This is a genomic window from Peiella sedimenti (genome assembly GCF_030504955.1).
Classification (GTDB): Bacteria; Pseudomonadota; Alphaproteobacteria; order Caulobacterales; family Caulobacteraceae; genus Brevundimonas; species Brevundimonas sedimenti.
Map to the genome: position 1 here is coordinate 881,492 of NZ_JAUKTR010000001.1, position 55,060 is coordinate 936,551.

The window sequence follows — 55,060 nt, forward strand, 5'->3', positions numbered from 1 at the left end:
GATGACGACGAACAGCACGATCGGCGACAGCACCGGCAACAGGGACGGCACGATCATCTCCTTGATCGCCGCCTTGGTCAGGATGTCCACGGCCTTGCCGTACTCGGGCTTGGCCTTGAACTCCATGATGCCGGGGATCTCGCGGAACTGACGGCGAACCTCAGCCACGACCGACTCGGCCGCGCGGCCCACGGCCATCATCGACATGCCGCCGAACAGGAAGGGCAGCAGGCCGCCGAACAGTAGGCCGACCACCACGTAGGGGTTCGACAGATCGAAGGCCACTTCGCCCAGGCCGTAGAAGAACGAGCCCACGTCCGCCTCTTCGGCGAAATGGCGCAGGTCCTCAGTATAGGCCGCGAACAGCACCAGGGCGCCCAGACCGGCCGAACCGATGGCGTAACCCTTGGTCACCGCCTTGGTCGTGTTGCCCACCGCGTCGAGCGCGTCGGTCGAGACGCGCACGTCGGACGGCAGGCCCGCCATTTCGGCGATGCCGCCGGCGTTGTCCGTGACGGGGCCGAAGGCGTCCAGCGCCACGATCATGCCGGCCAGGGCCAGCATTGTGGTGGTGGCGATGGCGATGCCGAACAGGCCGGCCAGCTGATAGGTGACGATGATGCCGATGATGATGGTCAGCGCCGGTAGCGCCGTCGATTCCAGCGACACGGCCAGGCCCTGGATCACGTTGGTGCCGTGTCCCGAGACCGAGGCCTTGGCCACCGACTTCACCGGACGGAAGCCCGTGCCGGTGTAGTATTCGGTGATGACGACGATGGCGGTCGTGACCAGCAGGCCGACCACGCCGCACCAGAACAGGTCCATCGGCGTGATGCCAAGGCCGCCCACCGTCGTGACGGTCGCGGGGACCAGCGTGTCGATGACGAACCACAGGGCGATCAGCGACAGCACGCCGGTGACGATCAGGCCGCGATAGAGGGCGCCCATGATGTTCTTGGACTTGCCCATCTTCACGAAGAAGGTGCCGATGATCGAGGTGACGATGCAGACGCCGCAGATGGCCAGCGGCAGCAGCATCATCGGGGTCACGGCGTCCGTGCCGCGGAAGAAGATGGCCGCCAGCACCATGGTGGCGACCGTGGTCACCGCATAGGTTTCAAACAGGTCGGCCGCCATGCCGGCGCAGTCGCCGACGTTGTCGCCGACGTTGTCGGCGATGGTCGCGGCGTTGCGGGGATCATCCTCGGGGATGCCGGCCTCGACCTTGCCCACCATGTCGCCGCCCACGTCGGCGCCCTTGGTGAAGATGCCGCCGCCGAGACGCGCGAAGATGGAGATCAGCGAGGCGCCGAAGCCGAGCGCCACCAGGGCGTCGACGACTTCGCGGCTGGTCTGGTCGAAGCCCATCGATTCGGTCAGGAACCAGAAGTAGCCCGCGACGCCCAGCAGCGCGCCGCCGGCCACGAACAGGCCCGTGATGGCGCCCGAGCGGAAGGCCATGGCCAGGCCCTTGTCGAGGCTCTCGGAAGCGGCCTGGGCGGTGCGGACGTTGGCGCGCACCGAGATCAGCATGCCGGCGTAACCGGCCAGGCCCGACAGGACCGCGCCGATCAGGAAGCCCACGGCGGCGTAAGGGCCGATCAGCAGCCAGGCGCCGATCAGGATGACGACGCCGACCATGGCGATGGTGGTGTACTGACGCTTCAGATAGGCAGACGCGCCTTCCTGAATGGCGGCCGCGATTTCGCGCATGCGGTCATTGCCTGCGCTGGCTTTCATCAGAACGGACGTTTGCCACGCCCCGTAGGCCACCCCCAGCACGCCGGCCAGGATGACCCACAACAGGTAGGAACTCATAGCTTTTCAGCCCCTCATGGATGTGTCTGCGCGCGGACCCTTGGCGCGGCGCCTGCCCATAAGGAATGAGCGGCCTTCCGCCTTCCGGTCCCCCCGAGCGCACAGGCGCGAAAGCACGCCCTCCGGGAATTGAGGCGGGAAAGTGCCAAATGCCGACGTTGGGCGCAACGGCCTTGCTTAAGGCCTTCAGCCCGGGCGGCGCATGCCCGTGCGTCGGCGCGGCGCCTGAAGCGCCACCACGGCCTGGCGAACTGCGCCCCGCCTCGCGATGGCCGGTGCGGCGGCCATCACGGCGGCGCTGATCCTGCCGGCGTCCAGCTGGGTCCAGTCATTGGCGAGGGTGAAGGGCGTGCGGTGTCCAGCCTTGACCAGAGCATCGCGGAAATAGGGCTCCTTGGCCCTGACCGCCTGCTGGTCGGCGCTGGGCGAAATCATCAGCCGCACCGTGACGAAGACGTAGTTGCGGACCCGCCCTTCGACCACGACAGGCAGGCCCACAGCTGGCAGATCAATGCCGACCAGCTCGGAGCTGCTCCCGCGCGAAGGCCCGCCCGCCGCGGCGGGAGCCGCCGCCAGGGCCCCCAGGCCAGCCAGAAGGGCGTCGCGTCTGCGCATGGGCCTGATGTGGCCCGCCCAGGGTTAAGAAGCCCTTGCGCGGTCTCAGCCATGGGTCCAACCCCGTCTCGACAGAGAGACCGACTGATCACGCCAGCGCGCCTCGACCCCTTCGCCGGCTTCGAGGCGGCCCACGAGGGCGGCGGGGACGCCCGCGGCCTTGCACGCCTCGCAGTAGGGCTTGAGATCGGCGGGGGCGAGGGCGGCGAGGATCTCATAGTCGTCGCCCGCCGTGGCCAGTGTCGCGGCGGCGCCCGCGGGATCGGCCTGGGCGTAGAGCCACACGCGCGCCTGGGCCGACAGCGGCATGGCGTCGAGGTCGATCACGGCCCTGAGGCCCGAGGCGGCGGAGATGCGGCCGGCGTCGGCCACAAGCCCATCGGACACGTCGGCGCTGGCGTGGGCGAAGACGCGCACAGCCTCGGCAAGCTCAAGGCGGGGTTGGGGCAGGCGATAGCGGTGCGCCAGCGCGTCGCGCTCCGCACGGCTGAGGCCCATTTCCTCGGACCGGGCGGCGCGCAGACCGAGGCCGCCGTCGCCGATGGTCCCCGAAACCACCAGCAGGTCCCCTGCCCTGGCCCCGGCGCGGCTGGGGGCGCTTCCCTCAGGGGCATAGCCGATCAGGGTCGCCGACAGGGTCAACGGTCCAGGCGTTGAGACCGTGTCTCCGCCCAAAAGACCGACGCCGAAGCGGCGTTGATCCTCGGCCAGACCGCGAGCGAAGGCCTCGCGTTCGCTCCAACCGCAGCGCGGGCTCCAGGCGCACGACAGCAGATAGCCGAAGGGCTGGGCGCCCTTGGCGGCCAGATCCGACAGGTTCACGCGCAGCAGCTTCCTCGCCACCAGATCTAGAGGATCGTCCCCCAGGAAGTGGACGCCTTCCACGACCGTATCCTTGGTCAGGATCAGGTCATGGCCGGGACGCGCCGGCAGCACGGCCGCGTCGTCCAGCAAGCCCCTGGCGTAGGGCTCCAGGGCCAGCGGCCGGAACAGCCGCTCTATGGTTTCAAACTCGCCAGGTCGCTCAGCGTCCGGCATCGCGGGCGACGCCGTCCAGGGCGGCGTTGACGAACTTGGCCTCGGCCGCGTCGAAGAAGGCCTTGGCCAGCTCGACATATTCGTCGATGGCCACCTCGACGGCCACGTCCTCGCGGCGCATCAACTCCCAGGCGCCGGCGCGCAGCAGGGCCCGCAGCGTCGCATCCAGCCGGTCAAGCCGCCAGTTGTCGGCCAGGCGCTTGCGGACCGCGCCGTCGATGGCGGCCTGATCGGCCACCACGCCGCGCACAACCTCGGCGAAGAAGTCTTCGTCCGCCTCGGCCAGAACGTTGCCCTCGATGTCGGAGTCGAAGCGATGGTCGCGAAACTCCTTGATGACAGCCTCCACGCCCGCACCGGCCAGCTCCATCTGGTAGAGGGCCTGGACGGCGGCTAGGCGCGCCACGGTGCGGGCGCGGCGCTGGCGCGATGTCAGGGGCGTGGCCGCGTTGTCAGCCTGGGCGGCCTCGAGCTGTTCCATCACGGCCTGGAGACTGTTCGGCTTAGCGCCGGTCTCTTCGCTCATAGGGAGCCTCCCGTCAGGCGGCGCTTGAGGTCGATCAGATCAAGGCAGGCGCGCGCGGCCGCGCCGCCCTTGTCGAGATCGCGCGGCGACGAGCGACGGTGCGCCTGGGCCTCGTTCTCGACAGTCAGAATGCCGTTGCCGATGCAGAGACCGCGGCTGATCGCCAACTGCATCAGGCCTGCGGCGGACTGATCGGCGACGATCTCGAAATGGTAGGTCTCGCCCCGGATGACGCAGCCCAGGGCCACATAGCCGTCGTAGGCGGCGCCCAGAGGACGACGAGAGGCGTCATCGGCCAGGGCGACTGCGGCGGGGATTTCCAGCGCGCCGGGCACCTCGATAACGTCAAAGCGCGCGCCGGCCTCGTTCAGGACCTCGCAGGCGCCGTCGAGCAGATCGCGGGCGATGTCCTCGTAAAAGGCGGCTGAGATGATCAGCACGCGCGGCGGGTCGCCGATATTCAAGTCACAGGCCTCCGGGAACGGGTCACGAGGCCTTCCTTACGCTGGCCTCGGCGCGGCGGCGATAGGCGATCAGATCGGCGATAGTCCCAATTTTCAGCCCATGCTCGCGAGCGAAGGCGATCAGGTCCGGCAGGCGCGCCATGGTCCCGTCGTCCTTCATGATCTCGCAAATCACGCCTGACGGATCGCGCCCGGCCAGGCGAGAAATGTCAACGGCGGCTTCGGTATGACCCGCCCGCTCCAGCACGCCGCCCTCGCGCGCCACCAAGGGGAACATGTGGCCCGGACTGACCAGATCGTCGGCGGTAGCGTCCGGCGCCACCGCCGCGGCGATGGTGCGGGCGCGGTCCGCCGCCGAAATGCCGGTCGTGACCCCTTCCCTCGCCTCGATGGAGACGGTGAAGGCGGTCCCCAGGCGCGTGCGGTTGTTCCGCGCCATGGGTTCCAGCTCGAGGCGGCGCGCGCGTTCGGGCGTGATGGCCAGGCAGATCAGGCCCCGGGCGAAGCGGGCCATGAAGTTCACGGCCTGAGCGTCCGCCGCGTCGGCCGGGATGACGACATCGCCCTCGTTCTCCCGGTCCTCGGCGTCGACCAGAATGTAGGGGCGGCCCAGGCGCGCCTCCTCGATGATCGCCTCGATGGGGGCGATCCCGGTCTCAGTGGTGTCCGTCGCGGGCAGGGTCATGCTGTCTCTCGCCAACGCGCCAGATACCGCGCCAGGGGATCGACCTCCAGGTTGAGGGCCTCGCCGGGCTTGAGGTCCGACAGGGTGGTGGCCCGCCACGTATGGGGGATCAGATTGACCGTAAAGCGGCGATCCTCGACCGCGTTCACCGTCAGGGAAACGCCCTCCAGGGCAACGCTGCCCTTGGCGGCGATCAGCCGGTGCAGGCCTTCCGGCGCCTCCAGCGTCAGGCGGTGCGAGCCGCCGTCGACGGCGATGTCGAGCACCCGAGCCAACCCATCGACGTGACCAGTGACCATGTGGCCGCCCAGCTCATCGCCGACCTTGAGGGCCCGCTCCAGGTTGACGCGTGCGCCAGGCGCCCAGCCCCCCAGCGTGGTTTTTGAGAGCGTTTCGGCCGACGCCTCGACCACGTGGGCGCCGTCCAGCTTCTCTACGATGGTCAGGCAGCAGCCGGCGTGGGCCACCGAGGCCCCGATGGCCAGGCTTGATGCGTCCCAGTCCACCGCGATCTCATAGCGGCGGTCCCGCGCCGTATCGGCGACGGCGCGCACCTGGCCGACATGGGTGACGATGCCGGTGAACATTCAGGCCGTCCTTGCCCAGGCTCGAAAACATCGTCTGATCCGTCTGAATCGTCCGGACAGATCGGAAGCGGACATGACCGTAACGCCATTCCGGGCGGCGGGGATAAAACGAGCGGGGATCACGCTGTCAGTCCTGGTGAAGGGCGGCGCTCATAGCGCTCCCACAGGTCGGGACTGAGGTCGTGAACCGCAACCCTGACGAAGGCGGGGGCCTCGCCTAGCGCGCTAAGCGCCAGCCCGTCCACGCAGGGCACGCCGTCCCCGCCCAGGATGATCGGCGCGCGGAACCACTCGATGCGGCCGACCAGTCCGGCCTTCAGGAAGCCGGCCGCCACCTGGCCGCCGCCCTCGATTAGGACGGTGCCAACACCCTCCCCTTCCAGGCGGTCGAGGACGGCCTGCGGTTCGGGCCGGCCGTCGATGACCACTGTAGGGCCGCCGTCATGCAGCATCCGCGCGTTCGGCGGCATGCGGCCTCGACTGTCGAGCACGACGCGGAGGGGATTCCTTGCCCCCTCGGGGGAGAAGATGGCGGCCGAAGGCTGACGGATGAGGGGCCCGCCTGCAGAGTTTGCGGCGCCGGATGGAGCTACGGAGCCCTCACCCTCATCCGGCGCTGGCGCGCCACCTTCTCCCCTCAAGGGCGAAGGGATTCTGACGGTCAGCAACGGATCGTCCGCCAGCACGGTGCCGACGCCGACGAGGATGGCGTCATGCTCCGCGCGCAGGCGGTGGCCTTGCGCCCGCGCCGCCTCGCCGGTGATCCAGCGGCTTTCGCCGGACGCCAGGGCGATGCGCCCGTCGAGCGACGTGGCCAGCTTCAAGGTGACGGTGGGCCGCATCAGGCGCCGCGGCCGCCCTCGGGCTCATCCAGGCCCTCTTCGCCCAGGAACTTGGCGAAATCGCCGGTCTCGCGGAAGTCGCGATAGACCGAGGCGTAGCGAATGTAAGCCACCTCATCGACGGCCTTCAGCGCCTTCATGACCAGCTCGCCGACGACGGTGGACGGAATCTCCACCTCGCCCATGCTTTCCAGCTGGCGCACTATGCCCGAGACCATGCGCTCGATGCGGTCCGGCTCCACGGGGCGCTTGCGCAGGGCCACGCCTATGGAGCGCTCCAGCTTGGTGCGGTCGAAGGGCGTGCGTCGACCCGACCGCTTGAGGATGGTCAGCTCGCGCAGCTGCACGCGCTCGAAGGTGGTGAAGCGGCCCCCACAGGACGGGCACGAGCGGCGGCGGCGGATGGCGGCGTTGTCGTCGGACGGCCGGCTGTCCTTCACTTGGGTCTCGGCGCTGCCGCAGAAGGGGCACTTCATGGGATCACCCGTAGATGGGGAAGCGTGAGGTCAGGGCCCGCACATGGTCCGCCACTCGCGCCTGAACCGCCGGATCGGCATCGCCCGAGCCCTTCATGCCGTCGATGACGTCGGCGATCAGGTGGCCGACCTGTTCGAACTCGGCCACGCCGAAGCCGCGCGTGGTGGCCGCCGGCGTGCCCAGGCGCACGCCGGAGGTGATGGTGAAGGGCGCCTCGTCGAAGGGCACGCCGTTCTTGTTGCAGGTCATCAGGGCGTGCTCGAGCGCGATCTCGGTGGCCTTGCCGGTGACGCCCTTGGGCCGCAGGTCCACCAGCATCAGGTGGCTGTCGGTGCCGCCCGAGACGATGGCCAGGCCCCGCTCCACCAGCACGGCGGCCAGGGCCCGGGCGTTGTCCACCACCTGGCGCGCATAGGCCTTGAACTCGGGCTGCAGCGCCTCCCTGAAGGCCACGGCCTTGGCCGCGATGACGTGCTCTAGCGGGCCGCCCTGCAGGCCCGGGAAGACCGCCGAGTTGATCTTCTTGCCCAGGTCCTCATCGTTCGAGAGGATCATGCCGCCGCGAGGGCCCCGCAGGGTCTTGTGCGTGGTGGTGGTCACCACATGGGCGTGGGGAACGGGGCTGTCATAGACGCCGCCCGCCACGAGGCCGGCATAGTGGGCCATATCCACCATCAGCCAGGCGCCGACGCTATCGGCGATCTCGCGGAACCGCTTGAAGTCGATCTGACGGCCGTAGGCGCTGGCGCCCGCAAGGATCAGGGCCGGCTTCTCGCGCTCGGCCATCTCGGCCACGTGGTCGTAGTCGATCAGGCAGTCGTCGCGCCGCACCGTGTAGGTGACGGGCCGGAACCACTTGCCGGACTGGTTGGCGGGGCTGCCGTGGGTCAGGTGGCCGCCCGCGGCCAGATCCATGCCCAGGAAGGTGTCGCCGGGCTTCAGCAGCGCCATGAACACGGCCTGGTTGGCCTGGGCGCCCGAGTGGGGCTGGACGTTCACGAAGGAACAGCCGAACAGCTTCTTGGCCCGCTCGCGCGCCAGGTCTTCGGTCACGTCCACATACTCGCAGCCGCCGTAGTAGCGGCGCCCCGGATAGCCCTCGGCGTACTTGTTGGTCAGGACCGACCCTTGCGCCTCCAGCACCGCCTTCGAGACGATGTTCTCGGACGCGATCAGCTCGATCTGCTCCTGCTGGCGATGAAGTTCGCCCTCTATCCCGTTGAAAATCTCGGGATCGGCCTCGGCCAGAGAAGCGGTGAAATAGCCCTTGGGCGGCAGGTCGGACACGAACACGGCTCCGGTCTAGAGCCTGATCGGTTGAGGTGGGATCGCTTTCGCGATTCCGCCGATGCCGTGAATCAGGCTCTTGCTAATACACTGGACCGAAATCTGAGTTTCGTCGGAGCGCGTCCAACTCAACCGATTTCGGTCTTGAACAGGCCCACTGCTTTACGCCGCAGCGCCCGGGGCCACAATATCTAGTGGCGGACCGGCTCAGCCCTGGGCCAGCAGGCGCTTCAGCTTGGCGATGGCGATGCGCTCCAGGCCGGCCGGATCGGCGGCGGGACCTATGGCCGAGGCCTCGCGGCCCGTGGCGGCGTCGACGGCCGAACACTTCAGCCACGCGCCGTTCCGCACGAACTCGATGAGGATTTCGCGCCCGTCAGGCGACGGCGGGGAGCCGCGCGACATTGCACCGGGTCCACAGGGCGTCCATGGCCTGAACCAGGGCGTCCATCATGGCGTCGTCGTGGTCCGGCGAGGGCGTGAAGCGCAGGCGCTCGGTCCCGCGCGGCACGGTGGGATAGTTGATTGGCTGGACGTAGATGCCGAACTCTTCCAGCAGCATGTCCGACACCATCTTGCAGTGGACCGGATCGCCCACGAACACCGGCACGATGTGGCTGGTGGAGCTCTCCATCACCTGGATGCCGACGGCGCCGAGGCGCCGCTTCAGCTCGGCCGCGCGGGCCTGATGGGCGGCGCGCAGCTGGGGATTAGCCTTCAGATGGCGCACCGAGGCCAGGGCCCCCGCCGTGAGGGCCGGCGGCAGGCTGGTGGTGAAGATGAAGCCCGAGGCCCAGCTGCGGATGGCGTCGACGATCACCGCATCGGCGGCGATGTAGCCGCCCATGACGCCCACGGCCTTGCCCAGGGTGCATTCGATGATGTCGATCTGGTCGAGGACGCCGTCGCGCTCGGCGATGCCGGCGCCCGTCTCACCGTAGAGGCCTACCGCGTGGACCTCGTCCAGATAGGTCATGGCGCCGTACCGGCGCGCCACCTCGATCGTGCCCTTCAGGTCGGCGATGTCGCCGTCCATGGAATAGACGCTTTCGAAGGCGACCAGCTTGGGCGCGTCCTTGGGCGCGGCGGCTAGCAGCGTCTCCAGATGCTCCAGATCGTTGTGGCGGAAGACGTGCCGCTCACAGCCTCCGTGCCGGATGCCGGCGATCATGGAGGCGTGGTTCAGGGCGTCCGAGAAGATGATGAGACCCGGCAGGATCTTCTGCAGGGTCGCCAGGGTCGCCTCGTTGGCCACGTAGCCCGAGGTGAACAGCAGGGCCGCTTCCTTGCGGTGCCAGGCGGCCAGCTCGCGCTCGAGATCGACGGCCCAGCGGGTAGTGCCCGAGATGTTGCGGGTGCCCCCGGCGCCTGCGCCCGCCTGATCGACGGCGGACTTCATGGCGTCCAGCACCACGGGATGCTGGCCCATGCCGAGATAGTCGTTGGAGCACCAGACAACCACGTCCTGCTCGGACCCGTCCTCACGGCGGCGCACGGCGCGCGGGAAACGGCCAGCCACACGCTTCAGGTCGGCGAAGACCCGATAGCGGCCCTCTTCCCGGACCTTGCCGACAGCGGCTTCGAACGCGGACTTGTAGTCGTACACCAGACCTGCTCCGCCGGACGCGAAGGGTGCGTCCGACTCCGAATGGCGGGCTTTTCGCACCAGAGGCCCGCCGTGTCACCTCCGGAGAGGCCCTTAGCGAGGCATTTTCGCCAAGCGCCGCAAGGGTTTCGCGAACGACTCGCAACTAGTCGCGGGGTGGGGCCTTGGCCCGCTGACCAACCCCGCCTAGCGTGAGGACATGACCCTGATCGCTCGTACCCTGTTCGCCTCTGTAGCGTTTCTTTCGGTCTCGGCCTGCGCTGCGCCGTCCGAGCCGGACTTTCCCCTGGCGCCGCATCCGGCGCCGCCCTCACCGCGGCCCCTGCTGCTGGCGGTCGGCGGCGCCGGCGAGGCGGAGCTGGAGCTGGCCCGACAGCTTTTGCGCGGCTATTTCGCGCCCGGCGGCTGGGGCGGGTCCAGCCTGTCGCCGGACGCGTTCACGCCGTGTGCCTCAGCGGCCCAGTTGGAGACCTGCGTTCGCGACATCCTGCGCCCCTTGCGGGCCGAGGCCGGGGAAGTCGCCATCGCGGTGCTGGCGGCGCCGTCGCCAGGCGGCGGCGTGACCCTCACCTGCCTCGGCGGCGCTCGAAACGGCCAACCCCTGAACCGCGATGAGCAGCGAGTGGTCTTCACACCCGACGAAGCGGAAGACGCCGACGCCCGGGTCCGCGCGGAGGCCTGCGTCGGGCGCGCGTTCGGGGAGTATATGGTCCCCTAAGGGTCAATCGGCGGGCAGGTCGTCCAGCTTGCCCCGCAACATCTGCACGATGGCCGAGAAGTCGCGGCCGCCGTGGCCCAGCCGGTCGAACAGAGCGTAGAGGGCCTCGGCATTGGCGCCCATGGGCGTGGTGGCGCCGGCCTTGGCGGCGGCGTCCTGGGCCAGTTTCAGGTCCTTCAGCATCATGGCGGTCGCGAAACCGCCCGTGAAACCGCGATTGACCGGCGCCGTCGGCACGGGCCCCGGCCAGGGATAGTAGCTGGTGATCGACCAGCACTGGCCCGATGACTTCGATGCGATCTCGAAGAAGCGCTCGGGGTCGAGGCCCAGACGCTCCGCCAGGCCGATGGTCTCGGCCACGCCGATCATCGAGATGCCCAGCAGCATGTTGTTGCAGATCTTGGCCGCCTGCCCCGCGCCGTGGTCGCCGGCGCGAATGGTGGCGCGGCTCATAGGCTCGAGAGCCTGCTCGATGCGTAGAAAGTCGGCCTCGTCACAGCCGACCATGAAGGCCAGCGTGCCCGCATCGGCCGCGGCCGTGCCGCCGGAGACCGGCGCATCGGCGAAGGCGTAGCCGGCGTCCTTGGCCATCGCGGCCACCTTGCGCGCCGTCTCCACGTCGATGGTGGAGCAATCCAGCAGGAGGGCCGAGGTCGGCGCCGCGCCGATGATCTGTTCGGAATAGACCTTCAGCACGTGGGGCCCCGCCGGGAGCATGGTGATGACCACCTCGGCGTCCTTGATGGCCTCGACGACCGAGCCGACAGGACGGCAGCCGCCCTCCCCGGCCCGTTTGAGCGCCGCCTCGGACAGGTCGAAGGCGGCCACGTCGCGCCCGGCTTTCGACTGGTTGAGGGCCATGCCGCCGCCCATGTTCCCCAGCCCGATAAAGGCGATCTTTTTCGGCGCGGCCATGGCTGGGTCTCCTGAAAACGTCTGAAGGGGTGCGGGCGGGCTTAGCGCGCCGAGCCCGTGAGCGGAAGCGTCGCCGCAACGGAAAAAGGGCCGGCGTCGCCGCCGGCCCTTGTCGTTTGATTTGTCGCCGATCAGTCCGGCTTGCGGAAGACGATGGCGAACTGGCTGGTCCGGCCCCGGATCGAGTCATCGAACACGTTCGCCGTCCGCGGGTCATCGTCGCGCCAGAGGAACGCCGCCTCCGACGAGTACTGGAACCCCGCCGCCTCCACCTCGCGCACCACGGTTTCGCGGTCGATGCGGTGCAGCGAGTCCGCCACGGACAGGTCCGAGCCATCCACCGCGTGATGGTCGAGGATGACGTAATAGCCGCCGGGCCGGAGCGCGGCGAACACCGCCGCGTTGACGCGGGCCGCCGTGTCCTCGGCGAAGGGGCGCAGGTGCAGGTCGTGGTAGTTCTGGGCGGTGAAGACCAAATCCAGTCCGGCCGGGAACTCGGGCGAGCCGATGGGAGAGCGGATCACGTCCACATTGGGCAGCTGGTCCGCGGCTTCGGCGGCTCGGGCGTAGGTCTCGCTGAAGCCGATGAACTCGGCCGGTTGCCAGGCGACGACCCGCCCCTCGGCCCCCACGGCGGCGGAAAAGGCGCGCGTGAAGAAACCGCCGCCCATGATCATGTCGCCCACTTTCCAGCCCGGCCGAACCCCGGTGAAGGCGAGCGTGGCCTCGGTCATCCGGGCTGCGTCCCTGGATCGGTCCTCGTCGGTCCGGACCGGTGAGGCCAGCACGGCGCCGTAGTCGGCGCCGCCCGGCAGGGTATGGGCGATCGGCGGTGTGGGAACCGCCTCCTGGGCGCCGGCGGCCGAGGACACCAGAACGGCCGCCGCCAGGGCGGCGCTGAGGGACTTGAACATGCTCTCTCCTGTCGGGCGCGGATCAGGCCGGCTTGCGGAACTTAAGGATGAACTGATCGGTACGACGTCGGATGCTGTCGTCGAAGACGCTGAGCGAACGGTCGTCCTCGGCGTTGCGCAGAATGTCGCTCTCCCCCACCAGCTCGAAACCCGCGGCGGTGACCTCGTCGATCACGGACTGCCGGTCGATTCGGTGAAGGGTGCTGACCGCAGCTTGGCCGGACCCGTCAACGGCGGCGTGATCGAGGATTACATAAAGCCCGCCCGGCCGCAGCGCGTTGAACACGGCCTGATTGACGGCCGCCACGTCGGCCGGACCCATGAAGTCCACATAGAGGTCGTGATAATTCTGGGCCGTGAAGACCACATCGACCGGCGCCGGAACCGTCCAGGCGGCCACCGGATCGAACATGGCGGTGACATTGCCGGACTGGCCCGCCAGGGTCTCGAGGCCCCCGCGCGCCTGGGGAAACGCCGCCACGATCTCGGCGGTCTGCAAGGCGTAGACATGACCTTCCGGGCCGACCGCGCTTGAGATGATGCGGGTGAAGTAACCGCCCCCCGGCACCAGCTCCACGACGCGCGAGCCCGGCCCGATCTCGGCGAAGGCGAGGGTCTCGGCGGGTTTCCGGGCCTCATCGAGGGCGCGCTGGGCCTCTGGCCGGTCGGGATTCGCAACCGCCGCAGCGAGGGCTTCGCGAGCCTGATGATGGTCGGCAAGGGCCGGCATGCCGGCGCCGCCGATGGCGATGGCGGCCGCGGCCGCGAGCAGAAGCTTTTTCATCGATCAGGTCCTTATTCGGGCTTCCGGAAGCGATAGACGAACTGGTCGGTGCGGCCGCGAATGGCGGCGTCAAAGACATTCAGGCTGTGGTCGTCGGCCGGGTTGTGGAGCGCGCGGCTTTCGGACTCGAAGACAAAGCCGGCGGCCTCCACCTCGCGGCGCAGAAAATCCCCTTCAATGCGATGCAAGGTCTCGGCGTCGGCGATGCCCGAGCGAGGGCGCGCCTGGTGGTCGATGATCAGATAGACGCCGCCGGGCTTCAGCGCGCGGAAGGCCGCGGCGTTGAAGCGCGCCAGGTCCGTGCCGAAGAAACCCAGGTGGAAGTCGTGATACTCCTGGCTGACGAAGATCAGGTCCAGCGGCTGATCAAAGGACATCTCCTCCAGCGGTGCCGTCACCGAGGTGACGTTTCCATAAGCCTCGAGCACCGGCTGGATGCGCGTGGCGTCCCGGGCGGCGGTCTTGTCCGGCAGGAAGGCGTAAACGTGGCCGCGATCGCCCACGGCGACCGAGAACAGGCGTGTGAAATAGCCTGCGCCCGGCCGGATGTCGGCGATGCGTTGGCCCGGCATGATCTGGGCGAACGCCAGGATTTCAGTGGGGCGCCGCAGGGCGTCGCGCTCCATGTCCGCCGCCGGGCGGCGCGAATCCATCACCGGCATGGAATAGGGCCCGGGAGGCGGCGGCGCCCAACCTTCCGGCGGCGTCTCCTGGGCCGAGAACAGCGCCAATGCGCCCGCCAGTACGGCTGCTTTGAACATCATGCCTGGTCCTTCGCGGCTTCGTCCCTGGCGTTTCGCAAGGACGACGCACTGAACGACCTTAGCCGTCGCGGCTCAAGTCAAGATTCAGTGCTTGATCGTTCGAGCGTCGCCGCCTGCGGCAAAGGCGTCCATTCCTCGGGCGAAGGCAGCGGCGCGAACAGCTGGTCAATCCGCTGATCCGTCACGCTGTCCAGCGATCCGGGCGACCAGGCGGGCGCGTTGTCCTTGTCCAGGATTACAGCGCGAACGCCCTCCTGAAAGTCGTGGGTGCGTACGACCCGACCGCCTAGCCGGTACTCCATGGCCATGTTCTCGGCGAAGGAGCTCAGGCCCGCCCCAGTTCGCAGCTGGCGCAACGAGACTTTCAGGGACTGGGGCGACTTGCTCTGAAGCGTCTTCAGCTGAGCCAGAGCCCAGTCCGAGCCGTCGGTCTCGAGCGCGGCGAAGATTTCCTCCACCGTGTCGAAGGCGAACAGGCGGTCGATGGCCTCGCGGTGATCGGCGGTGGGCGCGGGACCCGCATCCTCGGCGAAGCGGTCGGCCACGGACCGGGGATCGCCCGGCTCAGCCACGAGGGCAGTCTTCAGTTCGTCGATACGCTCTGCAGGGACGAAGTGGCTGTGCACGCTCAGCGCCACCGTATCGGGCGCCTTGAGGCGCGCGCCGGTCAGGGCCAGCCAGGTCCCCGTCTCGCCAGGCAGGCGCGGCAGGAACCAGCCGCCGCCCACATCGGGGAACAGGCCGATGCCGGTCTCGGGCATGGCGTAGGTGGTGCGCTCGGTGGCCACCCGAACCGCCGCCGGTTCGCTGACTCCCACGCCGCCGCCCATGACGATGCCGTCCACGATGGCCGTGATCGGCTTGGGATAGACGAACATCAGGTGGTTCAGGCGGTACTCGGTCGCGAAGAAGGCCCTGGCCTCGGCGGCGTCGCCCGCGCCGCTTTCGGCGATCATACGGATGTCGCCGCCGGCGCAGAAGCCGCGCTCGCCGGCGTGGTCGATCAGCACCGAATGGACCTGATCATCCTCCAGCCAGGCCAGCAGCGCCTCGGTCATGGTCTGACACATGCCCAGGTTCAGGGCGTGCAGCGCCTTGGGCCGGTTCAGGGTGATGCGGCCGACGCCGTTTTCGACGCGGGCGAGGATTTCAGACTCAGGCGCGGGTTCAGACATGGCGGGGGCTTAATCGCGCAAATCCATCACGTCCACGCCTGCGGTGCGCGCGGCGGCCAGGTAGGTGAAGGCCCCAGCGCCAAAGCTGAGGGCCACGACAAGGAGCTCCAGCCACAGGCCTGGACTACCGAAAACGTCACCCATGGCGATCAGAACCCAGCCCTTTAACGCCAGGAGCAGCCCGGCGGGCAAAAGGGCGCTGACTAAAACGAAGGTGCGGCCCGGTCGGCGCGTTCGATTGGAGAGCGCCCGTGCGGTCGCAAGGACCACCACGCCCAGCACCGCACCTTGGATGATCCCGGCGACCCAGTAGGCGATGCTGTTCAGCCGGAAGATGAGGTCCGAGCCGCTGCCTTCCCGCACGGCCAAGACCATGACCAGGCCCAGCAGCAGGCAGGAGCCCGCCTGAACGGCGGCGATGGCTAAGGCCAGCCAAGACCAGGGGATGCGGCCCTTGTAGTGGCGAGTCGCCGGCATCACAGGCGCTTTTCCACGGCATAGTTGTGAATCGGCACGCCGGAGACCTCGAAATCCCGTCGGCTCACGACCGAAAAGCCGTGACGCAGGAAGAACCTCTTAGCCGCCTCGCTGGCTTCTGCGAACAGCCGTTGAAGGCCCTGAGCGCGGCTCCAGCTCTCAGCCTGGACATAAAGCGCGTCCGCCGCGCCCCTCGGCGCATCTGGCGCGCGGTAGAGGAAGTGGATGTGCCCGTCCCGCTCCACGTCGATGAAGCCGACTGGCCTGTCCTGATCCAGCGCGACCAGCCGCAAGCGCCCGTCCGCCATCAAGTCAATCAGACGCTCCGCCGACGGCGCCAGTCCGGCCCACGCCGCGATCTGGTCAGGGGCGTAGTCGGAGGCGCCCAGACCCTCAACTGACCGACGATAGACGCGGCTGAGTGCCTCGGCGTCGGCCGCGTCGAACTGGCGGACCCTAAGCACTACTGCCGCATCATCTCGCGGGCGGTGATCACCCGCATGATCTCGTTGGTGCCTTCCAGGATGCGGTGGACGCGCAGGTCGCGCACGATCCGCTCCAGCGGATAGTCCTTGAGATAGCCGTAGCCGCCGTGCAGTTGCAGCGCCTCGTCGGCGATCTGGAAGCAGGCGTCCGTGGCCAGGCGCTTGGCCATGGCGCACCACTTGGTTTTTTCGGGGTGGTTGGTGTCGATGGCCCAGGCCCCGCGCAACACCATCAGCCGCGCAGCCTCCAGCTGGGTGGCCATGTCGGCCAGCTTGAACTGGGTGTTCTGGAAGTCCGCCAGCGGCTTGCCGAACTGATTGCGCGTCTTCACGTACTCCTGGGCCGTCTCCAGCGCCAGGCGCGCGCCGCCCAGCGAACAGGCGGCGATGTTCAGCCGCCCGCCGTCCAGCCCCATCATGGCGTAGCGGAAGCCGTCGCCCTCCTGGCCCAGCAGGTTGGCGGCCGACACTCGGCAGTCGTCGAAGGAGACGATGGCCGTGGGCTGGCTGTTCCAGCCCATCTTCTTTTCCTGGGCCCCGAAGCTGAGGCCCGGCGTGTCCTTGTCCACCACCAGGGTCGAGATGCCCTTGGGCCCTTCCTGGCCAGTGCGGACCATGACGACATAGACATCGGACGTCCCCGCGCCCGAGATGAAGGCCTTGGAGCCGTTGACGACATAATGATCGCCGTCCAGCCGGGCCGTCGTGCGTAGCGCCGCCGCGTCCGAGCCCGAGCCGGGCTCGGTCAGGCAGTACGAAGCGATCAGCTCCATGGTCGCCAGCCGGGGCACGTAGCGGGCGCGCAGATCGTCCGAACCGAAGCGGTCGATCATCCACGTGGCCATGTTGTGGATCGAGATGAATGCGGCGGTCGAGACATCGCCCCGCGACAGCTCCTCGAAGATCAGCGCCGCCTCGACACGGCCAAAGCCCGAGCCGCCGAACTCGTCCTGAGTATAGATGGCCGCCAGGCCCAACTCGGCCGCCTGACGCATCACGTCCACAGGGAAGTGCTTAGTCTCATCCCAATCGGCCGCCTTTGGCATCAGCTCGGCCTCGGCGAACTGGCGCGCGGCCTCCTGAACGGCGCGTTGCTCCTCGTTCAGATCAAAATCCATGCTCGAGACCTTGTGGCGTTTAAGGGTTTCCGCCCGGAAGCGCTTGAGATAAGGCCCACGGAAGCGCATCGTGACGGCGCAGCCTCCAGGGGGCCTGGATGACGGAAACGGCTTTTAGTGGACGCGGCCATGCTTCGTCGAGCGACGATCGGAACCTGGCCTTCATAGCCTACGGGCTGATGTTCGCCGCGCCGTTCGTGTTCGGCCTCACGTCCCTGATCGCCGTCGTCATCGCCTATGTCAGAAAGCCCGAGGCCGACGCAGTGAACGCCAGCCACTTCCGCTTTCAGATCCGCTCCTTCTGGATTTCCTTCGGCCTGGCGATTCTGTCGGCCGCGGCCCTGCTGGTGGGGGTCGGCTTTCTGCTGGCGGATCTGGTGACCTTGGCCACCAACAACTATCGCGGCTGGGAGGCCTGGGAGGCGGCGTCGGTCGATGCGGGGGCACTGCGCCTGCACGCCGCGACGGTGATCGGCCTGATCATCTTCGTCATCGCCTATGTCAGCGCCGGGCTCTGGGCCATCGCCAGCGCCCTGTTCGGCATGGCGCGCCTGTCGGCCCAGGGCGCCATCGGACGGCCCGCAGCCTGACATGACCGCCCGCTTCCCCGCCTATCGCCCGCGCCGCCTGCGCCAGGCGTCCTGGATCCGCAGCCTGATCGCTGAAACGACGCTGAGACCGGCGGACTTCATCTGGCCTATTGTCGTGCATGACGGTCAGGAGGATCGCATCCCGGTCGCCTCCATGCCGGGCGTGGAGCGCCTGTCGGTTCGGGCGGTGGCCGAGGCGGCGCGGCAGGCGCGCGACCTGGGCATCCCCTGCATCGCTCTGTTTCCGCACATCGACGGCGCCAGGAAGGACGCCGGCGGGTCAGCGGCGTTCGACTCGGCGGGGCTGGTGCCCGACGCCATCAAGGCCGCCAAGGACGCCGCGCCCGAGGTGGGCGTCATGTGCGACGTGGCGCTGGACTGCTTCACCAATCACGGCCACGACGGCCTGCTGGAGGGCGGCCGCATCGTCAACGACGCCACGGTCGAGGCCCTGGTGCGTCAGGCGCTGATTCAGGCCGAAGCGGGGGCTGACATCGTGGCCCCGTCCGACATGATGGACGGCCGCGTCGGCGCGATCCGCGCGGGGCTGGAGGGCGCTGGCCATCACGACGTGATGATCCTGGCCTATGCGGCCAAGTACGCCTCGGCCTTCTATGGGCCCTATCGCGACGCGGTCGGCTCGGCCAGGGCGCTGAGCGGCGACAAGAAGACCTATCAGATGGACCCGGCCAACACCGACGAGGCCCTGCGCGAGGTGGCGCTGGACCTGGCCGAGGGCGCCGACATGGTCATGGTCAAGCCGGGCATGCCCTATCTGGATATCGTGCGCCGCGTGGTGGAGCGCTTCGCCGTCCCCACCTTCGCCTATCAGGTGTCGGGGGAGTACTCGATGATCCGCGCCGCCGTCGCCAACGGTTGGCTGGATGAGGAACGCGCCATCCTGGAAAGCCTGATCGCCTTCAAGCGCGCCGGCTGCGCCGGGATCGTGAGCTATTTCGCGCCTCAGGCGTGCCGGCTGCTGGGCGCTTAGAAAGGCGCGATCCATCCCGTTGCGGGCAAGGACCGGTCAGAAACCGCCAGCCGAGCCGCAGCCTTTCCCAACAGGCGCGTCGAATCCAGGACCGGCAACGGCGAATTGTCCGCATTGATGATGATCGGGATTTCCGTGCAACCCAGGATCACGCATTCCGCTCCCTGGGCGGCCAGTTCTTCGATCGCCTCGACAAACACCGCAGTGGTCTCTGGCCGGAAAACGCCACGGCACAATTCTTCGAAGATCAGGGTATTCAGGCGTGACTGAGTTTGCGGCGACGGGGTGATGCGCTCAAGGCCCGCGTCAGCCATGGCGTGCTCATAAGCCGACCCGGTCATCGTCCAGCGGGTGCCAGTCAGACCTACCTTGCGCCAGCCGTTCCCAACCGCCTCGGCGCAAACGACCTGCGCGATGTGCAGCCCCGGCAGCGCCGCACGGCCTATGACCTGATCCAACACGATATGAGCCGTATTGTCGGGGCAGACAAAGAAGTCTGCGCCGGCGCGGGCCACCACCTCGACGCCTCGAAGAAGGTGCTCAGCCACCTCCGCATGCTCGCCGGACTCCCAGCCCGGCATACTGAGCCCCATGGGGATGGCGCAGGAGACGATATTCGGGTGCATGTGAGGACCGAGTAGGGTTTCGCCCTCATGCACGGCGGTCAGAAAACACAGCGCCGCACCCTCGGCGCTATGGCCCGCGATACCGATGGTTTTCATGCCGATCTCCCGAGGCATCAGGATGGCTCCAGACGTGGGTGGAAGCAATCGCCTCGATGTTGCGAACTCAGTGCTGACTGTCGGCGTCGCCCTAGCCCACACGTCCTTGTTGAGCGTAGGGTCCGCTTCGGGTCGGCCCGCGCTTGAAGAAGGAACCGTCCATGAAGATCGTCACCAGCCTCAGCTTCCGCGGCCAGTGCCGTGAAGCCTTTGAGTTTTACGCCCAGGTCCTGGGCGGAAAGGTCACCGCCGCCCTGCCCTACGGCGACGGCCCGCCCGAGATGCAGACGCCGGAGCACATGCGCGACTGGCTGATGCACTGCTGGCTGGAGGTGGGTGATCAGGCGATCATGGGCGCGGACATGGACGTGCAATGGGCGCCCAACATCGACAAACCGAAGAACGGCTTCGACGTCACCGTGCATACCGACGACCTGGAACAGGCGCGCCGCTGGTTCGACGGTCTGTCCGAAGGCGGCAAGGTGGTCATGCCCTTTGCCGAAACCTTCTGGTCGCCCGGCTATGGCTCACTGATCGACCGGTTCGGCGTTCCGTGGATGGTCAACACGCAAGGCGAAGTGAACGGCTAGCTGTCGCCAAGCCTTGCCTTGACAGAGGCGTAGCGGCGTTGGACGAAGCGCCCCGTAAGAGGGGTGGGACCTTCATGGGCTTTCTGGGTTTCGGCGGCCGCAGGCGCGCGGCCTCTTCTTCGCATTCCTCAACCGCGGGCGCTGCCTCGCCTCCTCCGCCGCGCGATCCGACGCCGGAGGAGGCGCTGGCCCTGCTCAAGGCGGGGAACGAAGCCTTTGTGAACGGTCGCAGCCAACTGGGCCACGTCACGGCTGACGACCTCGCCGGCCTGCAGGACGGGCAGAAGCCCTTCGCCGTCATCGTCGGTTGCGCCGACAGCCGCACGCCGCCGACCATCCTGTTCAACCAGGGCCTCGGCCGCCTGTTCATCGTGCGCGTGGCGGGCAACACGGTGGACCGCCGGGGTCTGGCCTCCATCGTCTATGCGGTCAGGAACCTGGGCTGCCCGCTGGTGGTTGTGATGGGTCATACCGGCTGCGGCGCGGTGGCCGCGGCCGAGGCCGTGGTCGACGGCAAGACCGAGCTGGACCCCTCCCTGGAGGAGATGATCGTGCCGATCATCCCGGCGGTGCTGACCGCCCGGCGCACCCGCCGCAACGACATCGCCGTGGCCGCGGTCGAGGAAAACGCCCGCCGCGTGGCGGCCAAGCTGCACACCTCGGACACCAGCCTGCAGCAGGCCGTCGACGAGGGCCGGCTGATGATCGTCGCCTGCGTGAAAGAGCTGCACTCGGGCCGCGTCAGGTTCCTGGATTAGCCCTTCGGCGGCTCCAACCGCGTCACCAGGCTTGAGGTGTCCCAGCGGTTTCCGCCTGAACTCTGCACCTCGGCGTAGTAGCCGTCCACCAGCCGGGTCAGGTCCAGGCGCGCGCCGTTGCGGGCCGCCTCGTCGAGAACCAGGCCCAGATCCTTGCGCATCCAGTCGACGGCGAATCCGAAGTCGAACCTGCCTTCGGCCATGGTCGGCCAGCGATTGTCCATCTGCCAGGACTGGGCCGCGCCCTTGCCGATGGCGGCCAGCACCGCGTCGGGGTCAAGCCCCGCGCGTTTCGTGAAGTGCATGGCCTCGGCCAGGCCCTGAACCACGCCGGCGATGGCGATCTGGTTGACCATCTTGGTCAACTGGCCGCTGCCGGCTGGGCCCATCAGGCGCATGGCGGCGGCATAGGTGCCCATGACGGGTTCCATTCGCGCGAACGCGTCCGGCTCTCCCCCCGCCATGACCGTCAGGCGGCCGTTCTCGGCCCCGGCCTGGCCGCCCGAAACCGGCGCATCGATGAAGCTGAAGCCGCGTTCGGCGGCCAGCGCCGCGATCTCGCGGGCGACCTCGGCCGAGGTAGTGGTGTGATCGACGATCACCGCGCCCGGCGCCAGAACCGGCAGAGCTTGGCTGACCACCTGGCGCACGTCGTCGTCGTTGCCGACGCACAGGATCAAGGCCTCAGCGTCCTCGGAGGCGGTCCGAACGGATTCATGGGCGGTTCCGCCCGTGCGTTCGGCCCAGGCTTGGGCCTTCGAAAAGGTGCGGTTGTAGCCGCGCACCTCGTGCCCGGCCCTGACCAGATGTCCGGCCATGGGTCCGCCCATGACGCCCAGCCCCGCGAAGGCGATCCTCATCTGCGCCCTTTCATCGTCCTTGGCCCTCCACCTTGCTGTACCAGCCCTTGTAGAACACCAGCCCGTCGCCCGGCCGTGTTTCCCAGCGATCCACCCGGCCCAGCACGATCAGGTGGTCGCCCGCCTGGGTGCGCTCGGTCGTGGTGCAGATCAGCCGCGTCAGGGCGCCGGGCATCAGAGGCGGCTCGCCGTCGACGCGCGGCTCCAGTTCGTCGCTTTCCAGCCGGCAGATGCCGGTGGCGAAGCGCTCGGCCAGGGCCGCCTGCTCGGCGCCCAGCACATGCACCGCGAAACGCTCGGCGGTGGCGAAGGCTGGCCAGCGGGCCGAGGTCTCCTCCAGGCACCACAGGATCAGCGGCGGCGTCAGGGACACCGAGGTGAAGGAGTTGACCGTCAGGCCCAGCGGCCCCTCGGCGGAATCGGCGGTCACCACGCACACCCCGGTGGCGAAGGCGCCCAGCGCGCGGCGGTATGCGATCGTCGGGTCCAGCGGGGGCACGGCCCGGACCTAAGGCGCTGCGGGCGTGAGCGCAAGGCAGAGCATGGCCGGCGACTTTCCGTCGTCTCCCAGGAAGAGATGGCGCGCGGGCCCTTCCGCAACCTCGCCTTAACCTTGATCGGCGAAGCCTGAACCCCTGTCACGGGGCTTTGCGGCATGGCGACGAGCGATCGGCCGATCCTCATCAAGAAGATCAAGAAGGGCGGCGACCACGGCCACCACGGCGGCGCGTGGAAGGTGGCCTATGCCGACTTCGTCACCGCCATGATGGCCTTCTTCCTGCTCATGTGGCTGATCAACACCACGGACCCCGAGCAGAAGCGCGGCATCGCCGAGTATTTCGCGCCCGCCAGCGTGTCCCAGTCCACCAGCGGATCGGGCGGCATTTTGGGCGGCACGGCCTTGGGCGACGACGGCGCCAAGGGCGAGGGCTCCATGTCCCTGATCCAGCAGCTGGCGCCCGAAGCGCCCGAGGATGCGCCGCCGGAGGCCGGACAGGCCAGCAACCTGGCCGCCGCCAGTGAGGAGGAGCTGCGCGAGGAGATCGCGCGGCGTGAGGCCGAATCCTTCCGTTCAGCGGCTGAATCCCTGCGTCAGGCCATGCGCGACATGCCCGAACTGGCCGAGCTGTCGCGCCAGCTGATCGTCGACCAGACGCCCGAGGGTCTGCGCATCCAGCTGATCGACCAGGAGGGCCGCTCCATGTTCGAGCCTGGCTCGTCCCGGCCCAACGAGCGCGCCCGCGTTCTGCTGCGCGCGGTGTCCCGCGTCATCAACCAGCTGCCCAACCGCATCAGCGTCACCGGCCATACCAGCGCCACGCCCGGCGGGCGGGCCTCGGCCCCTGGAGATTGGCCGCTGTCGGCGGCGCGGGCCGACGCCTCGCGCCAGATCCTGCAAGGCGCAGGCGTGGACGCGGACCGCGTGTACCAGGTCTCGGGCAAGGCGGGGTCCGACCCGCTCTATCCGGACGACCCGACCCTGGCCGGCAACCGCCGCATCGCCATCGTGCTGCTGCGCGAGGCGCCGGTCCTGCCCACGGACACCAGCCTGTGACGGATGGGCGGGCGCGGCGTCATGCCCCTCGCCTGCCCCTTGCGCGTTTGGGCGGCGCGGTCCCAAATCAGGCCATGACCGGCGAGCCGATCTCGTGACCCAGCACTTTCCAACGCGTCAGCTGCGCTTCTTCCTGACGGCGCCGACGCCGTGCCCCTATCTGCCGGGCAAGGAGGAGCGAAAGGTCTTCACCCACCTGCCGCTGACGGACGGCGCCGAGCTGAACGACCACCTGACCCAGGTGGGCTTTCGCCGCTCGCAGAACATCACCTACCGCCCTGCCTGCGAGGCGTGCGACGCCTGCATGTCGGCGCGCATTCCGGTGCGTGAATTCCAGTTCTCAAGAGCCCAGCGCAAGGTCCTGAACCGCAACGCCGATCTGTCCCCCATGCTGGTCGAGGCCGAGGCCACGCCGGAGCAGTTCGACCTGTTGCGGACCTACCTGCTGTCACGCCATCCCGAGGGCGGCATGACCGACATGGGCTGGGCCGACTATGTGGCCATGGTCGAGGACACGGCCGTACGCACCCACATCATGGAATATCGCCTGCCCGCCAAGGACGACGGGCCGGGCGACCTGGCGGCCTGCGCCCTGGTGGACGTGCTCAGCGATGGGCTGTCGATGGTCTACAGCTTCTATGATCCGGCGCTGGAGCGGCGCAGCCTGGGATCGTTCGTGATCCTGGATCACCTGCGCCAAGCCCAGACGGTCGGGTTCGAGTACGTCTATCTGGGCTATTGGGTCCGGGGCAGCCGCAAGATGGATTACAAAGCCAGGTACCGTCCGCTCGACGTGCTCAAACCCGGCGGCTGGGTGCGGCTGGAGGATGAGGCCGAGGCCTAGAGCCTCAGTACCACCACCTCGACGATGGGCCGACGGTCCCACAGGCGCTGAGACGCCTTCTTCACCGCCCGCGCGATGGCCTGTTCGATGACGACTTCGTCCTCCAGCGCCTCGCCCTTCAGCTTGAACAGCGCGTGCTCAGCCGTCTCGGCCAGGTCATCCAGGGCGTCGTCCAGCGTCTGGTCCTTGTCGCCGGGCAGGCCGAGGCCGCGCACGTCGATGTCGCTGACCAGCTTGCCCCGCCGATCCATGGCGAAGCTGACCACCACGACCCCGTTGTGGGCCGCGTGCCGCCGCTCGCGCAGCGCATCCCCGTGGGCCGGAGTCAGCAGGCCGCCATCGACATACAGGCGCCCCGAGGGAACCTCGTCGATGATCTGGGCGCGCCCGGGCGCCAGGCGCACCATCTCGCCGTTGCGGGGCGTGACCTGCTCCGGGACCTGAAGGTCGCGGGCCAGGTTGGCGTGCTCCAGCAGGTGGCGGCGCTGGCCGTGCGTCGGCACGGCGATGCGCGGCCGGGCCCAGCGGTACATCTGGCGCAGCTCTTCGCGGCACGGATGCCCCGAGACGTGGATGCCCGGGTGGTCGCGTTCGGTGTAGAGGCGTACGCCCAGGTCCGCGAGCCGGTCCTGCAGCGCGCCGATGGCCAACTCGTTGCCGGGAATGACACGGGACGAGAAGATGCAGTGATCCCCCTCGCCCAGCCTCACATGCGGGTGCGAGCCTTCGGAGATGCGCGACAGGGCCGCGCGGGGCTCGCCCTGGCTGCCGGTGCACAGATAGAGGATCTGGTCGTCCGGGAAGGACTTGGCCTGATCGTCAGGGATGAAGGGCTTCACATCGGCCAGCAAGCCCACGGACTTGGCCGCCGCGGTGATGCGGTGCATCGATCGCCCCACCAGCGAGACGCGTCGTCCACAAGCCTCGGCGGCGCGGATGACCGAGTCCAGCCGGGCCACATTCGAGGCGAAGCAGGCGACGGCCACCTTGCCCTTGAGCGAGCCGATCAGGTTCGTCATGGCCGTGCGGACTTCGGCCTCTGAGCCGGCCACGCCCTCGACGAACACGTTGGTGGAATCGCACACCATGGCCAGCACGCCCTCGTCGCCGAGGCGCTGGATAGCGTCTGCGTCGGTGACGTCGCCGATGACGGGGTCGGGGTCGATCTTCCAGTCGCCCGTGTGCAGCACCGTGCCCAGGGGTGTGCGGATGGCCAGGCCGTTGGGCTCCGGGATCGAGTGGGTCAGGGTGACCATGTCGATGCTGAAGGGGCCGATCTGGATCGTCCCGCCCAGCGGCACCTCGATGATCTCAACCTCCTCCAGAATGCCGGCGTCGCGCAGCTTCTCGCGGATCAGAAAGGCCGTGAAGGGGGTGGCGTAGAGGGGCGCCCTCAGCTTGGGCCACAGCCAGCCCAGGGCCCCGATGTGGTCCTCGTGGGCGTGGGTCAGCACGATGCCGAGGATGTTCTCTCCCTCGGCGAAGCTGGCGTCCGGGACGATCACGTCCACGCCCGGGGTCGAGGAGTCGCCGAAGGTCACGCCCACGTCGACCACGATCCACTGGCGGTTATCCTCCGGGCCGTAGCCGTAGAGGTTCAGGTTCATGCCGATCTCGTTGGACCCGCCCAGGGGCAGGAAGACCAGCTCATCGTTCTTGTTTTTCATGTGACCTTTCAGGTCGTGTTGCGGCGCTGAATTTCAAGCAGACCCTTGAGGGTGAGGTCCGGATCGAAGACGTCGATCTTGTCGGTCGCCCCCTCGAACAGCGAAACCACCCCGCCCGTTCCGATTACGGTCATGGGCCTGCCCCACTCGGCCTTGATGCGGTCCACCAGCCCCTCGATCAGCGCGATATAGCCCCAGAAGACGCCCGATTGCATGTTGGCGACGGTGTCCTTGCCGATTACCGACCTCGGGCGGGCGATGGCGATGCGCGGCAGCATGGCCGCCGCCTCGTGCAGGGCCTGGAGCGACAGGTTGATGCCGGGGGCGATGACGCCGCCCTCAAAGGCGCCGTCGGCGGCGATGACATCGAACGTGGTGGCCGTGCCGCTGTCGACCACGATGGCGTCGCCCGGATAGGCGACATGGGCGCCGATGGCGTTGACCAGCCGGTCGGCCCCGGCCTCGCTGGGCTTGTCGGTGCGCACCGGAATGTCCAGCCGGGCGTTGTCGCCCACCACCAGCGGCTCCACGTTGAGATAGCGGCGCGACAGGTTGCGCAGGTTGAAGATGGACTGCGGCACCACGCTGGAGACGATGCAGGCGTCCAGATGGCTGAGGGTCAGGCCGTGCATGGCCAGGAGCTGGGCCAGCCAGACGGCGTACTCGTCCGCGGTGCGGGCCGCGTCGGTGGAGGTGCGCCACTGGCCCAGCCACTCGGAGCCGTCGTGAACGGCGAAGAGGGTATTGGTGTTGCCCTGCTCGATGGCCAGCAGCATCAGCCGCCTCCCGGGAATACGTCGCCCGCCGATACCAGCCGAAGGGTCCCGTCGGGAAGCCTGAGCCTGAGCGCGCCGTCGGGCGCGACGCCTTCAGCGGTCCCTTCGAGGGTCTCCGAGCCGAGGCGAGCGACGCAGGGGCCGTGCAGGCCCGTGGCGCGGGCGGACCAGGCGGCAAGTATGGGCTCTGGTCCTTCGCGAAGCCAGACCTGAAGCCAGCGGTCTAAGGCTTCGGCCAGGAACGCCATGGCCTCGTCCTGGGTCGGAGCGGCCGTCGCGTGCGGCCCCAAATGCTGAGCCAGGCTGGCGGCGCGGTAAAGCAGCGGCTCGGGTGGGGTCGAGGACAGGTTCACGCCGATCCCCACGCCCAGCCACAGGCCGCCCCCGGCTGCGGGGCCGGACTCCACCAGCACGCCCGAGCACTTGGCGCCGTCCAGCAGCACGTCGTTGGGCCACTTGATGCTGACCAGGCCAGGCGCGGCCCAGCCGTCCAGCAGGTCGGCCACGGCCAGGGCGGCCACGAAGGTCACGCGCGCTGCGTTCGGCGGAGAAAGGTCGACGAAGGTGAGCAGGGTCGCGGCCAGATCGCCCTCGCCCGTGCTCCAGCTTCGCCCGCGCCGGCCGCGGCCTGCGGTCTGGCGACGGGCGGCGAACCACAGCGGATCGGTCTGTCCCGCCTCGGCGGCTTTGCGCGCCTCAGCGTTGGTGGAGTCGGTTACGTCCAGCCACAGGATCGGCGGTGCGGGCAAACGTCCCCTGCCCTAGAGCTTGATCGGCTGAGGAAGAATCGCCTTCGCGATTTCGCCGATGCCGTGAATCAAGCTCTCGCTAAGACGTTGGGCCGAATTCTGAGTTTCGTTGAAGCGCATTCAACTCAACCGATTTCGGCCTAACCGAGACCGAGCGACTGGGCCGCCCAGGCGGCGCGTCCGTCCAGCAGGCCCAGGGCCAGCAGCACCAGCGGGAAGGAGAAGGCCGCGCAGGCCATGGCCAGCCAGCGCGCGTCCCGGGGGCTGCGGTCCGCCTCGCCCACCGGGGCGTCGAACCACATCACCTTGACGATGCGCAGGTAGTAGAAAGCCGCGATCACCGAGGCGACCAGGCCGATGGCCGCGAACACCCACAGGCCGCTGGTCACCGCGGCGCCGAAGACGAACACCTTGGCCCAGAAGCCGGCCAGCGGCGGCATGCCCAGCACCGAGAGGGACAGGATGGTCAGCGCGATGGCGAAGCCGGGCTTCACCTTCCAGAGGCCCGCCAGGTCGTCGATCGTCTCGATGGGGTTCCCCCGGCGCGACAGGGCCAGCAGACAGGCGAAGAAGCCGATCGAGTCGATCACATAGAGGGTGGTGAAGACCAGCACGGCCTTCAGGCCGATGGTCCCGCCCGCCGCCACGGCCAGCAGGGCGTAACCCATATTGGCGATAGAGGAGTAGGCGAGCAGGCGCTTGATGTTACGCTGGCGCAGGCCGCCGAGCGCGCCCACGGCGAAGGACAGCATGGCCACCAGCACCACCACCTGACGCCACTGCTCGGCGGCGTCGGCGAAGGGGCCCAGCAGGACGCGGGCGATCAGCACCAGGGCCGCCATTTTGGAAGCCGAGGCGAAGAAGGCCACTGACGGCGTCGGGGCGCCCTCATAGACGTCCGGCGTCCACATGTGGAAGGGCGCGGCCGAGACCTTGAAGATCATGCCGGCGATCACGAACACCAGGCCGAACAGCACGGCGGGATCGGCGCCGCCCTGCACCGCGACGGCCAGGTCGACGAAGCGCATGGAGCCCGCGAAGCCATAAAGCAGGCTGGCCCCGTAGAGCAGGATGCCCGAAGACAGGGCGCCCAGCACAAAGTACTTCAGGCCCGCCTCGGACGCCTTGGCGTCGTCCCGATTGAAGGCCGCCAGGACATAGAGGGCCAGCGAAGACAGCTCGAGGCCCATATAGAGCGAGATCAGGTCGCCGGCGGAGACCATGATGCTCATGCCCAGGGTCGAGAGCACGATCAGCACGGGGTACTCGAAGCGCGGTCGCCCTCCCCTGTGCTGCCAGCCATGGCCCAGCGAAACGGCGGCCATGGCGGCGAGGAACAGCACGACCTTGGCGAAGACTGACAGGCGGTCAGCCGTGAAGGCCCCGCCAAAGGCCGCGCCCAGCGGACCGGTGGCGGCGAAGACGGCGGCCAGGCCCAGCACGACGGCGCAGATCAGGCTGACCCAGCCGGCAGCGCGCTCGCCGGCGAAGGCGCCGAGCATGAGGGCGAACATGGCGCCGATGGCGAGCGTCAGCTCGGGCCGCAGCAGCATCAGGATGGCGTTTAGGTCCATCGGGATCAGCCTCCGACCGCGGCGGTATAGTTGGACACGAGCGCCTGCACCGAGGCGTCGGTGACGTCGAACACGACGCCGGGCATGAAGCCCAGCCAGAGCGTGCCGATGATGAGCGGGATGAACACCACCACCTCGCGCCAGTCCAGATCGGTCATGGTGGCCATGGCGGGGTTGGTCATCTTGCCGAACATGACGCGACGATAGAGGGTCAGGGCGTAGACCGCCGACAGGATCACGCCCGAGGTGGCGATGAAGGCGGTCCAGGTCGAAGCCTGGTACGTGCCGGTCAGGCTGAGGATCTCGCCGACGAAGCCGGAGGTGCCCGGCAGGCCCACATTGCCCATGGTGAAGAAGAGGAACACCGCCGCGTACCAGGGCATGCGGTCGGTCAGCCCGCCATAGGCCGCGATCTCACGCGTGTGAGCGCGGTCATAGACGACGCCGACACAGAGGAAGAGCGCGCCCGAGATCAGGCCGTGGCTGAGCATCTGGAACACGGCGCCCTGGAGCCCCTGGGCGTTGGCGGCGAAGATGCCCATGGTGACCAGGCCCATGTGCGCCACCGAGGAATAGGCGATCAGCTTCTTGATGTCGGTCTGCCGGAAGGCGACCAGCGAGGTGTAGACCACGGCGATGGCCGACAGGGCGAACACCAGCGGCGCGAACATCTGCGAGGCGTCCGGGAACATGGGCAGGTTGAAGCGCAGGAAGCCGTAGCCGCCCAGCTTCAGCAGGATGCCCGCCAGGATCACCGACCCGGCCGTGGGCGCCTGGACGTGGGCGTCGGGCAGCCAGGTGTGCACCGGCCACATGGGCATCTTCACCGCGAAGGAGGCGAAGAAGGCCAGCCACAGCAGCGGCTGCACCGCGGGGCTCCAGGCGTAGGCGGCCAGCTCGGGGATGCTGGTCGTGCCGGCCGTGGCCGCCATGTAGAGCATGGCCGCCAGCATCAGAACCGATCCGAGGAGCGTGTAGAGGAAGAACTTGTAGGCCGCGTAGATGCGGTTCTGCCCACCCCACACCCCGATGATGAGGAACATCGGCACGAGGCCGCCCTCGAAGAAGATGTAGAACAAGAACAGGTCCAGCGCCGTGAAAACGCCGATGACCAGGGTCTCCAGGATCAGGAAGGCGATCATGTACTCCACCACCCGATCGGTGATGGAGCGCCAGCTGGCTACGATGCACAGCGGCAGCAGGAACGCCGTCAGCAGGACGAACAACACCGAAACGCCGTCGACGCCCAGGTGATAGCCCGCGCCCGAGAACCACTCGGCGCGCTCGACGAACTGATAGCCCGGGTTCGACGGATCGAAGCTGGCGGTCAGCCCGACAGCGACAGCCAGCGTCGCGAGCGTGACGCCGAGCGTGGTCCACTTGGCGATGGAGACGCGGCGGTCCGCGTCGCCCTTCATCAGGGCGGCGAGCAGCGCGACCAGGCCGGCGCCGACCAGGGGCAGGAAGGTGACGATGCTGAGCACGTAAGGCATCACAGGTTCCTCAGCCCCAGGCGTACAGCGCGAAGGTCAGCAGCCCGGCGACCCCCAGCAGCATGACGAAGGCGTAGTGGTAGACGTACCCGGTCTGGGTTTTCACGACGCGGGCGCCGGATTTCAGCGCCGCCCAGGCCGCGCCGTTGGGGCCGAGGCCGTCGATGATGCGCACGTCGCCCACCTTCCAGAAGAGGTCGCCCAGGCCCTTCGCGCCCCGTACGAACACCGCCTGGTACAGCTCGTCGAAGAACCATTTGTTGTAAAGAAAGCGGTGCAGCGGCCCGCCGTTGTCGGCCATGCGCGCGGCCAGACCCTGACGGATCAGGTAGAACCAGACGGCGAAGGCCGTGCCGGTCAGGCTGACCACCAGGGGCGCGAACAGAACCCAGGTCGGAACCTCGTGGCTCTCGTGCAGGACGTGGTTGTGCTCGGCCGTGAAGATGGCGCCGCGCCAAAACTCGCCCTCATGGTGGCCGACGAAGAAGTCCCAGAAGACGAAGCCCGAAGCGACGGCTCCGACCGACAGCACCAGCAGCGGCAGGATCATCACCCACGGGCTTTCGTGCGGCTTGTGATCGTGGCCGTGGTGGCCATGGCCGTGATCATCGGCTAGCGGCTCGTCGTGGGTCTCCAGCTGGGCGTGGCTGGCGTGGTCGTCGGCGTGGTGAGCGTCACCGTGCTCCCACTTGGCCTTGCCGTGGAAGGTCATGAACACCAGACGCCATGAGTAGTAGGCGGTCAGGCCGGCGGCGAAGAGGCCGATGATGAAGGCGAACATGCCCACCGGGTTATGCTGGCCGGCGGCGAAGGCGCTCTCGAGGATGGAGTCCTTCGAATAGAAGCCCGCGAAGCCGAACTTGAAGTCGTGACCGGGAATGCCCAGGCCCGTGATGGCGATCGTGCCGATCATCATCACCGCATAGGTGATGGGCAGGTAGCGGGCCAGCTTGCCCATGTTCCGCATGTCCTGCTCGTGGTGCATGCCGTGGATCACCGAGCCGGCGCCCAGGAAAAGCAGGGCCTTGAAGAAGGCGTGGGTGAACAGGTGGAACATGGCGGCCTGATAGGCCCCCACGCCCGCCGCGAAGAACATGTAGCCCAGCTGGGAACAGGTCGAATAGGCGATGACGCGCTTGATGTCGTTCTGGGCCAGGCCGACCGTGGCGGCGAACAGGGCGGTGATGGCCCCGGTGATCGCGATGATCATCGCCGCGATCGGCGCATGCTCGTAGAGCGGGCTGAGCAGGCAGACCATGTAGACGCCGGCGGTCACCATGGTGGCGGCGTGGATCAGGGCCGAGACCGGGGTCGGACCTTCCATGGCGTCGGGCAGCCAGGTGTGCAGGAAGAACTGGGCGGACTTGCCCATGGCGCCGATGAACAGCAGGAAGCCGGCGAGATCGAGAGCGCTCCAGGTCTGGCCCAGGAACGACCAGCCCTCGCCCTGCACGGTCCCCCACAGGGGCAGCAGCTCGTCGAAGCGGATGGTCCCGAACATCCAGAAGACGGTCATGATGCCCAGGGCGAAGCCGAAGTCGCCCACGCGGTTGACCACGAAGGCCTTGATGGCGGCGGCGCTGGCGGTGTCCTTCTGGTACCAGAATCCGATCAGCAGGTAGGAGGCCAGGCCCACGCCCTCCCAGCCGAAGAACAGCTGCATGAAGTCGTTGGCCGTCACCAGGGCCAGCATGGCGAAGGTGAACAGGGACAGGTAAGCGAAGAACCGCGGCTTGGACGGATCCTCGGCCATGTAGCCCCAGGAATAGAGGTGCACGAGCGCCGACACCGTCGTCACCACGATCAGCATGACCGACGACAGGGCGTCGATGCGGATCGACCAGGTCGACTGGAAGTCGCCCACCTGGATGAAGGGAAACAGCTCGACCAGGAAGTTCTCCTGATGGCCCCAGGCGTGCGCGGCGAAGTTGGTCCAGGCCAGGGCGCAGGATAGGAACAGCAGGCCCGTGGTCACGGCCATGGAGGCCTTGTCGCCGATGCGGCGGCCGGTGAGGCCCGCGATCAGCGCGCCCAGCAGAGGCGCGAAGACGGCCAGGGTGACGATCGTCTGGGGCGTCAAGGCTCAGCCCTTCATCAGGTCGGCAGAATCCACGGCGATGCCGCCGCGGTTACGGAAGAAGGTGACGAGGATGGCCAGGCCGACGGCGGCCTCGGCGGCTGCCACGGTCAGGACGAACATGGCCATGATCTGGCCCGCCACGTCGCCCAGGAAGGCGGAGAAGGCGACGAAGTTGATGTTCACCGCCAGCAGGATCATCTCGATCGACATCAGGATGACAATGATGTTCTTGCGGTTCACGAAGATGCCGAAGACCCCGATGGTGAACAGGATCGCGGCGACCGTCAGATAGTGGCCAAGGCCGATCGTCACAGCAGATCCTCCGGCTTGACGCCCTTTCCAGTGGGCATGGGCGCCGACTTCACCGACAGGTCGCGGCGGCGGCCCACCTGAACGCTGATGTCCTGGCGGCGCACGGTGGGCTTGTGGCGCAAGGTCAGGACGATGGCCCCGATCATGGCGACCAGCAGCACCATGCCGGCGATCTGGAAGAAGTAGGCGTACTGCGTATAGAGCACCCGGCCGATGGCGACCGTGTTCGGCGCGTCGCCCACCACGGGCCGCGTCGCCTCGCTGGCCGCGCCGGCGTTGGCCACGGCGAAGGAGACCAGGATCATCTCGGCCAGGAGGATGATGGCCACTACCCCGCCCACGGGCAGGTAGCGCACATAGCCGGCGCGAAGCCCGGCGAAGTCCACGTCCAGCATCATGACGACGAACAGGAACAGGACCGCGACGGCGCCCACGTAGACGACCACCAGCAGCATGGCCAGGAACTCGGCGCCCATCAGCACGAACAGTCCGGCCGACGAGAAGAAGGCCAGGATCAGGAACAGCACCGAGTGGACCGGGTTGCGGGCCGAGATCACCGCCAGGCCCGACAGGACCGTGACGGCGGCGAGAATGTAGAAGGCGATCGCCTCGAGCATGGGCGCGGAGAACTCCGAAATCGGCCGGGCGGGCCGGCGAACGCTGAAAAGGGGCGACGAATCCCCCCTCCCCGCGCCCGGTCCGGGCGCGCACCTTCTAGACCGCCGGTTCGGGAATGCAAAGGGCGAAGGCGGGCGAAAGGAGCCCGATTTCCACCGCGCGAAACGGATGGCGAAACCGCGTCCGAGCGCCCATCTTGGCGCCATGACCGAAGCCGCTCCGCCCCCCGACCGCAGCTACCTCCTGGGCACCCACGACGAGGAGATCGCCCGCCTGGGCCTGCAGCATCGTGTCTGGCAGGCCGAGGCCATGACCGGCTGGAGGGCAGCCGGATTCACCGAAGGCTCGCGCCTGATCGATGTGGGCGCTGGACCCGGCTGGGCCACCACGGACTTGGCGCGCATCGTCGGCAAGGCCGGCGAGGTTCTGGCGCTGGAGCGCTCGGACCGCTTCCTGGCGCACCTTGCGGCCACCCGCGACGCGCTGGGCCTGGATCAGATCAAGCCCAGACGCATGGACCTGATGGAGGACGATTTCGGGGCTGACGGCTTCGACGGAGCCTGGATTCGCTGGGTGCTGGCCTTCCTGCCCGACCCGACCCTGGCCCTGAAAAAGCTGGCCGGCGCGCTGAAGCCCGGCGGCGCCCTGGTCATTCACGAGTACGTCGACTGGCAGACCTTCAGGCTGTTGCCCGAGGTGGAGAGCCAGCGCGATTTCGTGGACTTCGTCCTGGCCGACTGGCGCGCGTCGGGGACCGAGCCGGACATCTCGCGCCGCTTCGGCGAAATGCTGCCCCAGGCCGGGTTCCGCATCGAGGCGCAGCGGCCCATCGTCTGGATCGCGCGACCGGACGAATACACCTGGCGCTGGCCGCACAGCTTCATCCACGGCTACCTGCGCCACCTGGTCGGCGCCGGAAAGGTCGAACAGGCCTGGGCCGACCGTATTCGCGCGGACTTCGACGCCGCATCGCGCGATCCGAACGCTCGCGTGGTGACGCCGCTGGTCATGGAGACCATCGCCCGGCGGGTGTGATCGGGGCGCCCCCAGCAACCTTAACTGCCCAACACCGTTCTGTGGGCAGAAGTTTCGCTGGAAAGAACTCCCCATGACCGCCCATCAAGCCACGCTGTCAGCCCTCGCGGCCGGCGCCCTGGCCCTGTCCGCCGCCGGCGCCGCCCAGGCGCAGACGCCCTACACTTCTTACGGCAACCAGGGTCCGGCCATCCCGTCCTCGTGTCGCAACGTCGAGCAACTGGCCAACGGCTATGTCTCGGCGCAGTGCCAGGCCGAAGGCGGCTGGCGCTGGAGCTCCCTGCGCGTCGTCGACTGCCGCAGCGCCATCAGCAACCGTGACGGCGTCCTGACCTGCAGCGGGGCGACCGGAACCGTGGGGCCGCTGTATCCCGACACCTCCTATGGCCAAACCTCGGTTCAGGACCAGCCCGGCAGCGTCTTCGGCGCCCTCCTCGGCGCCCTGTTCGGCGTTCAGCCCGCCCAGCAGGATCAGGCGCTGGAGGACGACTGGGGCCGGGGTCGTCGCCCCCTCTATCAGCGCCGGGCCGATCTGGACGCCCGTATTGAGGCCGGCATTCGAGACGGCTCCATCAGTCGCGCCGAGGCGGCCCGCCTGCGTTCCGACTACGAGGCGCTGGTGCAGCTGGAAACCCGTTACGCCGCGGACGGCCGCATCACCGAATCCGAACGAGCCGAGCTGCGCCAGCGTTATCGCGCCCTGTCCCAGCGTGTCGCCGACGAGCGCCGCGATGACGACTATGGCGGCGGCTACGACCAGCCCTGGACGCCTCTGGCCGAGCGCCGCTACGCCTTCGAAAGCCGCGTCCAGGCCGCCGTGCGCGCCCGCACCCTGAGCCGCGCCGAGGCGATCCGGCTCAACGCCGACTTCCAGAGCCTGATGCGGATGGAAACCGACTACCGACGCGATGGCCTGAGCCGGCGTGAACAGGAGGAGCTGACCCGCCGCCTGGCGGACCTTGAGCGCCGCATCGGCGACGACGGTTACACGGACGGCTACTATCCCGATCCGCGCGCGGCCGAGATCGAGGCCCGCATCGCCGCCGGCGAGCGCAGCGGCGCTATCAGCCGCACCGAGGCCGCCCGCCTGCGTGAGGAGCTACGCGAGCTGACCCGCCGTTGGGCCGAACTCGAAGCACGGGTGCAATACAGGCGCTGATAGGGCCGCTGTCCCTTCTCCCCCTCGCGAGAGAGGGGACGCGCATCACCGATACGGCGCGTCGATGCGCAGGTTGCGGGCGATCTCGCGCTCCCAGCGGTCGCCATTCGCCAGCAGACGCTCCTTGTCGTAGTAGAGCTCCTCACGGGTCTCGACCGAGAACTCCTGGTTCGGGCCCTCGACGATGGCGTCCACGGGGCAGGCCTCCTGGCACAGGCCGCAGTAGATGCACTTGACCATGTCGATGTCGTAGCGGGTCGTGCGGCGGCTGCCGTCCGGACGCGGTTCGGACTCGATCGTGATGGCCTGGGCCGGGCAGATGGCCTCGCACAGCTTGCAGGCGATGCAGCGCTCTTCCCCGTTGGAATAGCGGCGCAGGGCGTGCTCGCCCCTAAAGCGCGACGACTGCGGGTTGCGCTCGAACGGATAGTTCACCGTCGCCTTGGGACGGGCCATGTACTTCAGCGACAAGCCGATGGCGCCCCAGACATCCAGCAGCATGGCGCCGCGGACGGCCTGGCCGATACGTTGCATCATCATCTCACGCTCCGGCTGCACAGCCGCTCCCAGCGTTCGTCGTCACGGTCCAGCGTGGCGCACAGGCTCTGGCGCTCCTCCACCTCACGGCGGATGCGCTCCTGCTGCTCGTACTGGGCATAGGGGTTCTGCGGCGGCCCTTCATAGGCGGCGCAGGCGGCGACCGTCAGCAGCAGGCCAAGGGCGAACAGGGCGCGCATCACGCCCCCGGTCCGAACACGCGCCAGGCGGCGATGCCGACGACGGCCACCAGCGAGGTGGGCAGGAACACCTTCCAGCCCAGGCGCATCAGCTGGTCGTAGCGGTAACGGGGCACAAAGGCCTTCACCATGGCGAACATGATGAACCACAGCACGACCTTGATGAAAAAGACGCCGAACAGGAACAGGTTGCGCGCAAACTCGGGCCAGGCGTCGGCGAAGCCGATCGGGAAGCCGGGGTTCCAGCCGCCGAAGAACAGCAGCGTCACCATCACGCACATGAAGACGATGTTGGCGTACTCGCCGATCATGAACAGCAGATACGGCGTGGAGGAGTATTCCACCTGATAGCCGGCCACGAGCTCGGACTCCGCCTCGGGCAGGTCGAAAGGCGGGCGGTTCGTCTCGGCCAGGGCCGAGATGAAGAAGACGATCGCCATGGGCAGCATGATGACGATCATCGGCAGGTTGTTGAGGCCGCCGCCGAATACGTTCCAGTTCCAGATCCAGCCGGACTGGAGGGTGACGATCTCGGACAGGTTCATGGTCCCGGCCAGCAGGATCACGGTGATGATGACGAAGCCGATGGAGACCTCGTAGGAAACCATCTGCGCCGCAGAGCGCAGGCTGCCCAGGAACGGGTACTTCGAGTTCGAAGCCCAGCCGCCCATGATGATGCCGTAAACGCCGAGGCTGCTGATCGCCAGGATGTAGAGGATGCCCACGTTCAGGTCGGCGATGACCCAGCCCGGCGCGAACGGGATCACGGCCCAGGCGATAAAGGCCAGGATGAAGGTGATCAGCGGCGCGGCCAGGAACACGATCTTGTCGGCGCCGGCGGGCACGACAATCTCCTTCAGCACGAACTTGAAGAAGTCGGCGAAGGACTGCAGCAGGCCGAAGGGGCCGACCACGTTGGGCCCTTTTCGCATCTGCACCCCGGCCCAGACCTTGCGGTCGGCCAGCAGCAGGAAGGCCAGCGAGATCAGGATGCCGACCGTGACCAGCAGGATCTGGCCCGTGGTGATCAGCGTCCAGCCGAGCGGAGAGCTCCAGAAGCCGTTCATGGGTTACTCCGCCGCCATGGGGGCCTGGGCCTTGACGCGCAGGGCCGACAGCTCGGCCATGATCACGCTGGCCCGCGCGATGGGGTTCGAGAGGTAGTAGTCGGTGATGGGGCTGGCGAAGGCGCCCGTATCTTCGGCCTTCTGCACCAGCTTGCGGTCGCCCAGGCTGGACAGGTCCAACGGCTGAGCGGCCTCGGGCACATAGTCGATGCGGCCGAAGCTGGGATGCTCCGCCATCAGCAGGGCCCGCAGCTGGTCATGGCTATCGTAGGGCAGCGTCTTGCCGAGGCGCTCGGACAGGGCGCGCAGGATGGCCCAGTCCTCCTTGGCTTCGCCCTTGGGGAAGACGGCGCGTTCGCCCATCTGCACCCGGCCTTCCATGTTCACATAGAGGCCCGGCTTCTCGACCCAGGCCGCGGCCGGCAGGATCACGTCGGCGCCGTGCGCGCCGCGGTCGCCGTGGCTGCCCACATAGACCTTGAAGGCCGAACTGGCCGAGGCGTCGCACTCATCCGCGCCCAGCAGCATCAGCACGTCCAGGGCGCCGGGCTTGAGCATCTCGCGCGCCGACAGACCGCCGGCGCCCGGCAGGAAGCCCATGTCCAGGCCCGCCACGCGGCTGGCGGCGTTGTGCAGGAAGTTGAGGCCGTTCCAGTCGGGCCGAACGACGTTGTAAGCCTTGGCCATGTCGGCGACGGCGCGCAGCACCTGCGGCCCGTCCTCGCGCGACAAGGCCCCGGGGCCGACGATGATGGCGGGCGCCTTGGCCCCTTCCATCAGCCTGACGAAGTCCTTGTCCAGCTTCAGCAGGGACTGAAGACCGCCGCCCAGCTGCTTGACGCCGAAGGTGGTTTCTACGGCCCGGCCGACGGCGCCCACGGTGACGTGGTTGGCCAGCCAGCCCTTGCGCAGGCGCGCGCCCAGCAGCGGCGCCTCACGCTTCAGGTCAGCGCCGACCAGCAGCACCACATCGGCCTGTTCGATTCCGGCGATGGTGGAGTTGAACAGCCACCCGGCCCGCTCGGCGCCGCCGCCCAGGGCCGATCCGTCCTGGCGGCAGTCGGTGTTGGCCGAGCCCAGGGCGCGGAACAGGTCCAGCGCCGCCTTCATGGACTCGGCGTCCTGAAGATCGCCCGCGATGACGCCGACGCGATCCGGCGATGAGGCCGACAGCTTGGCCGCCACGGCGTCCAGCGCCTCGTCCCACGAGGCGGGCGTCAGCTTGCCGCTCCGGCGCACATAGGGCCGGTCCAGGCGCTGGCGGTTCAGGCCGTCGACGATGTAGCGGCTCTTGTCGCCCAGCCACTCCTCATTCACGCCCTCGTGGACGCGCGGCAGGATGCGCATGACCTCGGCGCCGCGGCTGTCGACGCGGATGCTGGAGCCCATGCCGTCCATGACGTCCACGCTGAAGGTCTTCTTCAGCTCCCACGGGCGGTAGTGGAACTGCCAGGGCCGGTGCGTCAGCGCGCCCACCGGGCAGATGTCGCTCAGATTACCCGACAGCTCGGACGTGACCGCGTCCTCGACATAGGTGATGATCTCGGCGTCCTCGCCGCGTGAGATCAGGCCGATCTCGCTTTCACCAGCGATTTCAGTGACGAAGCGGACGCAGCGCGTGCACTGGATGCAGCGCGTCATATAGGTCTTGATGGTCGGGCTGATGGCCTTCTCTTCGACCGCGCGCTTGTTCTCGAGATAGCGGCTTTCGTCGCGGCCATAGTACATGGCCTGGTCCTGCAGATCGCACTCGCCGCCCTGGTCGCAGATGGGGCAGTCCAGCGGGTGGTTGATGAGCAGGAACTCCATCACGCCCTTGCGGGCCTTCTCCACCATGGGCGTCTTGGTGAAGATCTCCTGGCCGTCGGCGGCCGGCAGGGCGCAGCTCGCCTGAGGCTTGGGCGGCCCCGGCTTCACCTCGACCAGGCACATGCGGCAGTTGCCGGCGATGGACAGGCGCTCGTGATAGCAGAAGCGCGGAATCTCCTCGCCCGCGCGCTCGGCCACCTGGAGCACGGTCATGCCGGGCTCGAACTCGACCTCGACGCCGTTGACCTTGGCTACGGGCATTCCTCTTTACTCCGCCGCGATCGCGTGGCCCGCGAAGGAGCCCTTGCGCGCGCGATAGGTGTTGATGCGCTCTTCCACCTCGGGGCGGAAGTGGCGGAACAGGCCTTGGATCGGCCAGGCGGCCGCGTCTCCCAGGGCGCAGATGGTGTGGCCCTCGACCTGACCGGCCACGTCGAGCAGCAGGTCGATCTCGCCCGGCTCGGCCTCGCCGGCCGCCATGCGCTCCATGACCCGCCACATCCAGCCGGTGCCCTCGCGGCAGGGCGTGCACTGGCCGCAGCTCTCATGCTTGTAGAAGTAGCTGATGCGCGCGATGGCCCGGACCAGGTCGGTGGACTGGTCCATGACGATCACCGCCGCTGTGCCCAGGCCCGACTTGAGGTCGCGCAAGGAATCGAAGTCCATCAGGGCGGTTTCGCACTGTTCCGCCGGGATCAGGGCCACGGACGAGCCGCCCGGGATCACGGCCTTCAGGTTGCCCCAGCCGCCGGTGACGCCGCCGCAGTGCTCTTCCAGGAGCTGCTTCAGCGGAATGGACATGGCCTCTTCCACGTTGCAGGGCTTGTTCACGTGGCCTGACACGCACATCAGCTTGGTGCCGGTGTTGTTCGGACGGCCGAAGCCCGCGAACCAGTCGGCGCCGCGACGCAGGATCGTGCCGACGACCGCGATTGACTCGACGTTGTTGACCGTGGTCGGACAGCCGTAGAGGCCCGCGCCGGCGGGGAACGGCGGCTTCAGGCGCGGCTGGCCCTTCTTGCCCTCCAGGCTTTCGAGCAGGGCCGTCTCCTCGCCGCAGATATAGGCCCCGGCGCCGTGGTGGACGTAGATGTCGAAATCCCAGCCGTGGACGTTGTTCTTGCCCACGAGCCTGGCCTCGTAGGCCTGCTTGATGGCGGCCTCGAGGATCTCGCGCTCGCGCACGTATTCGCCGCGGATATAGATGTAGCAAGCGTGCGCCTGCATGGCGAAGCTGGCGATCAGGCAGCCCTCGATCAGCAGGTGCGGATCATGGCGCATGATCTCCCGGTCCTTGCAGGTCCCGGGTTCGGACTCGTCGGCGTTGACGACCAGATAGTGCGGCCGCCCTTCTCTCACCTCCTTGGGCATGAAGGACCACTTCAGACCCGTGGAGAAGCCCGCCCCGCCCCGGCCGCGCAGGCCAGAGTTCTTGACGTTGTCGATCACCCAGTCGCGGCCCATGGCGATCATGTCGGCCGTGGCGTTCCAGCAGCCGCGCTTCTTCGCCCCTTCCAAGCCCCAGTCGTGCAGGCCGTAGAGGTTGGTGAAGATGCGGTCCTTGTCCTGAAGAATCCCGACCACGCTTTAGAGTCCTTCCGCCAGACGGCGCTTGTGATGACGGGTGCGAAGGAAGATGGCCACGACCATGGCGGCCCAGCCCAGCGCCAGCATGCCATAGCCCACCAGGGTCGCCTGCTGCGGCAGGGCGCCGCCTGATACGGACAACACGACCAGCGCGCCCAGCACGATCAGCGCCAGCCCGCCCAGCCGCCACGGCGCGGCCACGGCGCGCAGTTCGCGCCGGTATTCGGCGCGGCCCTCGGGCGTATCCAGATCAGGGCGAGCCGTCACGCCGGCTCCTTCCTGGGCTGGCTGTTGGGCAGCACCTTGATCTTCTTGGCGGCCGAGCCGTCGTACAGGGACGGATCGGTCAGGGTCATGGGGCCGCCCTCGGGTTCGGACGCCACGCGGCCGATGTACGAGCCCGGCTTGGGCGACTTGCCGGCGGCGAAGTCGTCTATGATCTGACTCAAGGTTTCGGCGGTAAGGTCTTCAAAATAATAGTCGTTGATCGCCGCCATAGGGGCATTGCAGCAGGCGCCCAGGCACTCGACCTCTTCCCAGAACAGCTTGCCGTCGGCCGACAGGGCCTGCTTGGGTCCGATCTTGTCCTTGCACACCTGGATCAGGTCGCCGGCGCCGCGCAGCATGCAGGGCGTGGTGCCGCACACCTGCACCAGGGCCTTTGAGCCCACGGGCGACAGCTGGAACATGGTGTAGAAGGTGGCCACCTCCAGCACACGGATGGTGGGCATGCCCAGCAACTCGGCGATGGCGCGGATCGCGGGCTCGGAGACCCAGCCCTCCTGCTTCTGGACCAGCCACAGAATCGGGATCACCGCCGACTGCTTGCGCTCGGCCGGGTACTTGGCGATCCACCACTCGGCCTCCTTCATCGTCGCCTTGGAGAAGGCGAACGAGGCCGGCTGTTCCTTGGCCAGACGACGGACGCTCATCGGTCCACCTCTCCGAAGACGATGTCGAGGCTGCCCAGGATGGCGGACACGTCGGCCAGCATGTGGCCGCGGTTCATCCAGTCCATGGCCTGCAGGTGCTTGAAGCCCGGCGCGGCGATCTTGCAGCGGTAGGGTTTGTTGGTGCCGTCCGACACCAGATAGACGCCAAACTCGCCCTTGGGCGCCTCGGCGGCGGCGTAGACCTGGCCCTCGGGCGTGCGGAAGCCCTCGGTGTAGAGCTTGAAGTGGTGGATCAGCGCCTCCATCGAGCGCTTCATCTCGCCCCGGCTGGGCGGCGTGACCTTGTGGTCCTCGGCCAGCACCGGCCCGCGCGTCACCCGCAGCTTTTCACAGCACTGACGCATGATGCGGATGGACTGCTTCATCTCCTCGATGCGGCAGAGATAGCGGTCCCAGCAGTCGCCGTTGACGCCGGTGACGACGTCGAACTCCAGCTCGGCGTAGCACTCATAGGGCTGGCTGCGGCGTAGATCCCACGGCACGCCCGAACCGCGCAGCATCACCCCGGTGAAGCCCCAGTCCAGCGCCTGCTGCTTGGAGACCACGCCGATGTCGACGTTGCGCTGCTTGAAGATGCGGTTCTCGGTGACGAGGCTCTCGATGTCCTTCAGCGCCGCGGGGAACTCAACGGTCCAGCGGTCAATATCCTCGACCAGCTCGGGCGGCAGATCGAGGCGCACCCCGCCGGGGCGGAAATAGTTGGCGTGCAGGCGCGAGCCCGAGGCGCGCTCGTAGAAGACCATCAGCTTCTCGCGCTCTTCGAAGCCCCACAGCGGGGGCGTGAGCGCGCCGACGTCCATGGCCTGGGTCGTGACGTTGAGCAGATGGTTCAGGATGCGGCCGATCTCGCAGTACAGCACGCGGATCAGCTGGGCCCGGTACGGAACCTCCAGCCCCAGCAGCTTCTCGATGGCCAGGCAGAAGACGTGCTCCTGGTTCATCGGCGCCACGTAGTCGAGGCGGTCGAAGTACGGGATGTTCTGGATGTAGGTGCGCGCCTCCATCAGCTTTTCGGTGCCGCGATGCAGCAGGCCGATGTGCGGGTCGACGCGCTCGACCACCTCGCCGTCCAGCTCCAGCACCAGGCGCAGCACGCCGTGGGCCGCAGGGTGCTGCGGGCCGAAGTTGATGGTGAACTTGCGGTCGTCCTCGCCGCGCGCGTGGATGTCGATGTCGCCGTCGGCGGCCATTACTTCACCCCTTGCGCCTTTTCGTCGCCCGGAAGCACGCCGGACCCACGCGCATACTCGGCCCCCTCCCATGGGGACAGGAAATCAAAGTTGCGGAATTCCTGCGGCAGCTTGACCGGCTCGTAGACCACGCGCTTCTGGGTCTCGTCCCAGCGGCACTCCACATAACCCGTCATCGGGAAGTCCTTGCGCAGGGGATGCCCCACGAAGCCGTAGTCGGTCAGGATGCGGCGCAGATCGGGGTGACCCGAGAAGCCGATCCCGTACAGGTCAAAAGCCTCGCGCTCAAACCAGTCGGCGTTCGGGAACACGCCCGTGATCGAGGGTACGGGGTTGGTCTCGTCCGCCGAGACCAGGACGCGGATGCGCTGGTTCCGCGTCATGGACAACAGGTGATAGGCCACGTCGAAACGCTCGGCTCGCTGGGGGTAGTCCACGCCGCACAGGTCGACCAGCTGCTGGAATTCGAACGCCGACTTTAGGGCCTCCATGACCCGGATCACCGCCTCGCGCGGCACGCGCAGGTTCAGCTCGCCGAAGGCCGCCTCCGCGGCCAGACAGTCCCTGCCCAGCGCCTTGGTGAGCGCCTTCCCGAGGCCCGCCATTTCCTTGGCCACGTCGCTCATCGCTCGATGGACCCCGTGCGGCGGATTTTCTTCTGCAGCTGCAGCAGGCCGTAGAGCAGCCCCTCGGCCGTGGGCGGGCAGCCCGGCACGTAGACGTCGACCGGCACGATGCGATCGCAGCCACGCACCACGCTATAGCTGAAATGGTAGTAGCCGCCGCCGTTGGCGCAGCTGCCCATGGACAGCACGTAGCGCGGGTCCGGCATCTGGTCGTAGACCTTGCGCAGGGCCGGAGCCATCTTGTTGCACAGGGTGCCGGCCACGATCATCAGGTCCGACTGGCGCGGGCTGGCGCGCGGAGCCATGCCGAACCGCTCCATGTCGAAGCGCGGCATCGAGGCCTGCATCATCTCCACGGCGCAGCAGGCCAGGCCGAAGGTCATCCACATCAGGCTGCCCGTGCGGGCCCAGGTGATGACGTCGTCGAGCGACGCGGTCAGGAACCCCTTTTCGCCCAGCTCGGCGTTGACCGCCTCGAAGAAGCGGTCGTGCTTCTGAGGATCATAGCCCTCGACGGTGCTGCGCCCGGCCGAACCATAGGCCGGCAGGCCCGCTGCGTCGGCGTTGGTGGGAAGGATCACTCCCATTCCAGGGCTCCCTTCTTCCATTCGTAGAGGAAGCCGACCGTCAGCACGCCCAGGAAGGCCATCATGGACCAGAAGGCGAAGACCATGTCGGGCCGCTCGAGGCCCATCAGGCTGACCGCCCAGGGGAAAAGGAAGGCCACTTCCAGGTCGAAGATGATGAACAGGATCGACACCAGATAGAAGCGCACGTCGAACTTCATGCGCGCATCGTCGAAGGCGTTGAAGCCGCACTCGTACGCCGAGAGCTTCTCGGCGTCCGGGTTCTTGGGGGCCAGCACCCAGGCCGCGACCATGAAGGCCAGGCCCAGCACCGCCGCGATCCCCAGGAAGATCACGATCGGCAGGTATTCAAGCAGGAATGCGGTCATGGACGGCTCGCCTTTTCGCCAGCCCGGCGAGGGGCGGCGGATTCGGGGGCTTCTTAGACCGAAGGCCAGCCGGGTTCAAACACCGGAGCGAAAGGATTTTCTTGCGAACGGCTCGCATAATGCCGGTCTGGAATCGACAGCCGAAACACCGTTTGCCAAGGTTCCCGACGGGGAGGTGGTCAATCTAGGGGATTCCATACAATGGGCATCGGCAATTGGCTGCTGAACGGGGTCGAGAAGGCGGGCAACCGGCTTCCAGACCCCGTCTTCATATTCGTCTGGCTTATCCTGGGGCTCATGGGCTTCAGCGTCTTCGCCGCCGCTCAGGGCTGGCAGGCGGTGAATCCCATCACCGGCGACGTCATCCGGGCCCAGAGCCTGTTCGCCGGAGAGAACCTTCGCCGCCTCTTCGAGGACATGCCCGACACCCTGACCGGGTTCGCGCCGCTAGGCTATGTGCTGGTTGTCATGCTCGGCGCCGGCGTGGCCGAACGCACGGGGCTGTTCTCATCGGCCATGAAGGCGGGGGTCTCAAAGGCGCCCCGCGGACTGTTGACGCCGATCGTCATCTTCGTGGCCATTGTCGCCAACCACGCGGCGGATGCCGCCTATGTGGTCCTGATACCGCTGGCCGCAGCCATCTACGCCGCGGCCGGACGCCACCCGATCGCGGGGGTCGCCGCCAGCTTCGCCGGCGTGTCAGGCGGCTTTTCCGCCAACATCTTTCCGGGGCAGCTGGACGCCCTGTTGCTGGGCCTGACCGAGCCGGCCGCGCAGCTCGTAGACCCCTCGTTCTCGGTCAACATCGCCGGCAACTGGTGGTTCATCACGGGCATGACCCTGCTGTTCGTCCCCGTCGGCTGGTGGGTGACGGACAAGATCGTCGAGCCGCGGCTGGGCGTGTGGACCCCCATCCCGGGCGCGCCCATCGAAGACGCCGAAAAGCCGCTGGAGCCCCGCGAACGGGCCGGCCTGTTCTGGGCGCTTGGGGCCGCCCTGCTGGTGATCGGTCTGTTCGCCTGGCTGGTGCTGTCCCCCTCGGCCCCGCTGATCGACCCGGAAGGCGAAACGCCCGCCGCGCGCCTGCAGCCCTTCTATCACTCGCTGGTGGCCGCCTTCTTCCTACTCTTCCTGCTGACCGGGGTGGCCTACGGCATGGCGGCCCGCACCATCCGCAGTCACCGCGACATCGTACGCATGACCTCCCAGGCCATGGCCGACATGGGGCCGTACATCGTGTTGGCCTTCGTGGCCGCCCATTTCGTGGCGCTGTTCAACTGGTCCGGCCTCGGACCGATCATGGCCGTGGCGGGCGCCGAGCAGATCCGCCTGCTGTCCGGGATCGAGCCGGGCTCCACCGAGCCGATCGGCGCCGCGCAGCTGTTCGTGCTGCTGGTGTCCATCGTGATCGTCGCCGCGCTGGTGAACATCTTCGTGGGTTCCGCGTCCGCGAAATGGGCGTTCCTGGCGCCCATCCTGGTGCCGATGCTGATGCTGGTGGGCGTCAGCCCCTACATGACCACGGCGGCCTACCGCATGGGCGATTCAGTCACCAACATCATCACGCCCCTGATGGTCTATTTCCCCCTGATCCTGACCTTCGCTCAGCGATGGGTGAAGGACTTCGGGCTGGGCAGCCTCATGGCTGTCATGTTGCCCTACTCCCTGGCCTTCGGCGTCACAGGCGCCATCCTCACGGGGGCCTGGGCGGCCCTGCAGCTGCCTTTGGGGCCCGGCGAGGCGGTCCGCTATCAGGCCCCGCCGGCAGCCGTCGCCGCGCAGCCGGAAGCCCTGACCGGACCTTCGGCGCCGGTGCAGGCCGCGACCCCGCTTCCGCAGGGTCGGCCCGCTCCACAAGGCTAGCGAAAAATGGGGCCTCGTCCGGCTTGACGTCGGTCGAGGCCCCGCCTAAACGACGCCCCTCGACGCGGGGCGGCTGCTTCGCATCGGGACTGCGCGGGTGTAGCTCAGTTGGTTAGAGTGCCGGCCTGTCACGCCGGAGGTCGCGGGTTCGAGCCCCGTCACTCGCGCCACTTCTCCTCCCGATAGGCCGAAGTGGCGCCGCGCAACGTTCCCTAAGCTTCCCTTCCAACGCCGCGCCCCCGGGCGCGAGATGATCTAAGTCGAGCGCGCGTCAGCGGCTGCTCATGCGGGTGACCCGGTCACAAGCGGCCATGTCGCCGATCATCTGGCCCGGCTCGCGGCCCTGGTCGATGTATTGCTGAACCGACTCGTTGAGTTCCTGATTGACGGCGGCTTCGCTCTTGCCTGAACGGCCGCCGACGCCGACGGCCATCACAGCGGTAGCCTCAGCCACCACGCCGATCCGGTTGGCGCGGTCCATGTCGGGCATAACGGCGTCGGCCCCCATATTGTAGACGGCGTAGCAGCGCACGAGGTCCGCATAGGGCGGGGCCTCCACCTGGCCGCCTCCCGACTGGACGAGCAGGGCGAGGGCTGAAGAAACCAGGATGGACAAAGGCGTTCTCCCCGAGACAATGATCTCAGGGTCAAGCGTATGGGCTCAAGCCCGATGCGGCTAGAGGCCCGGCAGGCGGGGACCTTCCGATAGCGTCTGCTCGACGGCCTGGCGCAGGTCTTCCTGCGTGAAGGGTTTGGCCAGGCGCGGCCGGCCCAAGGCGGCGCCTTCGGGCAGATCGGCAAAGCCCGTCGCGATGATCACGGGCAGGTCGGGCGCCTCCACCGCGAGGGTTTCGGACAGTTGCACGCCTGTCATGCGGGGCATGATCTGGTCGCTGACGACCAGATCGAAGGATGCGCCGCCGCAGATCAGAGCCAGGGCCTCATCGCCGGTGGACGCCTGGGCGACCTCATGGCCCAGATCCTCAAGCATGGCGACCGTGTTCAACAGGACGAGGTCGTCATCGTCCACCGCCAGGACGCGCAGGGGGGCGCCTGCGCCGTCATGCTGCGCGGGCTCGGGCCCCTCGTCGGAGGCCATCTGCGAGGTGGCGACCGGCAGCCACAGAGTCACTGTCGTCCCCTCGCCCGGCGTGCTCTCCAGGGTGAGTGCGCCGCCCGACTGGGCCGCCAGGCCATGCACCATGGCGAGCCCCAGCCCTGTCCCCTTGCCCACCCCCTTGGTCGTGAAGAAGGGTTCGGCCGCGCGCCCCAGGGTCTCGACGTCCATGCCCTGGCCGGTGTCGGTGACGCGTAGCTGGACATATTCGCCGGGCTGAAGGTCGCCCTGCGGCTCCGTCAGAGTCTTCTCGGCCGCGCGGATGATGATGGCGCCGCCCTCGGGCATTGCGTCCCGCGCGTTGACGGCCAGGTTCAGCAGCGCCGTCTCCAGCTGATTGGCGTCGGTCATGACCGGCGGCAAGCGCGCGGGAAAGCGGGCGTCGACCTCGATGGAAGGGCCCAGCGTGCGGCCGAGAAAGTCACTCATGCCTCGAACGAGCGACGGCAGATCGACCGGACCGGCCTCCAACTCCTGCTTGCGGGCGAAGGCCAGCATGCGCTGGGTCAGCAGCGCCCCGCGGCGCGCGCCCTGCATGGCGTTGTCGATCAGCGGCGTGACCTTGGGATCATAGGCCAGCCGCTTCTTGACCAGTTCCAGGCTGCCCAGCACCGCCATCAGAAGATTGTTGAAGTCGTGGGCGACGCCGCCGGTCAGCTGGCCAATGGCCTCCATCTTCTGAGACTGGAACAGCGCCTCGCGGGCGTGTTCCAGCTCCCTCTGGGCGCGGGCCCGCTCGGTGATGTCGCGCGTGATCTTGGCGAAGCCGATCAGTTCGCGCTCGTCCGAATAGATGGCGTCGATGATGACGTGGGCCAGGAAGCGCGTGCCATCCTTGCGCTGACGCCAGCCTTCCTTCTCGAACCGGCCTTCCTGCCGCGCAGTACGCAGCGAGACGGCCGGCAACCCCGCCTCACGATCCTCCTCGGTATAGAAGCGCGAGAAATGCTCGCCGATGATCTCTTCGGCCTGATAGCCCTTGATCCGCTCGGCGCCGGAGTTCCAGCTGCTGACGTTGCCGTCGGTGTCGAGCATATAGATGGCGTAGTCGGTCACGCCCTGGACCAGCAGGCGAAACTGCTCCTGGCTCCGGCGCAGGGCCTCTTCGGCCAGCTTCCGCTCGGTCAGATCCCGCGTGATCTTGGCGAAACCCAACAGCTCGCCTGAGGGCGAACGGATCGGGTCGACGACGACGTGAGCCCAGAAACGCTCGCCCGTCTTGCGGACCCGCCAGGCCTCGGTTTCGAAGCGGCCCTCTTCCGCCGCTGTCCGCAGCGCGGTTTCCGGCGCGCCGCGCTGGCGATCCTCGGGCGCATAGAAGCGGGAGAAGTGCTCGCCGATGATCTCTTCGGCCTGATATCCCTTGAACCGCTGAGCCCCAGCGTTCCAGCTGCTGACCCGCCCAGAGGGGTCGAGCATATAGATGGCGTAGTCCGCGATCGCGTCAACCAGCAGGCGATAACGCCCCTCGTCCCCGTCGTCGACGTTGGGCTCAGGAAGCGGCATGACTGACATTACACATCTACCCCTCCCCCAAGTGCGCCAAAACGCCTTCGAGGTGATCCAGTTCCGGACCGGCCGCGTATATCGACGCTCCTCGCTCGGGGGACCTGTCGGCGATGTAATCTGGCCCGCCACATTATCGCCATGGTCCGCCACAAGTGTCGCGCTACGGATGTAGCGAGGCCGAGATGATTGAGACCCTGCCGCGACGGGAGCGCGACGTGTTCGAGGCGCTCTGCCGCCTCGGTGGCGGCACAGTGGCGGGGGTCCGCCAGGCGCTGGATGCACCGCTCAGCGATTCGGCGGTCCGCACGCTGCTTACACGCCTTGAGGCGAAGGGTCTGGTCCGGCGTCAGACCGGCGAGGCCGGCAACCTCTATAGTCCCGCTCCGAGCCCCGACAGCGTGGCCGCCGGCGCCCTCAACCGGGTGATCGACACCTTCTTCCAGGGATCTGCGGCCAGCGCGGCCACGGCCCTGCTGGGCATGACGCGAACCCTCAAGCCCGAGGAGCTGGCGGCTCTGGAGCGCGCCATCGACCAGGCCAAGGAGCGCGGTCAATGATCGCGACGCTCTCGGTGCTCCTTCTCAAGTCCGCCCTGGTCGCCGCAGCCGGTCTCGGCCTGGCGGCGCTGCTGCGGGAGCGGTCGGCTGCGGAGCGCGCCCGCGTCCTTCGGGCCACCATCCTGATTCTGCTGGCGCTGCCCTTCTTGTCCCTGTGGGGCCCGGACCTGCGCCTCGGCGTTCTGCAGCCCGCGCCGCCAGTCGCCGCTCAAGCGGCGGTGGTGGAGGCTTCCCTGCCCCTGCCCGCGGCCCGTGTCTCGGCCGTCCTGACCCTGCCGCCGCTGTGGACCTGGGGCGTCCTGCTTTGGGCTCTGGTCGCCGCCGCGATCCTCGGCCGCTTCTTTCTAGGCTGGCTGACCCTCGCCCACTGGAGCCGTCAGGGGCGCCGAGTGGATCAGAGCGACTGGCTCGCCGCCCTGCGACGCCTCGCGCCCGCCCGACCGCCACGTCTTCGCGCCAGCGGCGCCGTGACCGCCCCGCTCAGCTGGGGCGTCTCGCCCGGCTGCATACTGATCAGCCCGGCCCAAGTGTCGGAGCCTGACCAGGCCGAAGCCGTTCTCGCCCACGAGCTGGCGCATATCCGGCGGGCGGACTGGCTGTTCCTGGCCCTCTCGCGGCTCGCCGTCGCCCTGTTCTGGATCAATCCTCTGGTCTGGCTGACCGCGCGCGAACTGAACCGGCTGTCCGAAAAGGCCGTCGACGAGGCGGTCGTGCGCCGCGTGGACCGCGAAATCTACGCCCGGACCCTGATCGGCCTGGCCGCCCGGGCCCCGCATTCCACCAACCCCATCGCCGCCGTCGGCATGACCGGCCCGGCCCGAACCCTCGCCGAAAGGATCAAGTCCATAATGTCTGATCGCACCCCCTCCCCGGCCCGACCCTGGATGATCGGCGCCGCCATCGCCGCCCTCGTCGTCGTCGCGACGCCGCTGGCGGCCGTGGAGCTGACCGCTCGCGCAGCGCCGGCGACCGTCTCCGAGGCGGTCACGACCGCCGCCGACACGCTCGCCCTTCCCGTGGCCGCGATCGTCACCGAGGTCGCCACAGCGACGGTCGCTCAAGAGAACCGCCAGATCTCCGTGACGACCGACAATCGCACGGTTCGCTATGTCAGCGACGACGGCGAGGCCTATGTGATCCAGGCCGATGGGTCCCGCCGCCCGCTGACCGCCGAAGAACGACAGGAGATGGAAGCTGCTCTCGCCCAAGCCGAGGCGGCGCGGGCGCAGGCCGGCGTCGCTCGGGAACTGGCTGCTCAGGCTCGCGCCGAGGCGATGGTTCACCGTGAGCAGGCGCTCGCCCACGCCGCTGAAGCCAGGGCCCAGGCGCACGTGGCTGTCCAGGAGGCGGCTCGCGCCCGGGCGGAAGCCGCGGTTCATCGTGACCGCGCCCATGCCGTAGCGGCCGAGGCGCGCGCCCACGCGGCCCGCGAAATGGCCGCCGCGCGCGTCGAGATGAGCCGGGGCGCCGACGAGATGGAGCGCGGCGCCCGCCAGATGCGCGAAGAGGCCCAGCGCTTGCGCGACCCCGCCTATCGCGCGCGTCAGATCGAAGAGCAGGCGCGCCGGGGCCATCCGGTCACCGACCAGGAGCTGCTCGACGCAATCCCCCGCATGTTGGAGGGCGCCGACCGCATGGAGGAAGGCGCGGCCCGCATGCGTGAACAGTCCCGCAGCCGGGACTAGGCCCGCCGCGCCCAGCGCCAAGTGGCGCCGCTCGGTTCCAGCCGGGCGGCGTTTCTTTTTTTGCGAACCCCGCTCCCTCTGGACGGCATTAAGCCCCACAGCCTATGCCAGCCCCATGGCACCGCGCATCGCCGATCAGCCCACGACCCTCGTCACCCGCCCATGGGAGGATTACGCCCTCCTCGACAGCGGCCATGGCCGCAAACTGGAACGGTATGGCGACAGGCGTGTGGTGCGGCCCGAGCCTCAATGCCTGTGGGGTCCGCGGGAGCCCGCCCTGTGGGACGCGCCGGACGCGGAGTTCGACCCGTCCGACGAGGAGGACGCCGGCCGCTGGCGCTTCGCCGCGCCGCAGCCGGACAGCTTTCCCCTAGGTTGGCGAGACGTCCGCTTCCACGGCCGCTTCACCGCTTTCCGGCATCTGGCCTTCTTCCCGGAACAGGCCGCCAACTGGGAATGGCTGACCGGGCGCGTGCGAACGCTGGATCAACCCCGCGTGCTGAACCTGTTCGGCTATACGGGCGTCGCCAGCCTGGCCATGGCTGCGGCCGGCGCGCGCGTGACGCACGTGGACGCCTCCAAAAAGGCCGTGGCCTGGGCCCGCCAGAACGCGGAGTTGTCCGGCCTGGCTGAGGCGCCCGTGCGCTGGATCGTCGAGGACGCCCGCAAATATCTGACACGTGAGGTGAAGCGCGCCTCACAATATGAGGGAATCGTTCTCGATCCCCCCAAGTATGGACGGGGTCCGGACGGAGACGTCTGGCGCCTGTTCGAGGACACGCCCGGCCTGATCGCTGACTGCGTACGGGTCTTGTCGCCGGACGCGTCGTTCCTCCTTATCAACGCCTATGCGGCGCGGATTTCCGGGCTGTCGCTGGCGCAGCTGCTGCGGGACGCGCTGGCGGAACGCGGCGGCGTGGTGGACTGGGGCGAGCTTGCTCTGGCCGAAGAGGGCGAGGATGGCCGCGCGATCGGCCTCAGCTTCTTTGCGCGCTGGAGCGCCGAATGAGCGACCGCATCATCGAGTCCCTGACCAACCCGACGGTCAAGGCCGTGCGCGCCTTGCACATGAAGAAGTCGCGCGAGGAGACGGGGCGGTTCCTGTCCGAGGGGCTGAAGTTCGTGGGCGAGGCGCTGGACCTGGGGTTCTCGCCCCGCATTCTGATGGTGGGCCGCGACGCTCGCCCCCATCCCCTGCTTGAGCGCGCCATGGCCGAAACCCGCAACGCCGGCGGCGAGGTCATTCGCGTCACCCACGACATCCTCGCCAAAGTCTCGCGCAAGGAGAACCCCCAGGCTGTCGTGGCCGTGTTCGAGCAGCGGTTCGCGGATCTGGAGGCGCTCAAGCCCGAGACGGCCCCCTGCTGGGTCGCCCTTGAGGATGTGCGCGACCCCGGCAACCTGGGCGCCATCATCCGCACGGCGGACGCCGCCGGCTGTGGCGCGGTCATCCTCGTGGGCGACTGCACCGATCCGTTTTCAGTGGAGGCGGTTCGGGCGACCATGGGCTCGGTCTTCGCCGTGCCACTGGTTCGTTGCACGCGTGAGGCGTTCCTGGCCTGGCTGCAGACCTGGCCCGGCATCTCTGTCGGGGCGCGGCTAGACGGGGCCGTCCATTATCGACAGGCGGCCTACCAGGCGCCGACCCTGGTCGTCATGGGCAATGAGGCTCAAGGGCTCAGTCCCGAGGCCGCCGCCGCGTGCGAACTGGGCGTAAAGATCCCCATGCGCGGGCGGGCCGACAGCCTGAACCTGGCCGTCGCCACCGGGATCATGATCTATGCGGTGACCGACACGCTGGAGTCTTAGGTTCCACGCGGCTTGGCCCGTGTGGTGGGCGGCGCTGCGGCGGGATCCTCGGGCCAAGGATGCTTGGGATAGCGGCCGCGCATCTCGGACCTGACCGACGCCCAGGACCCCCTCCAGAAGCCGGGCAGATCCCGCGTCACCTGGATCGGTCGCCGGGCCGGCGACAGCAGGGAAATGGTCAGTGGGACGCGCCCTTCGAGGACCGTGGGATGGCGCGTCAGACCGAACAGCTCCTGGACCCTGATCTCTATGCGCGGGCCGCCCTCGGCGGCGTAGTCGATGGGCGCGCGTGTGCCCGTGGGCGCCTCGAACGCCTCGGGCCCGGCTTGATCCAGTCTTCGTTGCAGCGACCAGTCCACACGGTCCTTCAACGCCTGGGCGAGCGCCCCGGAGCCGATCTCGCTCAACGCACGTCGGCCGCTCAGCAGCGGCCGCAGCCAGACGTCCAGATCGGCCAACAGGGCTTCGTCGGACACGTCGGGCCATCCGGCGTCAGGCTCGTGCGCGCGCAGGAACGCCAACCGCGCCCGCAGGGCCGCGCCGCGCTCGCCCCAGGGCAGCGCCTCCAGACCCCGTTCGCGCACCTGTTCCAGCAGCGCCGACATCACCGCGTCCGGGGGCACGGCCGCCATGGGCTCTTCCGACAGGACGATACGGCCCAAGCGCCGGATACGCCGCCCCGCCAGTCGTCCATCGGGTCGCTGATCCAGGCGGACCTGTTCCTCGATCTGATCGCCCAAGACCTGAAACACCTGCTCCGCCGTCAGCGCCGCCGCCGACAGGATGCGATCGGACGAGGCGCCCGAACCTAGTTCGGCCACCGCCAGCCATTCAGTGCGCGCCAGGGTCTCGGTGGGCTCCAGCCGCAGGCCGCGCCCGGCCACGGTCAGGAACTCACCCACGCCGCCACGCGCCTTGGCGACCCGTTCGGGATAGGCCAGGGCGACCAGCGGTCCCGCCGCCCCATCCCCATCATCGCCCAGCTGGCGCATCCAGCGGGCGGCCATCTGCATGGCGCGGCGCGCGCGCGGGCCTCGGTCCCTGCGGAACATTCGCAGGCGCTCGTCGAGGTCCGGATCACGTCCACCCAGGCCCCGTTCGGTCAACAGCACAGCCAGCTCGGCGGCCGTGCGACCAGAGCCCAAGCGGGTGCCCTCAAGCATCATGTGCGCGAGGCGTGGCGGCGCGGCCATGGCCGCCATGGCCCGACCGTGCGGGGTCAGGACGCCCAGACCATCCAGCGCCCCCAGACGCGCCAGCAGGGCTCGCGCCTCGGCGAAGGGCCCGGCGGGCGGCGGGTTCAGAAGGGCCAGGCCGGAAGCGTCCTTCAGACCCCATTGGGCCAAGGTCAGGGCGAAGCCGGACAGGTCCGCCGCCAGAATTTCGGGGGTGGCGAAGGGCTTCAGCCCTCGTGTCTCTTCCTCGTCCCACAGGCGATAACAGACGCCCGATGCGGTCCGGCCCGCCCGACCCCGGCGCTGATCCGCCTCGGCCCGCGAAACGCGGATCGTCTCCAGTCGTGTCAGGCCGCTGGCCGGATCATAGCGCGGCGCCCGGGTGAAGCCGCCGTCTATGACGACACGCACGCCTTCGATGGTCAGGCTGGTCTCGGCGATGGCGGTGGCCAGAACCACCTTGCGCCGGTCCGGCCCGGCCGGGCGGATGGCGGCGTCCTGATCCGCCACGTCGAGCGCGCCATACAGGGGGGCGATGTCTATGGGTCGATCGCGCAGCCGTTCCTCGAGGCGCTCACGCACGCGCTCGATCTCGCCCTGCCCCGGCAGGAAGGCCAGCACGGAACCATCCTCCTCGGCGAGCGCCCTCATGACGGCGCGGGCGACGCCCTCCTCAAGTCGCTCACGCGGGTCACGACCCAGATAGCGGGTGTCCACCGGATAGGCCCGGCCCTCGGATTGAATGACGGGCGC

Annotated in this window: 58 protein-coding genes, 1 tRNA gene and 1 pseudogene (2 of these 60 cut by a window edge); 15 read left to right on the forward strand and 45 right to left on the reverse strand. The window is 68.2% G+C overall.

Going from position 1 to position 55,060, the window contains the following annotated elements:
• The 12 genes and pseudogenes from Q0812_RS04560 to hemA all read right to left on the reverse strand — a co-directional run.
• A protein-coding gene (locus Q0812_RS04560; RefSeq protein WP_302109097.1) for a sodium-translocating pyrophosphatase crosses the window boundary here: on the reverse strand, positions 1-1,818 show its 5' portion. Its footprint begins 315 nt before the window's first position; only the first 1,818 of its 2,133 coding nucleotides appear in the window; it begins with the start codon at positions 1,816-1,818; its stop codon lies off the left edge, out of view.
• A 186-nt stretch (positions 1,819-2,004) separates the two neighbouring features.
• Positions 2,005-2,433, reverse strand: coding sequence for a hypothetical protein (locus Q0812_RS04565; protein WP_302109098.1), 429 nt, complete (start codon positions 2,431-2,433; stop codon positions 2,005-2,007).
• A gap of 45 nt (positions 2,434-2,478) precedes the next feature.
• Positions 2,479-3,549, reverse strand: coding sequence for a thiamine-phosphate kinase (gene thiL, locus Q0812_RS04570; protein WP_425281544.1), 1,071 nt, complete (start codon positions 3,547-3,549; stop codon positions 2,479-2,481).
• Positions 3,458-3,997 (reverse strand): transcription antitermination factor NusB, encoded by a 540-nt coding sequence (nusB, locus tag Q0812_RS04575; RefSeq protein WP_425281545.1) that lies wholly within the window; start codon positions 3,995-3,997, stop codon positions 3,458-3,460. Before nusB ends, thiL begins: the two co-directional genes overlap by 92 nt.
• On the reverse strand, positions 3,994-4,461 hold the full coding sequence (gene ribH / locus Q0812_RS04580) for a 6,7-dimethyl-8-ribityllumazine synthase (RefSeq protein WP_341923498.1): 468 nt from the start codon (positions 4,459-4,461) through the stop codon (positions 3,994-3,996). Before ribH ends, nusB begins: the two co-directional genes overlap by 4 nt.
• Before the next feature lie 31 nt (positions 4,462-4,492).
• Positions 4,493-5,146: pseudogene (ribB, locus tag Q0812_RS04585) on the reverse strand (3,4-dihydroxy-2-butanone-4-phosphate synthase); the annotation flags it as partial.
• Positions 5,143-5,733 (reverse strand): riboflavin synthase, encoded by a 591-nt coding sequence (locus tag Q0812_RS04590; RefSeq protein ID WP_302109100.1) that lies wholly within the window; start codon positions 5,731-5,733, stop codon positions 5,143-5,145. The pseudogene ribB and the gene Q0812_RS04590, both read right to left, overlap by 4 nt.
• 119 nt (positions 5,734-5,852) lie before the next feature.
• The gene (locus Q0812_RS04595; RefSeq protein ID WP_302109101.1) at positions 5,853-6,575 is read right to left on the reverse strand and encodes a RibD family protein; all 723 of its coding nucleotides are present in this window, start codon (positions 6,573-6,575) and stop codon (positions 5,853-5,855) included.
• Positions 6,575-7,051 carry a transcriptional regulator NrdR gene (gene nrdR, locus Q0812_RS04600; RefSeq protein ID WP_302109102.1) on the reverse strand — a complete coding sequence of 159 codons (477 nt, stop codon included), beginning with the start codon at positions 7,049-7,051 and terminating at the stop codon, positions 6,575-6,577. The genes Q0812_RS04595 and nrdR overlap by 1 nt, the downstream gene beginning before the upstream one ends.
• A gap of 4 nt (positions 7,052-7,055) precedes the next feature.
• On the reverse strand, positions 7,056-8,339 hold the full coding sequence (gene glyA, locus Q0812_RS04605; protein WP_302109211.1) for a serine hydroxymethyltransferase: 1,284 nt from the start codon (positions 8,337-8,339) through the stop codon (positions 7,056-7,058).
• Positions 8,340-8,546: 207 nt separating this feature from the next.
• Positions 8,547-8,744 carry a DUF6898 family protein gene (locus Q0812_RS04610; protein ID WP_302109103.1) on the reverse strand — a complete coding sequence of 66 codons (198 nt, stop codon included), beginning with the start codon at positions 8,742-8,744 and terminating at the stop codon, positions 8,547-8,549.
• On the reverse strand, positions 8,716-9,945 hold the full coding sequence (gene hemA / locus Q0812_RS04615; protein ID WP_302109104.1) for a 5-aminolevulinate synthase: 1,230 nt from the start codon (positions 9,943-9,945) through the stop codon (positions 8,716-8,718). Before hemA ends, Q0812_RS04610 begins: the two co-directional genes overlap by 29 nt.
• Positions 9,946-10,144: 199 nt before the next feature.
• On the opposite strand from hemA, the gene Q0812_RS04620 reads away from it, so the two are divergent.
• Positions 10,145-10,663, forward strand: coding sequence for a hypothetical protein (locus tag Q0812_RS04620; RefSeq protein WP_302109105.1), 519 nt, complete (start codon positions 10,145-10,147; stop codon positions 10,661-10,663).
• 3 nt (positions 10,664-10,666) lie between these two features.
• Here Q0812_RS04620 and mmsB read toward each other — a convergent pair whose 3' ends face one another.
• From mmsB to Q0812_RS04660, 8 genes are all read right to left on the reverse strand, one after another.
• A complete protein-coding gene (mmsB, locus tag Q0812_RS04625) occupies positions 10,667-11,578 on the reverse strand; it encodes a 3-hydroxyisobutyrate dehydrogenase (RefSeq protein WP_302109106.1) in 912 nt (303 codons plus the stop codon).
• A gap of 131 nt (positions 11,579-11,709) precedes the next feature.
• The gene (locus Q0812_RS04630) at positions 11,710-12,492 is read right to left on the reverse strand and encodes a class I SAM-dependent methyltransferase (protein ID WP_302109107.1); all 783 of its coding nucleotides are present in this window, start codon (positions 12,490-12,492) and stop codon (positions 11,710-11,712) included.
• Between the two features lie 22 nt (positions 12,493-12,514).
• Complete coding sequence (locus Q0812_RS04635; RefSeq protein ID WP_302109108.1) at positions 12,515-13,276, reverse strand: class I SAM-dependent methyltransferase; 762 nt, start codon at positions 13,274-13,276, stop codon at positions 12,515-12,517.
• Between the two features lie 11 nt (positions 13,277-13,287).
• Positions 13,288-14,040: a class I SAM-dependent methyltransferase gene (locus Q0812_RS04640; RefSeq protein ID WP_302109109.1), complete on the reverse strand. Its 753-nt coding sequence runs from the start codon at positions 14,038-14,040 to the stop codon at positions 13,288-13,290.
• 77 nt (positions 14,041-14,117) lie between these two features.
• Positions 14,118-15,215: an enoyl-CoA hydratase/isomerase family protein gene (locus Q0812_RS04645; RefSeq protein WP_302109110.1), complete on the reverse strand. Its 1,098-nt coding sequence runs from the start codon at positions 15,213-15,215 to the stop codon at positions 14,118-14,120.
• A gap of 9 nt (positions 15,216-15,224) precedes the next feature.
• A complete protein-coding gene (locus tag Q0812_RS04650; RefSeq protein WP_302109111.1) occupies positions 15,225-15,692 on the reverse strand; it encodes a hypothetical protein in 468 nt (155 codons plus the stop codon).
• Entirely contained in the window at positions 15,692-16,156 is a 465-nt protein-coding gene (locus Q0812_RS04655) for a GNAT family N-acetyltransferase (protein WP_302109112.1), read from the reverse strand. Before Q0812_RS04655 ends, Q0812_RS04650 begins: the two co-directional genes overlap by 1 nt.
• Positions 16,156-17,295 (reverse strand): isobutyryl-CoA dehydrogenase, encoded by a 1,140-nt coding sequence (locus tag Q0812_RS04660; protein WP_302109113.1) that lies wholly within the window; start codon positions 17,293-17,295, stop codon positions 16,156-16,158. The genes Q0812_RS04655 and Q0812_RS04660 overlap by 1 nt, the downstream gene beginning before the upstream one ends.
• A 98-nt stretch (positions 17,296-17,393) precedes the next feature.
• On the opposite strand from Q0812_RS04660, the gene Q0812_RS04665 reads away from it, so the two are divergent.
• Positions 17,394-17,885, forward strand: coding sequence for a hypothetical protein (locus tag Q0812_RS04665; RefSeq protein WP_302109114.1), 492 nt, complete (start codon positions 17,394-17,396; stop codon positions 17,883-17,885).
• Between the two features lies 1 nt (position 17,886).
• Entirely contained in the window at positions 17,887-18,876 is a 990-nt protein-coding gene (hemB, locus tag Q0812_RS04670; RefSeq protein WP_302109115.1) for a porphobilinogen synthase, read from the forward strand.
• Here hemB and Q0812_RS04675 read toward each other — a convergent pair.
• The gene (locus Q0812_RS04675) at positions 18,873-19,598 is read right to left on the reverse strand and encodes an aspartate/glutamate racemase family protein (protein WP_302109116.1); all 726 of its coding nucleotides are present in this window, start codon (positions 19,596-19,598) and stop codon (positions 18,873-18,875) included. The genes hemB and Q0812_RS04675 overlap by 4 nt on opposite strands.
• Positions 19,599-19,759: 161 nt before the next feature.
• Here Q0812_RS04675 and Q0812_RS04680 point away from each other — a divergent pair, with 161 nt between their 5' ends.
• Together Q0812_RS04680 and Q0812_RS04685 are read left to right on the forward strand one after the other, a co-directional pair.
• Positions 19,760-20,188 (forward strand): VOC family protein, encoded by a 429-nt coding sequence (locus Q0812_RS04680; protein ID WP_302109117.1) that lies wholly within the window; start codon positions 19,760-19,762, stop codon positions 20,186-20,188.
• Positions 20,189-20,406: 218 nt separating this feature from the next.
• Complete coding sequence (locus Q0812_RS04685) at positions 20,407-20,946, forward strand: carbonic anhydrase (RefSeq protein ID WP_302109118.1); 540 nt, start codon at positions 20,407-20,409, stop codon at positions 20,944-20,946.
• Here the strand turns inward: Q0812_RS04685 and Q0812_RS04690 are convergent.
• Entirely contained in the window at positions 20,943-21,806 is an 864-nt protein-coding gene (locus Q0812_RS04690; protein WP_302109119.1) for an NAD(P)-dependent oxidoreductase, read from the reverse strand. The genes Q0812_RS04685 and Q0812_RS04690 overlap by 4 nt on opposite strands.
• 10 nt (positions 21,807-21,816) lie before the next feature.
• Positions 21,817-22,305: a flavin reductase family protein gene (locus tag Q0812_RS04695; RefSeq protein WP_302109120.1), complete on the reverse strand. Its 489-nt coding sequence runs from the start codon at positions 22,303-22,305 to the stop codon at positions 21,817-21,819.
• 156 nt (positions 22,306-22,461) lie between these two features.
• Here Q0812_RS04695 and Q0812_RS04700 point away from each other — a divergent pair, with 156 nt between their 5' ends.
• Positions 22,462-23,361 carry a flagellar motor protein MotB gene (locus tag Q0812_RS04700; RefSeq protein ID WP_302109121.1) on the forward strand — a complete coding sequence of 300 codons (900 nt, stop codon included), beginning with the start codon at positions 22,462-22,464 and terminating at the stop codon, positions 23,359-23,361.
• Between the two features lie 94 nt (positions 23,362-23,455).
• Complete coding sequence (locus Q0812_RS04705; protein WP_302109122.1) at positions 23,456-24,205, forward strand: arginyltransferase; 750 nt, start codon at positions 23,456-23,458, stop codon at positions 24,203-24,205.
• On the opposite strand, the gene Q0812_RS04710 is transcribed toward Q0812_RS04705, so the two are convergent.
• The 8 genes from Q0812_RS04710 to Q0812_RS04745 form a co-directional block, all read right to left on the reverse strand.
• A complete protein-coding gene (locus tag Q0812_RS04710) occupies positions 24,202-25,872 on the reverse strand; it encodes a ribonuclease J (RefSeq protein WP_302109123.1) in 1,671 nt (556 codons plus the stop codon). The two genes, Q0812_RS04705 and Q0812_RS04710, sit on opposite strands and share 4 nt — an antisense overlap.
• Before the next feature lie 8 nt (positions 25,873-25,880).
• Entirely contained in the window at positions 25,881-26,651 is a 771-nt protein-coding gene (locus tag Q0812_RS04715; RefSeq protein ID WP_302109212.1) for a type III pantothenate kinase, read from the reverse strand.
• Positions 26,648-27,397 (reverse strand): biotin--[acetyl-CoA-carboxylase] ligase, encoded by a 750-nt coding sequence (locus tag Q0812_RS04720; RefSeq protein WP_302109124.1) that lies wholly within the window; start codon positions 27,395-27,397, stop codon positions 26,648-26,650. The genes Q0812_RS04715 and Q0812_RS04720 overlap by 4 nt, the downstream gene beginning before the upstream one ends.
• A gap of 140 nt (positions 27,398-27,537) precedes the next feature.
• Complete coding sequence (gene nuoN / locus Q0812_RS04725; RefSeq protein ID WP_302109125.1) at positions 27,538-28,971, reverse strand: NADH-quinone oxidoreductase subunit NuoN; 1,434 nt, start codon at positions 28,969-28,971, stop codon at positions 27,538-27,540.
• 5 nt (positions 28,972-28,976) lie between these two features.
• Positions 28,977-30,464: an NADH-quinone oxidoreductase subunit M gene (locus tag Q0812_RS04730; protein WP_302109126.1), complete on the reverse strand. Its 1,488-nt coding sequence runs from the start codon at positions 30,462-30,464 to the stop codon at positions 28,977-28,979.
• A gap of 10 nt (positions 30,465-30,474) precedes the next feature.
• On the reverse strand, positions 30,475-32,544 hold the full coding sequence (nuoL, locus tag Q0812_RS04735) for an NADH-quinone oxidoreductase subunit L (protein WP_302109127.1): 2,070 nt from the start codon (positions 32,542-32,544) through the stop codon (positions 30,475-30,477).
• Between the two features lie 3 nt (positions 32,545-32,547).
• Entirely contained in the window at positions 32,548-32,856 is a 309-nt protein-coding gene (nuoK, locus tag Q0812_RS04740) for an NADH-quinone oxidoreductase subunit NuoK (RefSeq protein WP_302109128.1), read from the reverse strand.
• Entirely contained in the window at positions 32,853-33,473 is a 621-nt protein-coding gene (locus Q0812_RS04745) for an NADH-quinone oxidoreductase subunit J (protein ID WP_302109129.1), read from the reverse strand. Before Q0812_RS04745 ends, nuoK begins: the two co-directional genes overlap by 4 nt.
• Positions 33,474-33,678: 205 nt before the next feature.
• Between Q0812_RS04745 and Q0812_RS04750 the strand changes: the two genes are divergently transcribed.
• The gene (locus tag Q0812_RS04750) at positions 33,679-34,509 is read left to right on the forward strand and encodes a methyltransferase domain-containing protein (protein ID WP_302109130.1); all 831 of its coding nucleotides are present in this window, start codon (positions 33,679-33,681) and stop codon (positions 34,507-34,509) included.
• A gap of 73 nt (positions 34,510-34,582) precedes the next feature.
• Complete coding sequence (locus tag Q0812_RS04755) at positions 34,583-35,668, forward strand: hypothetical protein (RefSeq protein WP_302109131.1); 1,086 nt, start codon at positions 34,583-34,585, stop codon at positions 35,666-35,668.
• 45 nt (positions 35,669-35,713) lie between these two features.
• On the opposite strand, the gene nuoI is transcribed toward Q0812_RS04755, so the two are convergent.
• The 11 genes from nuoI to Q0812_RS04810 are packed head-to-tail and all read right to left on the reverse strand — an operon-like array spanning position 35,714 to position 44,592.
• A complete protein-coding gene (gene nuoI / locus Q0812_RS04760) occupies positions 35,714-36,205 on the reverse strand; it encodes an NADH-quinone oxidoreductase subunit NuoI (RefSeq protein ID WP_302109213.1) in 492 nt (163 codons plus the stop codon).
• A complete protein-coding gene (locus Q0812_RS04765; protein WP_302109132.1) occupies positions 36,205-36,405 on the reverse strand; it encodes a hypothetical protein in 201 nt (66 codons plus the stop codon). Before Q0812_RS04765 ends, nuoI begins: the two co-directional genes overlap by 1 nt.
• The gene (gene nuoH / locus Q0812_RS04770; RefSeq protein ID WP_302109133.1) at positions 36,405-37,472 is read right to left on the reverse strand and encodes an NADH-quinone oxidoreductase subunit NuoH; all 1,068 of its coding nucleotides are present in this window, start codon (positions 37,470-37,472) and stop codon (positions 36,405-36,407) included. Before nuoH ends, Q0812_RS04765 begins: the two co-directional genes overlap by 1 nt.
• Before the next feature lie 3 nt (positions 37,473-37,475).
• Positions 37,476-39,542, reverse strand: a complete 2,067-nt coding sequence (gene nuoG, locus Q0812_RS04775; protein ID WP_302109134.1) for an NADH-quinone oxidoreductase subunit NuoG — start codon at positions 39,540-39,542, stop codon at positions 37,476-37,478.
• Between the two features lie 6 nt (positions 39,543-39,548).
• Positions 39,549-40,865 carry an NADH-quinone oxidoreductase subunit NuoF gene (gene nuoF, locus Q0812_RS04780; RefSeq protein WP_302109135.1) on the reverse strand — a complete coding sequence of 439 codons (1,317 nt, stop codon included), beginning with the start codon at positions 40,863-40,865 and terminating at the stop codon, positions 39,549-39,551.
• 3 nt (positions 40,866-40,868) lie between these two features.
• Positions 40,869-41,135, reverse strand: coding sequence for a hypothetical protein (locus Q0812_RS04785; protein ID WP_302109136.1), 267 nt, complete (start codon positions 41,133-41,135; stop codon positions 40,869-40,871).
• Positions 41,132-41,800, reverse strand: coding sequence for an NADH-quinone oxidoreductase subunit NuoE (nuoE, locus tag Q0812_RS04790; RefSeq protein WP_302109137.1), 669 nt, complete (start codon positions 41,798-41,800; stop codon positions 41,132-41,134). Before nuoE ends, Q0812_RS04785 begins: the two co-directional genes overlap by 4 nt.
• Positions 41,797-43,011, reverse strand: coding sequence for an NADH-quinone oxidoreductase subunit D (locus Q0812_RS04795; RefSeq protein ID WP_302109138.1), 1,215 nt, complete (start codon positions 43,009-43,011; stop codon positions 41,797-41,799). The genes nuoE and Q0812_RS04795 overlap by 4 nt, the downstream gene beginning before the upstream one ends.
• Positions 43,011-43,616: an NADH-quinone oxidoreductase subunit C gene (locus Q0812_RS04800; protein WP_302109214.1), complete on the reverse strand. Its 606-nt coding sequence runs from the start codon at positions 43,614-43,616 to the stop codon at positions 43,011-43,013. Before Q0812_RS04800 ends, Q0812_RS04795 begins: the two co-directional genes overlap by 1 nt.
• A 17-nt stretch (positions 43,617-43,633) precedes the next feature.
• Entirely contained in the window at positions 43,634-44,245 is a 612-nt protein-coding gene (locus Q0812_RS04805) for a NuoB/complex I 20 kDa subunit family protein (protein ID WP_302109139.1), read from the reverse strand.
• On the reverse strand, positions 44,215-44,592 hold the full coding sequence (locus tag Q0812_RS04810) for an NADH-quinone oxidoreductase subunit A (RefSeq protein ID WP_302109140.1): 378 nt from the start codon (positions 44,590-44,592) through the stop codon (positions 44,215-44,217). Before Q0812_RS04810 ends, Q0812_RS04805 begins: the two co-directional genes overlap by 31 nt.
• A 201-nt stretch (positions 44,593-44,793) precedes the next feature.
• On the opposite strand from Q0812_RS04810, the gene Q0812_RS04815 reads away from it, so the two are divergent.
• Together Q0812_RS04815 and Q0812_RS04820 are read left to right on the forward strand one after the other, a co-directional pair.
• Complete coding sequence (locus tag Q0812_RS04815; RefSeq protein ID WP_302109141.1) at positions 44,794-46,455, forward strand: AbgT family transporter; 1,662 nt, start codon at positions 44,794-44,796, stop codon at positions 46,453-46,455.
• Positions 46,456-46,548: 93 nt separating this feature from the next.
• Positions 46,549-46,625: transfer RNA gene (locus tag Q0812_RS04820), tRNA-Asp, on the forward strand.
• A 101-nt stretch (positions 46,626-46,726) separates the two neighbouring features.
• Here the strand turns inward: Q0812_RS04820 and Q0812_RS04825 are convergent.
• On the reverse strand, positions 46,727-47,071 hold the full coding sequence (locus Q0812_RS04825) for a hypothetical protein (protein ID WP_302109142.1): 345 nt from the start codon (positions 47,069-47,071) through the stop codon (positions 46,727-46,729).
• A gap of 60 nt (positions 47,072-47,131) precedes the next feature.
• The gene (locus tag Q0812_RS04830) at positions 47,132-49,078 is read right to left on the reverse strand and encodes a hybrid sensor histidine kinase/response regulator (protein WP_302109143.1); all 1,947 of its coding nucleotides are present in this window, start codon (positions 49,076-49,078) and stop codon (positions 47,132-47,134) included.
• A 185-nt stretch (positions 49,079-49,263) separates the two neighbouring features.
• On the opposite strand from Q0812_RS04830, the gene Q0812_RS04835 reads away from it, so the two are divergent.
• From Q0812_RS04835 to Q0812_RS04850, 4 genes are all read left to right on the forward strand, one after another.
• Positions 49,264-49,638, forward strand: a complete 375-nt coding sequence (locus Q0812_RS04835; protein ID WP_302109144.1) for a BlaI/MecI/CopY family transcriptional regulator — start codon at positions 49,264-49,266, stop codon at positions 49,636-49,638.
• Positions 49,635-51,323, forward strand: a complete 1,689-nt coding sequence (locus Q0812_RS04840; protein WP_302109145.1) for a M56 family metallopeptidase — start codon at positions 49,635-49,637, stop codon at positions 51,321-51,323. Before Q0812_RS04835 ends, Q0812_RS04840 begins: the two co-directional genes overlap by 4 nt.
• A 115-nt stretch (positions 51,324-51,438) precedes the next feature.
• Positions 51,439-52,332, forward strand: coding sequence for an RsmD family RNA methyltransferase (locus Q0812_RS04845; RefSeq protein WP_302109146.1), 894 nt, complete (start codon positions 51,439-51,441; stop codon positions 52,330-52,332).
• Positions 52,329-53,132 carry a TrmH family RNA methyltransferase gene (locus tag Q0812_RS04850; RefSeq protein WP_302109147.1) on the forward strand — a complete coding sequence of 268 codons (804 nt, stop codon included), beginning with the start codon at positions 52,329-52,331 and terminating at the stop codon, positions 53,130-53,132. Before Q0812_RS04845 ends, Q0812_RS04850 begins: the two co-directional genes overlap by 4 nt.
• On the opposite strand, the gene hrpB is transcribed toward Q0812_RS04850, so the two are convergent.
• On the reverse strand, positions 53,129-55,060 hold the 3' portion of the coding sequence (gene hrpB / locus Q0812_RS04855) for an ATP-dependent helicase HrpB (RefSeq protein ID WP_302109148.1). Its footprint extends 507 nt past the window's final position; the window shows 1,932 of its 2,439 coding nt (coding positions 508-2,439); its start codon lies beyond the right edge, outside the window; the stop codon is at positions 53,129-53,131. The two genes, Q0812_RS04850 and hrpB, sit on opposite strands and share 4 nt — an antisense overlap.

Bases quoted from the DNA above. Each gene is read 5' to 3' on its own strand.
- Q0812_RS04840 (WP_302109145.1), top strand. From the start codon at position 49,635: ATGATCGCGACGCTCTCGGTGCTCCTTCTCAAGTCCGCCCTGGTCGCC.
- nuoI (WP_302109213.1), bottom strand. From the start codon at position 36,205: ATGATGCAACGTATCGGCCAGGCCGTCCGCGGCGCCATGCTGCTGGAT.
- Q0812_RS04835 (WP_302109144.1), top strand. From the start codon at position 49,264: ATGATTGAGACCCTGCCGCGACGGGAGCGCGACGTGTTCGAGGCGCTC.
- Q0812_RS04635 (WP_302109108.1), bottom strand. From the start codon at position 13,276: ATGAAAAAGCTTCTGCTCGCGGCCGCGGCCGCCATCGCCATCGGCGGC.
- Q0812_RS04660 (WP_302109113.1), bottom strand. From the start codon at position 17,295: ATGGATTTTGATCTGAACGAGGAGCAACGCGCCGTTCAGGAGGCCGCG.
- Q0812_RS04815 (WP_302109141.1), top strand. From the start codon at position 44,794: ATGGGCATCGGCAATTGGCTGCTGAACGGGGTCGAGAAGGCGGGCAAC.
- mmsB (WP_302109106.1), bottom strand. From the start codon at position 11,578: ATGGCCGCGCCGAAAAAGATCGCCTTTATCGGGCTGGGGAACATGGGC.
- nuoH (WP_302109133.1), bottom strand. From the start codon at position 37,472: ATGAACGGCTTCTGGAGCTCTCCGCTCGGCTGGACGCTGATCACCACG.
- Q0812_RS04665 (WP_302109114.1), top strand. From the start codon at position 17,394: ATGACGGAAACGGCTTTTAGTGGACGCGGCCATGCTTCGTCGAGCGAC.
- Q0812_RS04675 (WP_302109116.1), bottom strand. From the start codon at position 19,598: ATGAAAACCATCGGTATCGCGGGCCATAGCGCCGAGGGTGCGGCGCTG.
- Q0812_RS04620 (WP_302109105.1), top strand. From the start codon at position 10,145: ATGACCCTGATCGCTCGTACCCTGTTCGCCTCTGTAGCGTTTCTTTCG.
- Q0812_RS04810 (WP_302109140.1), bottom strand. From the start codon at position 44,592: ATGACCGCATTCCTGCTTGAATACCTGCCGATCGTGATCTTCCTGGGG.
- Q0812_RS04610 (WP_302109103.1), bottom strand. From the start codon at position 8,744: ATGTCGCGCGGCTCCCCGCCGTCGCCTGACGGGCGCGAAATCCTCATC.
- Q0812_RS04590 (WP_302109100.1), bottom strand. From the start codon at position 5,733: ATGTTCACCGGCATCGTCACCCATGTCGGCCAGGTGCGCGCCGTCGCC.
- hemB (WP_302109115.1), top strand. From the start codon at position 17,887: ATGACCGCCCGCTTCCCCGCCTATCGCCCGCGCCGCCTGCGCCAGGCG.
- thiL (WP_425281544.1), bottom strand. From the start codon at position 3,549: ATGTCGAGCTGGCCAAGGCCTTCTTCGACGCGGCCGAGGCCAAGTTCG.
- nuoE (WP_302109137.1), bottom strand. From the start codon at position 41,800: ATGAGCGTCCGTCGTCTGGCCAAGGAACAGCCGGCCTCGTTCGCCTTC.
- nusB (WP_425281545.1), bottom strand. From the start codon at position 3,997: ATGAGCGAAGAGACCGGCGCTAAGCCGAACAGTCTCCAGGCCGTGATG.
- Q0812_RS04745 (WP_302109129.1), bottom strand. From the start codon at position 33,473: ATGCTCGAGGCGATCGCCTTCTACATTCTCGCCGCCGTCACGGTCCTG.
- Q0812_RS04805 (WP_302109139.1), bottom strand. From the start codon at position 44,245: ATGGAAGAAGGGAGCCCTGGAATGGGAGTGATCCTTCCCACCAACGCC.
- Q0812_RS04850 (WP_302109147.1), top strand. From the start codon at position 52,329: ATGAGCGACCGCATCATCGAGTCCCTGACCAACCCGACGGTCAAGGCC.
- Q0812_RS04800 (WP_302109214.1), bottom strand. From the start codon at position 43,616: ATGGCGGGCCTCGGGAAGGCGCTCACCAAGGCGCTGGGCAGGGACTGT.
- Q0812_RS04710 (WP_302109123.1), bottom strand. From the start codon at position 25,872: ATGAAAAACAAGAACGATGAGCTGGTCTTCCTGCCCCTGGGCGGGTCC.
- Q0812_RS04700 (WP_302109121.1), top strand. From the start codon at position 22,462: ATGGCGACGAGCGATCGGCCGATCCTCATCAAGAAGATCAAGAAGGGC.
- Q0812_RS04845 (WP_302109146.1), top strand. From the start codon at position 51,439: ATGGCACCGCGCATCGCCGATCAGCCCACGACCCTCGTCACCCGCCCA.
- Q0812_RS04690 (WP_302109119.1), bottom strand. From the start codon at position 21,806: ATGAGGATCGCCTTCGCGGGGCTGGGCGTCATGGGCGGACCCATGGCC.
- nuoG (WP_302109134.1), bottom strand. From the start codon at position 39,542: ATGCCCGTAGCCAAGGTCAACGGCGTCGAGGTCGAGTTCGAGCCCGGC.
- nrdR (WP_302109102.1), bottom strand. From the start codon at position 7,051: ATGAAGTGCCCCTTCTGCGGCAGCGCCGAGACCCAAGTGAAGGACAGC.
- Q0812_RS04680 (WP_302109117.1), top strand. From the start codon at position 19,760: ATGAAGATCGTCACCAGCCTCAGCTTCCGCGGCCAGTGCCGTGAAGCC.
- Q0812_RS04830 (WP_302109143.1), bottom strand. From the start codon at position 49,078: ATGCCGCTTCCTGAGCCCAACGTCGACGACGGGGACGAGGGGCGTTAT.
- Q0812_RS04730 (WP_302109126.1), bottom strand. From the start codon at position 30,464: ATGCCTTACGTGCTCAGCATCGTCACCTTCCTGCCCCTGGTCGGCGCC.
- Q0812_RS04630 (WP_302109107.1), bottom strand. From the start codon at position 12,492: ATGTTCAAGTCCCTCAGCGCCGCCCTGGCGGCGGCCGTTCTGGTGTCC.
- Q0812_RS04765 (WP_302109132.1), bottom strand. From the start codon at position 36,405: ATGCGCGCCCTGTTCGCCCTTGGCCTGCTGCTGACGGTCGCCGCCTGC.
- Q0812_RS04640 (WP_302109109.1), bottom strand. From the start codon at position 14,040: ATGATGTTCAAAGCAGCCGTACTGGCGGGCGCATTGGCGCTGTTCTCG.
- nuoN (WP_302109125.1), bottom strand. From the start codon at position 28,971: ATGGACCTAAACGCCATCCTGATGCTGCTGCGGCCCGAGCTGACGCTC.
- Q0812_RS04565 (WP_302109098.1), bottom strand. From the start codon at position 2,433: ATGCGCAGACGCGACGCCCTTCTGGCTGGCCTGGGGGCCCTGGCGGCG.
- Q0812_RS04595 (WP_302109101.1), bottom strand. From the start codon at position 6,575: ATGCGGCCCACCGTCACCTTGAAGCTGGCCACGTCGCTCGACGGGCGC.
- Q0812_RS04645 (WP_302109110.1), bottom strand. From the start codon at position 15,215: ATGTCTGAACCCGCGCCTGAGTCTGAAATCCTCGCCCGCGTCGAAAAC.
- Q0812_RS04750 (WP_302109130.1), top strand. From the start codon at position 33,679: ATGACCGAAGCCGCTCCGCCCCCCGACCGCAGCTACCTCCTGGGCACC.
- Q0812_RS04755 (WP_302109131.1), top strand. From the start codon at position 34,583: ATGACCGCCCATCAAGCCACGCTGTCAGCCCTCGCGGCCGGCGCCCTG.
- Q0812_RS04795 (WP_302109138.1), bottom strand. From the start codon at position 43,011: ATGGCCGCCGACGGCGACATCGACATCCACGCGCGCGGCGAGGACGAC.
- Q0812_RS04650 (WP_302109111.1), bottom strand. From the start codon at position 15,692: ATGCCGGCGACTCGCCACTACAAGGGCCGCATCCCCTGGTCTTGGCTG.